Origin of the sequence: Virgibacillus sp. 7505 (genome assembly GCF_002272135.1) — a bacterium.
Taxonomy (GTDB): domain Bacteria; phylum Bacillota; class Bacilli; order Bacillales; family Amphibacillaceae; genus Terribacillus.
This window is the reverse complement of the sequence record NZ_NPBF01000037.1, coordinates 1-57,671: the sequence shown is the minus strand read 5'-3', so window position 1 is coordinate 57,671 and position 57,671 is coordinate 1. Positions and strand designations below refer to the sequence as shown.

General features: G+C 43.7%; 56 protein-coding genes and 1 other annotated feature (1 of these 57 running past the window's edge). Of the genes, 11 read left to right on the top strand and 45 right to left on the bottom strand.

The genetic code is table 11. From position 1 onward, the window contains the following. Positions 1 to 576: the 3' portion of an NAD(P)-dependent alcohol dehydrogenase gene (locus CHH91_RS16845; protein WP_095224601.1), read on the top strand. The gene continues 399 nt to the left of window position 1, outside the view; 576 of the gene's 975 nt are visible here — the last part of the coding sequence; its start codon lies off the left edge, out of view; the stop codon is at positions 574 to 576. Positions 577 to 607: 31 nt separating this feature from the next. On the opposite strand, the gene CHH91_RS16840 is transcribed toward CHH91_RS16845, so the two are convergent. The 9 genes from CHH91_RS16840 to refZ form a co-directional block, all read right to left on the bottom strand. Beyond that, positions 608 to 1,315, bottom strand: coding sequence for a response regulator (locus CHH91_RS16840; RefSeq protein ID WP_095224600.1), 708 nt, complete (start codon positions 1,313 to 1,315; stop codon positions 608 to 610). Beyond that, positions 1,308 to 2,906, bottom strand: coding sequence for a DcuS/MalK family sensor histidine kinase (dcuS, locus tag CHH91_RS16835; RefSeq protein WP_095224599.1), 1,599 nt, complete (start codon positions 2,904 to 2,906; stop codon positions 1,308 to 1,310). Before dcuS ends, CHH91_RS16840 begins: the two co-directional genes overlap by 8 nt. Before the next feature lie 110 nt (positions 2,907 to 3,016). Further along, positions 3,017 to 3,454 (bottom strand): GerW family sporulation protein, encoded by a 438-nt coding sequence (ytfJ, locus tag CHH91_RS16830; protein ID WP_095224598.1) that lies wholly within the window; start codon positions 3,452 to 3,454, stop codon positions 3,017 to 3,019. A gap of 10 nt (positions 3,455 to 3,464) precedes the next feature. After that, positions 3,465 to 3,998: a DUF2953 domain-containing protein gene (locus tag CHH91_RS16825; protein WP_095224597.1), complete on the bottom strand. Its 534-nt coding sequence runs from the start codon at positions 3,996 to 3,998 to the stop codon at positions 3,465 to 3,467. A 99-nt stretch (positions 3,999 to 4,097) separates the two neighbouring features. After that, positions 4,098 to 4,292, bottom strand: a complete 195-nt coding sequence (locus CHH91_RS16820) for an alpha/beta-type small acid-soluble spore protein (protein ID WP_095217236.1) — start codon at positions 4,290 to 4,292, stop codon at positions 4,098 to 4,100. Positions 4,293 to 4,367: 75 nt separating this feature from the next. Beyond that, positions 4,368 to 5,567 (bottom strand): tRNA uracil 4-sulfurtransferase ThiI, encoded by a 1,200-nt coding sequence (gene thiI / locus CHH91_RS16815; protein WP_095224596.1) that lies wholly within the window; start codon positions 5,565 to 5,567, stop codon positions 4,368 to 4,370. A gap of 4 nt (positions 5,568 to 5,571) precedes the next feature. After that, positions 5,572 to 6,711 (bottom strand): cysteine desulfurase family protein, encoded by a 1,140-nt coding sequence (locus tag CHH91_RS16810; protein WP_095224595.1) that lies wholly within the window; start codon positions 6,709 to 6,711, stop codon positions 5,572 to 5,574. Between the two features lie 83 nt (positions 6,712 to 6,794). After that, entirely contained in the window at positions 6,795 to 8,486 is a 1,692-nt protein-coding gene (ezrA, locus tag CHH91_RS16805; RefSeq protein WP_095224594.1) for a septation ring formation regulator EzrA, read from the bottom strand. Between the two features lie 155 nt (positions 8,487 to 8,641). After that, positions 8,642 to 9,280 carry a forespore capture DNA-binding protein RefZ gene (gene refZ, locus CHH91_RS16800; RefSeq protein ID WP_095224593.1) on the bottom strand — a complete coding sequence of 213 codons (639 nt, stop codon included), beginning with the start codon at positions 9,278 to 9,280 and terminating at the stop codon, positions 8,642 to 8,644. A gap of 120 nt (positions 9,281 to 9,400) precedes the next feature. Here refZ and CHH91_RS16795 point away from each other — a divergent pair, with 120 nt between their 5' ends. Next, a complete protein-coding gene (locus CHH91_RS16795) occupies positions 9,401 to 9,886 on the top strand; it encodes a GAF domain-containing protein (RefSeq protein ID WP_095224592.1) in 486 nt (161 codons plus the stop codon). Positions 9,887 to 9,922: 36 nt separating this feature from the next. On the opposite strand, the gene CHH91_RS16790 is transcribed toward CHH91_RS16795, so the two are convergent. Continuing rightward, the gene (locus CHH91_RS16790) at positions 9,923 to 11,749 is read right to left on the bottom strand and encodes a sensor domain-containing diguanylate cyclase (protein WP_176465834.1); all 1,827 of its coding nucleotides are present in this window, start codon (positions 11,747 to 11,749) and stop codon (positions 9,923 to 9,925) included. A 387-nt stretch (positions 11,750 to 12,136) separates the two neighbouring features. Between CHH91_RS16790 and rpsD the strand changes: the two genes are divergently transcribed. After that, a complete protein-coding gene (rpsD, locus tag CHH91_RS16785; protein WP_095224590.1) occupies positions 12,137 to 12,739 on the top strand; it encodes a 30S ribosomal protein S4 in 603 nt (200 codons plus the stop codon). Between the two features lie 99 nt (positions 12,740 to 12,838). On the opposite strand, the gene CHH91_RS16780 is transcribed toward rpsD, so the two are convergent. Then, a complete protein-coding gene (locus tag CHH91_RS16780) occupies positions 12,839 to 13,588 on the bottom strand; it encodes an SDR family NAD(P)-dependent oxidoreductase (RefSeq protein ID WP_095224589.1) in 750 nt (249 codons plus the stop codon). A gap of 128 nt (positions 13,589 to 13,716) precedes the next feature. After that, the gene (locus CHH91_RS16775) at positions 13,717 to 14,553 is read right to left on the bottom strand and encodes an STAS domain-containing protein (RefSeq protein WP_176465833.1); all 837 of its coding nucleotides are present in this window, start codon (positions 14,551 to 14,553) and stop codon (positions 13,717 to 13,719) included. Positions 14,554 to 14,738: 185 nt separating this feature from the next. Here CHH91_RS16775 and CHH91_RS16770 point away from each other — a divergent pair, with 185 nt between their 5' ends. Beyond that, positions 14,739 to 15,602, top strand: coding sequence for a manganese catalase family protein (locus tag CHH91_RS16770; protein ID WP_095224587.1), 864 nt, complete (start codon positions 14,739 to 14,741; stop codon positions 15,600 to 15,602). A gap of 39 nt (positions 15,603 to 15,641) precedes the next feature. Here CHH91_RS16770 and CHH91_RS16765 read toward each other — a convergent pair whose 3' ends face one another. The 11 genes from CHH91_RS16765 to tyrS form a co-directional block, all read right to left on the bottom strand. Next, the gene (locus CHH91_RS16765) at positions 15,642 to 16,508 is read right to left on the bottom strand and encodes a DUF2382 domain-containing protein (RefSeq protein ID WP_095224586.1); all 867 of its coding nucleotides are present in this window, start codon (positions 16,506 to 16,508) and stop codon (positions 15,642 to 15,644) included. Between the two features lie 130 nt (positions 16,509 to 16,638). Then, positions 16,639 to 17,691: a galactitol-1-phosphate 5-dehydrogenase gene (locus CHH91_RS16760; RefSeq protein WP_095224585.1), complete on the bottom strand. Its 1,053-nt coding sequence runs from the start codon at positions 17,689 to 17,691 to the stop codon at positions 16,639 to 16,641. Positions 17,692 to 17,706: 15 nt separating this feature from the next. Next, positions 17,707 to 17,853, bottom strand: a complete 147-nt coding sequence (locus CHH91_RS20655; protein WP_176465832.1) for a hypothetical protein — start codon at positions 17,851 to 17,853, stop codon at positions 17,707 to 17,709. Positions 17,854 to 17,867: 14 nt separating this feature from the next. Next, positions 17,868 to 18,539 (bottom strand): deoxyribose-phosphate aldolase, encoded by a 672-nt coding sequence (gene deoC / locus CHH91_RS16755; protein WP_095224613.1) that lies wholly within the window; start codon positions 18,537 to 18,539, stop codon positions 17,868 to 17,870. Further along, positions 18,539 to 19,582 carry a zinc-binding dehydrogenase gene (locus CHH91_RS16750; protein ID WP_095224584.1) on the bottom strand — a complete coding sequence of 348 codons (1,044 nt, stop codon included), beginning with the start codon at positions 19,580 to 19,582 and terminating at the stop codon, positions 18,539 to 18,541. The genes deoC and CHH91_RS16750 overlap by 1 nt, the downstream gene beginning before the upstream one ends. Positions 19,583 to 19,602: 20 nt before the next feature. Then, positions 19,603 to 20,862 (bottom strand): galactitol-specific PTS transporter subunit IIC, encoded by a 1,260-nt coding sequence (locus CHH91_RS16745; protein ID WP_038565897.1) that lies wholly within the window; start codon positions 20,860 to 20,862, stop codon positions 19,603 to 19,605. Between the two features lie 64 nt (positions 20,863 to 20,926). Beyond that, positions 20,927 to 21,211, bottom strand: coding sequence for a PTS sugar transporter subunit IIB (locus CHH91_RS16740; protein ID WP_038562271.1), 285 nt, complete (start codon positions 21,209 to 21,211; stop codon positions 20,927 to 20,929). Beyond that, the gene (locus tag CHH91_RS16735) at positions 21,211 to 21,699 is read right to left on the bottom strand and encodes a PTS sugar transporter subunit IIA (protein ID WP_095224583.1); all 489 of its coding nucleotides are present in this window, start codon (positions 21,697 to 21,699) and stop codon (positions 21,211 to 21,213) included. Before CHH91_RS16735 ends, CHH91_RS16740 begins: the two co-directional genes overlap by 1 nt. Next, positions 21,692 to 23,776: a BglG family transcription antiterminator gene (locus CHH91_RS16730; protein ID WP_095224582.1), complete on the bottom strand. Its 2,085-nt coding sequence runs from the start codon at positions 23,774 to 23,776 to the stop codon at positions 21,692 to 21,694. The genes CHH91_RS16735 and CHH91_RS16730 overlap by 8 nt, the downstream gene beginning before the upstream one ends. Before the next feature lie 177 nt (positions 23,777 to 23,953). Further along, the gene (locus CHH91_RS16725; RefSeq protein WP_095224581.1) at positions 23,954 to 24,463 is read right to left on the bottom strand and encodes a general stress protein; all 510 of its coding nucleotides are present in this window, start codon (positions 24,461 to 24,463) and stop codon (positions 23,954 to 23,956) included. A gap of 124 nt (positions 24,464 to 24,587) precedes the next feature. Next, complete coding sequence (tyrS, locus tag CHH91_RS16720) at positions 24,588 to 25,865, bottom strand: tyrosine--tRNA ligase (RefSeq protein ID WP_095224580.1); 1,278 nt, start codon at positions 25,863 to 25,865, stop codon at positions 24,588 to 24,590. 53 nt (positions 25,866 to 25,918) lie between these two features. Continuing rightward, positions 25,919 to 26,124, bottom strand: a binding site (T-box leader). A 119-nt stretch (positions 26,125 to 26,243) separates the two neighbouring features. Here tyrS and CHH91_RS16715 point away from each other — a divergent pair. After that, positions 26,244 to 28,952: a transglycosylase domain-containing protein gene (locus CHH91_RS16715; protein ID WP_095224579.1), complete on the top strand. Its 2,709-nt coding sequence runs from the start codon at positions 26,244 to 26,246 to the stop codon at positions 28,950 to 28,952. Between the two features lie 34 nt (positions 28,953 to 28,986). Here the strand turns inward: CHH91_RS16715 and ccpA are convergent, their stop codons facing one another. Both ccpA and CHH91_RS16705 read right to left on the bottom strand, forming a co-directional pair. Beyond that, on the bottom strand, positions 28,987 to 29,982 hold the full coding sequence (ccpA, locus tag CHH91_RS16710; RefSeq protein WP_095224578.1) for a catabolite control protein A: 996 nt from the start codon (positions 29,980 to 29,982) through the stop codon (positions 28,987 to 28,989). 171 nt (positions 29,983 to 30,153) lie between these two features. Next, positions 30,154 to 31,248: a bifunctional 3-deoxy-7-phosphoheptulonate synthase/chorismate mutase gene (locus CHH91_RS16705; protein ID WP_095224577.1), complete on the bottom strand. Its 1,095-nt coding sequence runs from the start codon at positions 31,246 to 31,248 to the stop codon at positions 30,154 to 30,156. Positions 31,249 to 31,416: 168 nt separating this feature from the next. On the opposite strand from CHH91_RS16705, the gene CHH91_RS16700 reads away from it, so the two are divergent. After that, on the top strand, positions 31,417 to 33,540 hold the full coding sequence (locus tag CHH91_RS16700; RefSeq protein WP_095224576.1) for a cell division protein FtsA: 2,124 nt from the start codon (positions 31,417 to 31,419) through the stop codon (positions 33,538 to 33,540). Between the two features lie 30 nt (positions 33,541 to 33,570). On the opposite strand, the gene CHH91_RS16695 is transcribed toward CHH91_RS16700, so the two are convergent. The 9 genes from CHH91_RS16695 to CHH91_RS16655 form a co-directional block, all read right to left on the bottom strand. After that, positions 33,571 to 33,843, bottom strand: coding sequence for a YrhK family protein (locus CHH91_RS16695; RefSeq protein ID WP_095224575.1), 273 nt, complete (start codon positions 33,841 to 33,843; stop codon positions 33,571 to 33,573). An 11-nt stretch (positions 33,844 to 33,854) separates the two neighbouring features. Beyond that, positions 33,855 to 34,190, bottom strand: coding sequence for a bacillithiol system redox-active protein YtxJ (gene ytxJ / locus CHH91_RS16690; protein WP_095224574.1), 336 nt, complete (start codon positions 34,188 to 34,190; stop codon positions 33,855 to 33,857). 61 nt (positions 34,191 to 34,251) lie between these two features. Continuing rightward, complete coding sequence (locus CHH91_RS16685; protein WP_095224573.1) at positions 34,252 to 34,686, bottom strand: YtxH domain-containing protein; 435 nt, start codon at positions 34,684 to 34,686, stop codon at positions 34,252 to 34,254. A gap of 30 nt (positions 34,687 to 34,716) precedes the next feature. Next, positions 34,717 to 35,199 carry a DUF948 domain-containing protein gene (locus CHH91_RS16680; protein ID WP_095224572.1) on the bottom strand — a complete coding sequence of 161 codons (483 nt, stop codon included), beginning with the start codon at positions 35,197 to 35,199 and terminating at the stop codon, positions 34,717 to 34,719. Between the two features lie 164 nt (positions 35,200 to 35,363). Continuing rightward, positions 35,364 to 36,668: a UDP-N-acetylmuramate--L-alanine ligase gene (gene murC / locus CHH91_RS16675; protein ID WP_095224571.1), complete on the bottom strand. Its 1,305-nt coding sequence runs from the start codon at positions 36,666 to 36,668 to the stop codon at positions 35,364 to 35,366. 243 nt (positions 36,669 to 36,911) lie between these two features. After that, positions 36,912 to 39,623 carry a DNA translocase FtsK gene (locus tag CHH91_RS16670; RefSeq protein ID WP_286160823.1) on the bottom strand — a complete coding sequence of 904 codons (2,712 nt, stop codon included), beginning with the start codon at positions 39,621 to 39,623 and terminating at the stop codon, positions 36,912 to 36,914. Positions 39,624 to 39,800: 177 nt separating this feature from the next. Then, a complete protein-coding gene (gene ytpR, locus CHH91_RS16665; RefSeq protein WP_095224570.1) occupies positions 39,801 to 40,400 on the bottom strand; it encodes a YtpR family tRNA-binding protein in 600 nt (199 codons plus the stop codon). Position 40,401: 1 nt separating this feature from the next. After that, positions 40,402 to 41,223 (bottom strand): DUF1444 domain-containing protein, encoded by an 822-nt coding sequence (locus CHH91_RS16660; protein ID WP_095224569.1) that lies wholly within the window; start codon positions 41,221 to 41,223, stop codon positions 40,402 to 40,404. Positions 41,224 to 41,241: 18 nt separating this feature from the next. Continuing rightward, positions 41,242 to 41,559: a thioredoxin family protein gene (locus tag CHH91_RS16655; RefSeq protein ID WP_095224568.1), complete on the bottom strand. Its 318-nt coding sequence runs from the start codon at positions 41,557 to 41,559 to the stop codon at positions 41,242 to 41,244. 243 nt (positions 41,560 to 41,802) lie between these two features. Here CHH91_RS16655 and CHH91_RS16650 point away from each other — a divergent pair, with 243 nt between their 5' ends. Next, positions 41,803 to 43,962, top strand: a complete 2,160-nt coding sequence (locus tag CHH91_RS16650) for a methyl-accepting chemotaxis protein (RefSeq protein WP_176465831.1) — start codon at positions 41,803 to 41,805, stop codon at positions 43,960 to 43,962. Between the two features lie 19 nt (positions 43,963 to 43,981). Here the strand turns inward: CHH91_RS16650 and CHH91_RS16645 are convergent, their stop codons facing one another. Next, a complete protein-coding gene (locus CHH91_RS16645) occupies positions 43,982 to 44,509 on the bottom strand; it encodes a DUF84 family protein (protein ID WP_095224566.1) in 528 nt (175 codons plus the stop codon). 25 nt (positions 44,510 to 44,534) lie between these two features. Next, complete coding sequence (locus CHH91_RS16640) at positions 44,535 to 45,602, bottom strand: M42 family metallopeptidase (RefSeq protein ID WP_095224565.1); 1,068 nt, start codon at positions 45,600 to 45,602, stop codon at positions 44,535 to 44,537. A gap of 143 nt (positions 45,603 to 45,745) precedes the next feature. Here CHH91_RS16640 and CHH91_RS16635 point away from each other — a divergent pair, with 143 nt between their 5' ends. After that, positions 45,746 to 46,063: a PepSY domain-containing protein gene (locus CHH91_RS16635; RefSeq protein ID WP_038562329.1), complete on the top strand. Its 318-nt coding sequence runs from the start codon at positions 45,746 to 45,748 to the stop codon at positions 46,061 to 46,063. Positions 46,064 to 46,814: 751 nt separating this feature from the next. Here the strand turns inward: CHH91_RS16635 and trmB are convergent. Next, complete coding sequence (gene trmB, locus CHH91_RS16630) at positions 46,815 to 47,453, bottom strand: tRNA (guanosine(46)-N7)-methyltransferase TrmB (RefSeq protein WP_095224564.1); 639 nt, start codon at positions 47,451 to 47,453, stop codon at positions 46,815 to 46,817. 86 nt (positions 47,454 to 47,539) lie between these two features. On the opposite strand from trmB, the gene CHH91_RS16625 reads away from it, so the two are divergent. Next, on the top strand, positions 47,540 to 47,824 hold the full coding sequence (locus tag CHH91_RS16625) for a YtzH-like family protein (RefSeq protein ID WP_095224563.1): 285 nt from the start codon (positions 47,540 to 47,542) through the stop codon (positions 47,822 to 47,824). On the opposite strand, the gene CHH91_RS16620 is transcribed toward CHH91_RS16625, so the two are convergent. The 5 genes from CHH91_RS16620 to pepV all read right to left on the bottom strand — a co-directional run bounded on the left by CHH91_RS16620 (position 47,821) and on the right by pepV (position 52,836). After that, positions 47,821 to 48,606 (bottom strand): phosphotransferase family protein, encoded by a 786-nt coding sequence (locus CHH91_RS16620; protein ID WP_095224562.1) that lies wholly within the window; start codon positions 48,604 to 48,606, stop codon positions 47,821 to 47,823. The two genes, CHH91_RS16625 and CHH91_RS16620, sit on opposite strands and share 4 nt — an antisense overlap. Before the next feature lie 164 nt (positions 48,607 to 48,770). Then, the gene (locus tag CHH91_RS16615) at positions 48,771 to 49,682 is read right to left on the bottom strand and encodes an NERD domain-containing protein (protein WP_095224561.1); all 912 of its coding nucleotides are present in this window, start codon (positions 49,680 to 49,682) and stop codon (positions 48,771 to 48,773) included. 6 nt (positions 49,683 to 49,688) lie between these two features. Next, the gene (gene thpR / locus CHH91_RS16610; RefSeq protein WP_095224560.1) at positions 49,689 to 50,240 is read right to left on the bottom strand and encodes an RNA 2',3'-cyclic phosphodiesterase; all 552 of its coding nucleotides are present in this window, start codon (positions 50,238 to 50,240) and stop codon (positions 49,689 to 49,691) included. After that, positions 50,237 to 51,421 (bottom strand): MFS transporter, encoded by a 1,185-nt coding sequence (locus CHH91_RS16605; protein ID WP_095224559.1) that lies wholly within the window; start codon positions 51,419 to 51,421, stop codon positions 50,237 to 50,239. Before CHH91_RS16605 ends, thpR begins: the two co-directional genes overlap by 4 nt. Next, the gene (pepV, locus tag CHH91_RS16600; protein ID WP_095224558.1) at positions 51,421 to 52,836 is read right to left on the bottom strand and encodes a dipeptidase PepV; all 1,416 of its coding nucleotides are present in this window, start codon (positions 52,834 to 52,836) and stop codon (positions 51,421 to 51,423) included. Before pepV ends, CHH91_RS16605 begins: the two co-directional genes overlap by 1 nt. A 168-nt stretch (positions 52,837 to 53,004) precedes the next feature. Between pepV and CHH91_RS16595 the strand changes: the two genes are divergently transcribed. Then, entirely contained in the window at positions 53,005 to 53,223 is a 219-nt protein-coding gene (locus tag CHH91_RS16595; protein WP_093879353.1) for a DeoR family transcriptional regulator, read from the top strand. 62 nt (positions 53,224 to 53,285) lie between these two features. On the opposite strand, the gene CHH91_RS16590 is transcribed toward CHH91_RS16595, so the two are convergent. Both CHH91_RS16590 and CHH91_RS16585 read right to left on the bottom strand, forming a co-directional pair. Continuing rightward, positions 53,286 to 54,008 carry a pseudouridine synthase gene (locus CHH91_RS16590; RefSeq protein ID WP_095224611.1) on the bottom strand — a complete coding sequence of 241 codons (723 nt, stop codon included), beginning with the start codon at positions 54,006 to 54,008 and terminating at the stop codon, positions 53,286 to 53,288. Positions 54,009 to 54,011: 3 nt separating this feature from the next. Then, positions 54,012 to 55,658: a putative polysaccharide biosynthesis protein gene (locus tag CHH91_RS16585; RefSeq protein ID WP_095224557.1), complete on the bottom strand. Its 1,647-nt coding sequence runs from the start codon at positions 55,656 to 55,658 to the stop codon at positions 54,012 to 54,014. A gap of 105 nt (positions 55,659 to 55,763) precedes the next feature. Here CHH91_RS16585 and CHH91_RS16580 point away from each other — a divergent pair, with 105 nt between their 5' ends. Continuing rightward, positions 55,764 to 57,032 carry a BaiN/RdsA family NAD(P)/FAD-dependent oxidoreductase gene (locus CHH91_RS16580; protein WP_095224556.1) on the top strand — a complete coding sequence of 423 codons (1,269 nt, stop codon included), beginning with the start codon at positions 55,764 to 55,766 and terminating at the stop codon, positions 57,030 to 57,032. 47 nt (positions 57,033 to 57,079) lie between these two features. Here the strand turns inward: CHH91_RS16580 and CHH91_RS16575 are convergent, their stop codons facing one another. Next, the gene (locus CHH91_RS16575) at positions 57,080 to 57,601 is read right to left on the bottom strand and encodes a GNAT family N-acetyltransferase (RefSeq protein ID WP_095224555.1); all 522 of its coding nucleotides are present in this window, start codon (positions 57,599 to 57,601) and stop codon (positions 57,080 to 57,082) included. Positions 57,602 to 57,671 lie beyond the last annotated feature (70 nt).

Below are 57,671 nucleotides of genomic sequence, written 5' to 3'. Positions count from 1 at the left end.
TCATTGACCGCTTTACAAGCTTTACGTGATGCAGTCCGATTACAGCCAGGGCATCGCATCATGATTTATGGCTCATCAGGAGGTGTCGGAACTTTTGCCGTCCAAATCGCCAAAGCTTTTGGAGCAACCGTCACTGCCGTTTGCAGTAAGAAGCATAAGGAGAATATGAAGCTATTAGGTGCTGATTATATATTGGATTATGAAATAACCGACTTAACCAAGTATTACGGCTCCTTTGACGCAATTGTGGCGATAAATGGCTATCAGCCGCTCGCTACCTATAAGAAATTACTTAACAAGAATGGCGTGTACATGATGGTTGGCGGATCTGTCGCCCAAATGTTCGAAGCGATGCTGCTTGGCCCTATCCTCACGTTGGCAAGCAGTAAAAAGCTGGGTAACTTCTTAAAAAAACATAATACTGGGGACTTGGCAGAGCTGACAAATCTAATAGAAGAAGATAAAGTCCGTCCCTTAGTGGATCGAGTATATCCATTCCAAGCATGTAAAGAAGCCTTCACTTATCTCGATCAGCACCACGCATACGGTAAGGTTATCATCACAATTCCAAATTAAAAAGAAGCCTATAAAAAGGCTTCTTTTTTTGTCAGATATATTGACTGATATGATGGGAGGTATTTGCGTTAACACGGTATTTAAAGACTGGTCGTCCAATGCTGCCATAATGCATTTCCACTTCGAGCAGCTGCACATCCTCCAGGAACTTCAAATATTTCCGTACGGATACTTGCGACATTTCCGTTTCCTTTGCGATATCCTCCGTTGTGAAGAAATTATAACGGAAAGTCAGGATACTGTTCCAAACGACCTTAAGGGTACTTCTTGTCAGACCTTTCGGCAGCTGCATCATTTGCTCCTGTTCAGGCAGCTGCAGAAGCTGGCTATCTAATTCCTGCTGTGTCATTTCTTCTTTATTGCTAAAGATAAGCTGACGTTTTCGATAGCCGCTTAAAGCATTCTGGAAGCGGTCGAATTCGAAAGGCTTAATTAAGTAATCGACAGCTCCATATTGCAGCGCTTCGCGAATCATCGGTTTCTCGCTTGCTGCAGAGATGATGATAGCATCCACTTTCTGGTCGCGTTTACGAAGCTCTTTAAGTAATTCTATTCCGTTCTTTCCTTTCATATATACATCCAAAAGAAGAAGGTCGACTTCATTCTGCTGAATGAAATCAAGGGCTTCTTTATAATTCTGTGCCGCTCCGACAGCTGCAAATCCGCTCATTTGTTTGACATAGCGTTTGTTCAATTCACTAACCATCGGATCGTCTTCCACGATCAGTACTTTAATCATTTGTTACATCCTCCTGTGTATCATACGGCAGCTGGACGCTGAAGGTGGTTCCTTCGCCTGGCTCGCTGGTCAGGACAAGATAGCCGCCCAGCTTCTGCACATAGTCTTCCACTTGATATAGGCCAAAGCCGCGGTCGTTTCCTTTTGTGGAATAGCCTTGTGTGAATATTTTCTCCTGCTGCTCTTCACTGATACCTTTTCCTGTGTCTGTCAGCTCTAAGAAAAGCTGTCCATCGCTGTACTTCATGGAAAGCTGGACGCGCTTCTCTGGCTGCTGATCGACAGCATCCACTGCATTGTTCATTAAATTACCTAGAATGGTAATGAGCATCTGATTCATCTTTTCAGATGTATTCGGTATTGTATCTCTGCAATCCACTTCCAGCTGGACACCATTTTCCGCCATATAGCTTTTCTTCCCGAGCAGAAATCCAGCCAGGATAGGATTCTTAAGATGATGAATCATGGCAATCGTAGCAGATCTCTCTTTACCGGCAACGTTTTTCACATAGCGCTCCAGCTGATCGTAATCTTCCAATTCCAATAAACCAAGAATCACATGCAGCTTGTTCATGAAATCATGTGTCTGCGCTCTTAAAGCGTCCGCGTACAGCATTGTATCCGTCAGTTTCTCGTTTAAATGGTTATATTCAGTACGGTCGAGAAATGTCGCAATCGCCCCTTCGGTTTTTCCTTTGATTTGAATTGGGATTTCATTCATCACCAGCGTCAATCCATTATGCTCGACCTGACGGCCAATCAACGGTTTATTCCATGCTATGACTTGATGAAGCTTCGTAACTGGGAGCACATCATCGACGTGACGATTCTTCAGCTCTCCTTTGATCCCCATCTCTTCCAGCAATCTTTTTCCTTCTTTGTTGACCATTTGAATTTTCCCATTCGTATCGACAGCCAACATCCCGTCTTTAATTGATTCCAGCATTGCAATCCGCTCACTCAACAGAGCAGCAATCTCGTCGGGTTCCATCCCATGCATGATCTGCTTTATTTTCCGTGCCAGCAGGACAGCTCCGATCAGCCCAATAACTAAACTAAGAATCGTAGCCAAATATAATGGTAAACGGTTGTTGCGAATGATCTCATTCAGTTCATTCATCGTTATTCCGACAGCAACAACGCCGACTTGCTGTCCTTGTTCATTGTAAATTGGGGCAAATGCCCGCAAACTTAACCCAAGCGTCCCTTTTGCTTTCGAGACAAATTCTTTCCCTTGTATAGCCGGAGTTTCATCTCCGCCGGCAAATCGTTTTCCGATCTCATCCGGATCCGGGTGACTCAGCCGAATGCTATCCATATTCATCACTACAACAAAATCTGCATCTGTAATTCCCATGGCCTGCGTGGTAAACTTCTGCAGCGTCTCAGAATCTTGCTCATCTGCTGCTTTTACGACGACTGGATCCACCGCTATCAGTTTAGCAGTTTGCAGCACACGTTCCCGTTCCTGGGATTTGATATTATTACTCGTCTCAATTCCAATCATGACAAATGTCGTCGTCACAGCCAGAATTACGACTATGAATACCAGTGCAGTCATCTGCGTCCGCAGATTTATCTTCTGTTTCAAGTATAACCTTCTCTCTTTTCGCTTTCCCGTTTCAAGCTCAGTATCTTTAAATTATAGCGGAATAATGCCGGATTATAAACTAAAAAAACCACCAACAGGCGGCCTTTTAGTCAATATATCGTCTCGTCATCGAATCGTTGCGATTTTTGCTGCTTTTTTTGCTTCGGATTCTGCTTGAGCATTTCTTGGATTTTCTCCACTGCTGCAGGTGCTGCTTCAATCAGCTTTTCATATAAATGTGTCTGTTCATCCAGATGAATCATCTTGACACCTTTATGACCTACGATGAGGAAGGCTATCGGGGTGATGGAAACACCGCCTCCGCTTCCCCCGCCAAAAGGCAATTCCTTTTGATCACTCTTACCTTCGGAAGCAGCGTCAAACTCGCTTCCTCCTGCTGCAAAACCAAAACCAACACGAGATACAGTCAAGATGATGCTTCCATCCGGTGTTTCCACCGGATCGCCGACAATCGTATTGACATCGATCATTTCTTTCAGGTTTTCCATTGCGGTTTTCATTAAGCCTTGAATCGGATGATCTGCCATATTGCTCCTCCTATCTTCCTCTGGCATTGGATATAATAGCCTGCATAGCTTTCCCGGTACGAATAGACACTATGCATTGAAAGCTCGTATCAAAGAAGGAAGCTTGAAAAATCGGCTGTACTTGGATGTCGAAAGGCTGTTTGGTTTGGAAATTCGATCGGATTATCTGATTGGCTATTCCTTTTAAAGCCCACACCAAACCAACAATTGTACCTGTAGCAGCTGCATCAGACATACCGATTGTCGTATGCCAGCGGAATTTCTGCAGCTCTGCACTTTTCGTAATCTGCTGCAAATAGGGAAAGGACTTCCAAATTCTTTGCAGATCAGTAATGAAATTGCTCAGCTGCTGCTTCATATCATCGGTGGACGTGTGTTCAATAGATGATTGCTGTTTAATTTGGCGCTTATGCACACGTATACCGAAAACCAGAATTTGAATATGCCAATGATTCTTATCATAACGAATATGTATCGTCACTTTAGCTGCCAGAGCCACTGTGATCAATAGCAGCAAACAAACCGTAAATATGGCTATCCACATATTCTCCAGCTCCTCTCACAGCATAGGATAAGCAATTCACTTTATCTTTACACAGAAAAGGAGCAGCGATCGCTGCCCCTTTATGCCATACTTATGAAATTATCTGCTTAATTGCTCTTGTGCTGTGCGTACAAGACGTTTAGTGATTTCTCCTCCAACAGATCCGTTGGCACGAGAAGTTTCGTTTCCGCCAAGCTGTACACCGAATTCTTGTGCGATTTCATATTTCATTTGATCTAGTGCTTGTTGCGCTTGAGGTACTACTAGCTGGTTGCTTGAGTTGTTGTTAGCCATTTTGTGTCACCTCCTTGTACAAGTAGCATGCGCTGACAAGGAGATTAACATACGGTTTTTTTATATGGGAAGTTCTTACAATAAATCAGCGAAAGGCGCTTTATCTTCTTCTGGCAATGCAGTGATAATCTCTGTTCCTTCGATAGCTCGTTCGAATTCAGCCGAGAAGTCGATTGTCCCTTCATACAGATGGACCTTTTCACGGCGAGGCTTTGTTTTTGGTGCCTCTGGCACAAATACTGTACAGCAGTCATCATATGGACGAGTTGAAATTTCATAGGTATCGATTTTTTTTGCAATATCAATGATGTCAGACTTGTCCATTGTAATCAATGGACGAAGTATCGGATAATTCGTCACTTCGTTGATTGCAAACATACTTTCCATCGTCTGACTCGCGACTTGACCAAGGCTTTCTCCGGAAGTAAGCGACATGATACCGTTTTTTTCCGCAATACGTTCACTGATACGCAGCATCATCCGACGCATGACTGTCATGCTATAGCCAAAGGGTATTTCTTGATGCACCTTCACCTGTAAATCTGTGAATGGAACAACATGAATCTTCACTTTAGCACCGAATTTCGATAATGTTTGCGCTAAGTCGATCACTTTCTGTTTTGCACGTTCATTTGTATAAGGCGGTGAATGGAAATGGATTGCTTCTATCTCGACACCGCGCTTCATAGCCAGATACCCTGCGACAGGACTGTCGATACCGCCTGATAGCATTAATAGAGTTTTGCCTGAACTGCCTGCTGGCAAGCCGCCCGGCCCCTTGATTTTTTGGCCAGTTACATAAGTTGCTCGCTCGCGAATCTCCACCATGATGTCCACACCAGGTTTCCTTACATCAACAGGATAGCCCTCACTGTTCTGAAGAACGTACGCACCGATACGCTGATTCATCTCCTGTGAATCAATCGGGAATCGTTTGTTTGTTCGTCGGCAAGAGATTTTGAATGTCGTTCCCGCTGGATTATCGAGCAGCAGCTGCAATGCAGCTTGTTTGATTGCCTGCTCTTCATTTTCCGTCCGGATAGCCAAACTGAAGCTATGGATGCCGAATATATGCCGGCATGCTGCTACGATCGGTTCATGATCTTCCCCATGAAGATGAATATACATCCGGTCGCGAGTACGTTCTACTTTCGCTTTCGGGTAAGATCTGATTTGGTCCTTCACGTTATATTCCAGTTGTTTGGTGAAATGCTTACGATTCTTTCCTTTTAGTGCCATTTCTCCATAACGTATCAATATATGATCATACTGCATAAGCTTACCTCATCACTTTCTTTAATTGTGTTAATGTCTTTTCAAGTATCTCCAAGAAATAGTCGACTTCTTGCTGTGTATTATCATAAGAAAAACTCACACGGATAGCAGATTCCGCCTGCGCATCCGGCACCCCGCAAGCGAGCAGCACCGCACTTGCGTCGCTGTTTTTGGAAGAGCACGCTGATTTTGTCGATACATAAATATCCTTTTCACCAAGAGCATGCACCAATACTTCCGGCTTCAATCCGGGAACAGAAAAATTCACGATATGCGGAGCACCAGCAGGAGGAGAATGAAGTACAACGCCCTCCATTCTTTCCAGTCCTGCCCAAAGTCGCTCCCTCAATTCAAAAAGCTTCGCAGGATAAGTCTGCAGCTCTTCCATCGCCAACCGCAGTGCTTTAACCATAGCCGTTATTCCAGGTACATTTTCGGTTCCGGAGCGAAGTGCCTGCTCCTGCCCTCCACCGGACATCTGAGCAGCTATACGTGTATCAGCAGCTTTATACAGTATACCGCTGCCTTTCACTCCATGAAATTTATGGGCTGATAGCGTACAAAGATGAATATGACTCTCTTTGAGATTGAGTGCTACTTTCCCGGCTCCTTGGACATGGTCGACGTGGAAAGTGATAGCAGGAAATTCGGTCAGCATCTGGCCAATTGTCTTAATTGGCTGGATGGTGCCAAGTTCATTATTCACATGCATCACACTTACAAGGATGGTCTGATCTGTTATGGCCGCTTTTATCTTTTCAGCTGTCACATAACCGTACTTATCCACATCAACGTACGTTACCTTAAAGCCCTGGTTCTCCAATTCCGCACAAGTCTCCAAGACAGAAGGATGTTCCACGGTCGTCGTAATAATATGATTCCCTATACGTTTTTTCTGAAATGCCGTTCCTTTAATTGCCAGGTTATTTCCTTCCGTTCCGCCTGATGTGAAAAAAACCTCATTTTCCCCGACATGTAAAAGCTGTGCAGCCTGTTTCCGGCATGCAGTCAACAGCTGTTCTGCACTGCCGCCCAATCGATGCAGAGAAGAAGGATTGGCGAAATACGCTTGTGCTGCCTCTGTGTAACTGACAAGCACGTCAGGGTGCGGCTTCGTTGTTGCACTGTTATCAAAGTAAATCATGTATCCGTCTCCCCTCTGTTCAAAAACTGTCTTTTACTAAAATAAAGCAATCCCTCGCATGTGGCAAGGGATTGCTTTATGTATCAGCTGGGAACCTTTATATGTTTTTCCAAGCGTTCCAGCGCTTTTGGCTCTATATCTTGTAATGCACGTGCAGCCCGTTCTAAGGCTTGTTCATATTGATATTCACGGAAAAGCTTCTCTGATTCTGCCATTTCGGCAGCAAGCATCGGATATTGGCTGCGGTAACGATTGGAATACTGAATCACTACTTCTGCCAAATAAGCTTGTTCAAGTAAATGCTCAATTTGTTCAATAGTTGTATCGGTGACTTCCCCTGCCTGCTGCAGATGTGTACGGACCTCAGCCATATCTAACGGATGTGCCTCGAGAACTTCCATTGTGCGGGAGGTTTTCTCCTGACTCTCTTCGACCATCTGCCAAACATCCTGCGGTACACCAGGAATATTGCTCTTTTGCAGTTTCCGATTCACATCGTACAGCTTCTGCCGCATGTCAGCAATTTTTTCTTTAGCTTCCAATTCATCTTTACGCAATGTCTTGATTTTTTCACGGATGGCCTCGTGTTCCTCTTCTATGGCACTCAGTTCACGGAAGCCCGCTTCCAGCTCTTCCTTCAGCTTCGCATGTGATACGAGCTCATCATCGACCTCTTGCTGCAGCGTCTCAAGCTGTTTGACGAGTCTGGAGATCTTTGTTTCGAGCTTCAGATGGAATTCGACATCATTGTCAGTAAAGAAATAAGATTCCCGAAGCAGATCAACTTCTTCTTTTGTCCTGATATAGGACTCTGTTTTCTTTTCGACAGCATTGACGTATTGCTCGAATTTAGAATCGACATAATTCTTGGCAACAGCCTCGTTCTCAAGCAGTTGATACATCTCTTTAATACGGTTTTCCAAAGCAGGTATAACCAAATTCGCCTCTTCTGCATCGCCCGCTTCCAGCTGTTTGATCAGAAGATCCAAACGTTCCTTCTCAGCCTTCAGCTCGTCTTCGAAACCTAGATGATGGATCCGGTAGCCATCTTGCTTCATCTCGCGGATACCGCCAAGCAAATCCGTGACTTGCGCCGGCAGGTCTTGCTTCACCTGCTTGTACACTTGAGGAAATGCCTCAATCTCAGCTTCCAGAGACTCCGTTTTCATTTTCACATCTGTAATGAGTTGGTTAGCTTCGAAGTAGTTGCCAGATTCGATGAGTGAATGATAAGTAGCCAGCTGTGTGATTTGCTCAGCAATCGCTGTCTCAAAACGCACATCTGCTTTTCCGAATTGGTGGCGATGCTGCGAAATCGTACGCTTCAGCGTCTGCAGTACAGGCTGTAAAGCCTCTGCCTGCTTGCGAGCTTCTTCTTCCGATGCAAGCAGCTCGTCCAGCTCACGGAACATAGCTTCAATCTTATCCTCCACTCGGGAAAGTGTCGCTTCCACTTGCTGCAGATGCTGTTTCGCTTTTTTGAAACGATAGCGGTCAGCACCTTCCTCCGCATCAAAAAGAGCCTCTTCTGTATCTGGAAGCTCTTTGGTTACGATATGATCCCAGCGTTCCTTCCACGATTCGAATTTTTCCTGTGTTTCTCCAGACAGGTTCAACGCTTTCACTTTCGCTAATTCTTCCGATACGTTGCGGTTCGATATATCCATTTTCCAGCTCTCAAGCCGGTCCACTTCATCATAAACTCGCTTTCTCATAATCAAGCCCAAGATGATCAGGGCGATGATTAAAATAATACCTCCGATGATGTACGGCAATGTCCAGCCTCCTAACCAATACTCGGGAAAAAGGAGTAATACCCTAATAATCGTTATCTATTTTTAATACTAATATGATACCATGTAAACCGCAAATATGGCTAAATTTTTTCAAATTTCTCTGGTATTTTCCATGTTTTTCCCCTGGTAATGCATCAATTGGCGGATACTGCACGGAGCGCAGCGGAAGAAACCGTTGTCAACGTATCGATCCAATGATGGATACTTGACGTGTACATGCTGCAAAAATAGCGGCGTGACTCCTCTGTCAGCAGCATTCCTTTCATTTCTTTGTTCATCGTAAATGGCGCAGACAGCATACCGGAAAGCTGCATGTAAAGATATACTCCTTCCCTTTCACGTATCCCACTGGCTTCCAAGTAATCACGGAAGGCTTGCTTCAGCGTATGATTCTCCTTCGCAAGATACGTCACCGCCATTTCCCTGACAAAGACAGAATCCAGCATGAGCTCCCTTTGGATGAAACCCGTGAATTGATTCCGCGAGAGCTTATAATGTATAATTGCTTCAATTAATTGTTTCAGATAGGTACTGGAAGAATCCTGCCCGCGTTTTTGGGCTATTTTCTCCAGCACAGCAAGATATTCTTCGTAATACAGCACGACGGATGCTTCCAGAAGTCCTTGCTTGCTCTTATAATAATAGTTGATCAAGGAGACATTGACCGAAGCTTTTCCCGCAATATCGCGGACGGATGTCCCATGGTAGCCTTTTGTGTAGAACAATTGACAAGCGGCGTCCATCACTTTTTGTTTCGTGTCATTTTTTTTCAATCTTCTCAGCTCCTTTATCTGTTGTATACGACAGCGAAAGAGGCATACCTGCAACTTTCGCTCGCCAAATCTCGCGCCTTCTGTCGAATTACAGAAATTAATAATATGGGGGAAATGAATATGTTCGAAACAAAGGCTTATAGCGGTTCCCGTGAAAAGGACTATGAATTGCTCGTCAAACAGCTTGATGCGTTGCTTACTGGCGAAGAAGACGAAATCGCTCATCTGGCAAACGCCTCTGCTCTTTTGAATCAGTTTTTGGATGATGTGAACTGGGTCGGTTTTTATCTTCATAAAGGAGAAGAATTGATTCTAGGTCCATTCCAAGGCCTTCCGGCGTGTGTACGCATTAAAATTGGTAGAGGTGTATGCGGAACAGCTGTAGCGGAAAATAAAACACAGCTAGTAGCCGATGTACATCAATTCCCTGGTCACATCGCATGTGACGCAGCAAGCCAGTCCGAAATCGTTGTTCCTATCGTTGTAAATGGCAAATCTTACGGAGTGCTTGATATCGATAGTCCGTCCAAAAATCGATTCGACGAAACAGATCAGAAATACTTAGAAAAATTCATCGAAGTTCTCGTCAAGCATTTGACTAAATAAAAAACAGCTTCCGCTAAAGGAAGCTGTTTTTTTCATTTAGATGCAATATCTGTTTTTTCCGAGCCTTTTTGCATCATAAAGCTTACGGTCCGCTCTGGAGAACAGGTTATGTACGGCTGGACGATCTTCATCTGTCCATGTAGATACCCCGCAGGAAACCGTAACTGCAGGACGTGTCGAGCCAGCAATACTTTGAACGATTCTTTCTGCCTTCTTTATTGTCTGATCAAAAGACGCATGCGGCAGGTAGATTGCCAGCTCTTCTCCGCCCCATCTTGCTGCCACATCTGACGGGCCGAGCAAATCCTTGATAAGATTGGCCACTTGGATCAGGAGATAATCACCCGTATTATGCCCATACGTATCATTCACTTTTTTGAAGTCATCCACATCAATCAGGATAAAGCCGCCTTGCGCATCTTCCTGTATATGCTCACGCATCCGTTCATCCAGATAACTTCTTGAAAATAGATTCGTAAGATAGTCTGTAATGACCAAATTCTCAAGTCTCTCACGAAGCATGGAATTGACTATCGACAACGAAGAATGCTGCACAAGTGATTCGATCAAACGGAATGATTCAAAAGTGAAAAAGCTAGGGCTGCGATGAAGTACAAGCACTACACCTTGCAGCTGTTCCGACCTTACCATCGGAATCGCCAGTAAAGACCGATAAGGAAGCGGCACATTCGGATATCGTTCCTGGAAGTTGCTGATAAACATCGCTTCTCCTTGTGCATTCCGGCAATGCTGTGCAATCCATTCCAGGAAAACCTGGGAATTTTTTTCAAAGAAAAAACCTGTACTGCCATTCAATATGTCACCTGCGTCTTGATCTCCCCTATATAGGATGAATCCAATTTCTTCCCCGCCGAATGTATCTCGAATTTGCTGATGCATCAAAGTGATTGTATCTGATAGACGCAAGTTGGCATTCATTTTCTTCGATGTTTCATTAATTAGCTGCAGATCACTTATCAGTTTCTTGGAGTGTTGATACAATCTGGCATTCTCAAGTGCATTCCCTGCCGAATCAGCTAGCTTCGTAATAAAACTATGATCCGCTTTTGTATATGCAATAGCTGCGGGAACCGTGATATGCAATACACCATATATACCCTGCTTGCCGTTCAAAGGCACATACCGATTGACCACTTCTCCCTTTGCACTCGCTTCCACTTGCACTTCACCTGTCATATATGCCCGCGTACTGGCTTCATGGACAGAATAATCATAAACCAAATTTTTGATTGGCAGATCTGTATCACCATGATAATCTTGGGCGAGTAAAAGTGCATAAACAAATTGCGGATAAGTGCGCTGCAAAGTCGTGATCAACACTCTCAGCACATCATGCATATCAATAGAAGCATGCAGATTTGTGGTTGCTTCATATAATTGTACAGTATGCTTTTCATCTTCTTTCGCTTGAAACGTACGGATAAGGTGCGTAACATAACTCCCGATTTCCCAGGCAAGTTCCCTGCAATCAGGAATCTTTTCTCCGCCTCCCCCGATATACAGAAATCCGATGACTTCCTCATTCGGTCGATGTAGGGGTAAGACTCTATCCAATACATGCGGGAATTCCCTTAACATATCAGGTGTGCAAACACCCTGGCGAATATAGCCAATAGATAGACGGAATCCGCTCTGCCTCGGCCCGGCATAGCTTATTCGGTCCAATTGCTGCTGCCATTCATCATATAAATATAGCGCCACACTGTCTGCCTGCAGGAGATTCTTCATATTTTCGGTCATAAGCGCAAGTATCTCTCTGTAACTATAGCTTTCTCCCGATACGAGGAGCTGGTAGAAATAAAGCTTTGCTTGTTCAAGATTGCTGTCAGTTAGCCGCTCCATTTGCATCTCCCCTACATTTTGGTAGTTTTATTCTATTATATAAGATAATAGACTCAATTCTCAATTGATATCCTAGTTCTTTTTACTTACAATCATATTCATAATATCTCCTTTGTCTAATTGCCTTGACTTTAACCAGACAGAAAGCTTATAATACTCTTTGTGTAAAATAAATGGCGGCCTATGTGAACTCCCATTTGTCTGATTTTGTTCCTTTCTTGGCAAGGTGTACTAAGAGACGAATCTTCGTTTCTCCTTGTTTCAGAAGGTGTATCGTGTAACTCTCTGCTGTCGGAGCGATGGTACATGAAAACATAATCAACAGGTGATTCGAGCACACTCTGTTTTTATTTTATGCAAATAAAATAATAAAGGTGGAATTTATCCATGGCACGTTATACAGGTCCATTATGGAAAAAATCCCGTCGTCTTGGTATCTCCCTAAGCGGAACAGGTAAAGAGCTTGACAAACGCCCTTACCCACCAGGACAACACGGTCCAAACCAACGCAGAAAGCAATCCGAATACGGTTTGCAGCAAGCTGAGAAACAAAAACTTCGTTACATGTACAACATGAACGAGCGCCAATTCCGTCGTGCATTCGAGGAAGCTGGTAAAATGAAAGGTATCCATGGTGAGAACTTCATGACACTTCTTGAGTCTCGTCTTGATAACCTTGTATTCCGTCTAGGCTTGGCTCGTACTCGCAGACAAGCTCGTCAGATCGTTGGCCACGGCCACATCACTGTAGACGGTAAACGCGTAGATATCCCATCTTACCGCGTAAAACCTGGTCAAGTTATCGGTGTTCGTGAGAAATCACTTAAACTTGATATCATCGCTAGTTCTGTTGAAGCGAATAACTTCGTACCAGATTACTTGACATTCGATGCAAACAGCTTGCAAGGAACTTACTCTCGTTACCCAGAGCGTTCTGAGCTTCCAGCTGAAATCAACGAAGCACTTATCGTAGAGTTCTACTCCCGTTAATTGCTTGAAAGACTCCGGATTGCCTTTAGGCATCTCCGGAGTTTTTTTATGTAAAAAAAGACGTCTCACTATAAGCAAGACGTCTCCTCTTTAACAAAATTATTTCGTATTCGTAAAACCGCCATCAATACGGATAACTTCCCCATTGATGTACTGTGCTTTAGAAGTAAGAAGGAATGTAACAAGTTCTGCTACTTCTTCCGGTGTTCCAAGACGTTTCTGCGGGATACCGCCAGTCGCATTTTCTTTCATTTTCGGATTAGCAGCATAAAACTCTGCCACCATCTTCGTTTCTGTAGGACCTGGCGCTATTGCGTTTACACGCAAACCATCCTTCGCATATTCCGCAACCAAGCTTTTGGTCATACCGACTATCGCATGTTTTGTCGCTGCATACGTCACAACAGAGTCCTGACCGATTACACCAGCACTGGATGATGTATTAACGATTGATCCTCCGCCATTTTTCACCATTACTTCTGCTACATAACGGACACCATAAAGTGCACCTAGCAAATTGATCGCAACGATGCGTTCAATTTCTGCAACATCAGAATCCAAGAAATATTTACCGCTTCCTGAAATCCCGGCATTATTGAAGAAGTAATCGATAGAACCGAAATGCTCGACAGTTTTATCTACATAATTCTTAACATCTGCTTCTTTGGAAACATCTGCTTGGATGAAAATTGCTTCTGCTCCAGCTTGTTTCACTAATTCAACAGTCTCGCCAGCACCTTTTTCACTTACATCAACCACGGCAATATTCACGCCTTCTTCCGCAAGTCGTACAGCCGTAGCTTGGCCTAAACCGCTGCCTGCCCCTGTAATGATTGCTACTTTACTCATATGTAACCCCTCCGATAGTAGATAGTTTGAACTATACAAATACTATTGTATTACTTTCTCCTGAAATTATGAAGAAAGTCGACTTTTGTCGAAAAAATAAGAGCACTTTAGAAGTGCTCTTATTTCAATCACTTTATTTTCTGCAGCATAATCTTCTCTACTGCATTCTTCAAGGAATGCGTCGTCTTCAGCTGGTTAAACGGAATGCCTAGCTGGGTGGAAGTTTGGGCGATTTCAGGACGCATACCGGAAATGATAGTCTCTACTCCGAGCAGCTTCAACGATTCGATAATAGAGAAAATCCGCTGGGCCACCATCGTGTCGATAACGACGACACCCGACATATCAATGAATAGATGATCGACTCCCAGCTTCGAGCAGCTATGCAGTACGTTATCCATCATATACTGAGCTCGATTCGTATCGATTTCTCCTACAAGCGGCAATAGCGCCACAGTAGGTGTCAATGAAATTACAGGTGTGCTAAGCTCCAGTATCATATCCTGCTGAGCCTGTAATTTGAACTCAGATTGCTTTGCATTTTCACTGATGAACCAGACGATCACCTGATTAAACGAATCGGTTATTTTCTGATAATAATCCAAAGCTGTCTGTGCATCTACTTTCTTCTCCTTGCAGAATTCCCGAAGAACCTCGAGATACAATGCCTGATTGCGATAGAATTCATTTATGATTGCTTCAATCGGTGTATCCAAGTGCCGATCATCCTTGGCAATAGAAACGATCCAATCCTCAAATGCATCACACGAAACATTGGAATCCTGATTCAAAACTTCACAAAATTGCTCGTGAAATCCTCTATTCTGTGCTTTCAGCTGCGCAATTGCATCCGGATCTGTTACCGAATATACGCCGCTCGATTTGTCAGCTGCAGCGTACCACTTCTCTACTATGTGATCTATATTTTCCAGATAGTGCCGATGTAACTCCTGTTGATATAGCATTTCTCTGCTCCTTATTTCTAAGTAATCTAAACACATTTTACTATAGCATCTTTTTTTGATGTAAATCTATACAGAACAGATGATATAAAGGAAAAATAATACCATTTTCCTAAGTTGAGATGAATAATGGGAAACATGACAGAGGACAATAAGATTAAATCGACAGGAAGTTGAGGTGCTCTTCAATGTATTATTACAAAGAGGAATTAATCAATATCATCAAACCGGATAAGCCAGATCCCGCTGCTGCGAAAGTATTGCAGGAAATCCTAGGCGGTCATTATGGAGAAATGCGCACTATGATGCAATTCTTCTTCCAAAGCTCGAACTTCCGAGGAAAACAGAAACAGTTCCGAGACCTTCTGCGCGGTATCTTCCTGGAAGAAATAGCTCACGTTGAGCTGGTGCAAAATACAATCAATGCCTTGCTGGACGAGTCTGGTGAAGGTGGAGCAGGAAACACCGCGCCCGATGGAGCTCCACTTGACGGTCCAATCGAACAGACGCCTAACGTAAACCCGCATCACTATATTATCGGTGCACAGTCTTCTATACCATTTGATGCGGCAGGTAATCCATGGAATGGCTCATGGGTTTACAACCATGGCAACTTGATTGCTGACCTGCTGAATAACGTCGTGCTGGAATCAACTGGCGTTTTGCAAAAGACACGTATATATGAAATGAGTTCCAATGCTACGTTCCGGGAAACTTTAGCTTTCCTTATCGTTCGGGATAATGCACACCAGAACGCTTTTGCAAAAGCATTGGAAACACTAGGTGTGGATTGGGGCAGAATCTTACCGGTGCCGAATTATGACATCAACAAATATCCTGAATGTAAAAAATTCGTAGATATGGGCTTCCATAATACACAATTCAATTTCCGTCTTGATCAAACCCGTATCGCAGAAATCATCCAGGGAACCGTACCTAGCAGAAATGGCGGGGAATTCTCAGTTTCCCAACCGCCAGCTGGCTTCCCTGTACCTGAATTGCCGGAACTTCCAAATGAGCATAGCACCGGAATAAGTGACTTGAATCGATAAGACAAAAAGCTCACCAGCATATACTGGTGAGCTTTTTGATTATTTCAGACCATTATTTTTATTTGTAGTATCTTTAATCTCTGCTTCTTCACGTCTTACGTTTTCACGTACATGGACATTTTCTTTGACGTCTTTCTTATTGACGACAATCTCTTCTTTTATGACGTCTTTCTTATCCACATCTACTTTTTCTTCGAACACCGGCACATGAATTTCATCTTTTTCTGTGTAAGCTCCAGCTGTTTTCCCTCGCTCACTTACTTTATTGACTGGGCGGCGTTCGATACTCACTTCCTGTTTTGTTACAGGAACCTCAAATTCTTCTTGATCCGTCACCGTACGTTTATCAATATTAACCTCACCGGATTTCACTGTATTCGTATCAACATCGACTACCTCTTCATGCAATTCCATTTGTTCTGTCTGGGATGCATTAGGTTGTCCTGTTTTACCGCTATTCAAATCCGCAAAAGCAGTATTGCCAGTTTGTGTTGTGTTATTTACAGGTGTTGTATTTTTTTCTTGTGCTCTTAATGTGTCACTATTTGTTGCTGAGGCATCTCCCTGCAATTTTTGCTGTGCTGAGGGATGAACAAACAACAGGATTTTCCCGCTCTTCAATTCATCTACATAACGGTCAGTTTCTTTTTGGTTCAAGTTAAGATCCTCTAATGCCTTCTCCTCTGGATCGTCTCCGGAAAACAAAGCAGATACCTTATCGCCAAAGGAACCTTTAGCCTCCTTATAGTTCACGCTCAATCTGTCAGCCAGAATAGAGGATTCAGGTTTCTTGTCTGTAATGACTGTTACTTTGTTTTCTTGAATACCTTTGGATTTCAATTCGTTCACTCTTACGATCACATCATTTTCATTTTGGAAGGTTTCGATTTTGTTTTGTGCTAACATGTTGTATGCCTCCTAAATAGTTTTGAAGTGTTTCATGTTTTTTGTATTCCCGGTAAAGCATTTTATAAACATGCCCCCTAATTTTCAGACCTCATTGCACAAAAAAGAAGATGTATTCTCATACATCTTCTTAGTTATATTGCGGATGAAATAGCACCTTCACGGCATCAATACTTCGATCGGTAAGCTGCTTAAAAATTGCAGGACCTTCACTTAAAGGTATGTGATGACTTATCATTTTCTCTCCATTTATTTGGCCAGTTTTCATGTAATGAATAGCATTTGTCCACTCTTGACCTGGAAAAGGAGCAGATAAAGCATTCCAAGAGCCGTGAATTGTAAGCTCATTTCTGACGATTTTCTCAAAATAAAATCTCTCAATTCGTATATCAGCGTATGGGATACCCAAATAGACAATCTCTCCGCCTTTTTTAGGAAGTGATAATACTTGTGCGGATGTCACTGGTGAGCCGGCTGATTCGATTGCCAGGTCAACTCCAGTTCCATCTGTGTATGCCAGTATCGCTTCATGAGGTTCAGCTCCCGAACCATCAATCACATAATCGGCACCAATTTCTAAAGCAATATCCAATTTTCTTTTATCGATATCGATGGCAATGACTGTCTTCGCTCCAAAGATTCTAGCCCATTGTATCGCAAGCAGCCCGATACTTCCCGCTCCCATTACAGCAACAGTTGCTCCAGGTTTGATTTGTGTCCGATAGAAACCATGAGCTACAACAGCAGCAGGCTCAATAAGTGCCGCCGTCTCATCATTCACTTCAGGAGGAAGTGGTATAACATGATTTGCTGGCAGCTTTACATACTCTGCAAAAGCACCAGGTACCTTGGATCCGATGACCATTAAATCCTCACATCGCGAAGGCTGACCGCTCTTGCAATAGCAGCAGTTTCCACATGCATGTGTCGGACAGGCAGCCACTCTATCTCCTCTTTTTACATTAGTGACAGCCGCTCCCGTTTCCTCCACCACCCCTGAGAATTCATGACCGAATGTCATACCAGCTCTATAGGGACCAAGCTTTTTATACCGCGACAGATCTGAACCGCAAATACCTGCAGCAGTGATTCTTATGATTACATCGTTTTCCTCTTCAATCGTTGGGCGCGGAGATTGTTCAAACCTTAAATCTTCAACTCCATACAGATTCAGCGTCTTCATTCATGTCCCATCCTTTTATGTCTGCTTCGTTCTCTTCTTCGTGAACAGTTTCAGGCATACGCCACCTATAATTAGGCCATTAAAAATCAATTGATGTGCAAAATAGAAGGCACTTACTTCCCTCAAGGATCCGAGCATAAAATCAAGCATCATATCTACCATCTTTACACCTCCAATTAGTAGTCGGCTTTTGATTTTCTGTTCTGAATAATTGCTACAGCCCCGCTTGCACCGATTCGCGTTGCACCTGCCTCAATCATTTTGATTGCATCTTCATAGGTTCTAATGCCTCCCGCAGCCTTTACACCTATCTTACCTTGTGAAATGTCGGATAAAAGTTCAATATCCTCTACTGTCGCACCTCCACCGTTGAATCCGGTCGCTGTTTTAACAAAATCCGCTCCTGCTGCCATGACAATTTCCGTCACCTCTCGTTTCTCAGCTAGGTTTAACAAAGAGGTCTCGAGGATGACCTTCGTTGTCAATCCTCCCGCAGCTCTTACCACAGCATCGATATCCTGATAAACAGCATTGAATTCTCTGGATTTCACCGCTCCCAGGTTCACAAGCATATCGATTTCCGAAGCTCCATCTTCAATCGCCGCTTTCGTTTCTTCTACTTTAACTCTTGTAGTGGCACCGCCTAGCGAAAAGCCAATAGGTGCTCCTACTTTAATTCCATGGGGTGACAGGATTGTATAAGCATAGGGGACATACCATGGATTTACGAAGACTGTCCGGAATCCATGAGTTATCGCTTCTAGACAAAATGTTTTTATAATCTCTTTACTGGCAACTGGAGACAGCAGTGTGTAATCGATCAACTCAATCAGCTTTTCTTTTTCCATCATTTTTCACCTTCTTTCGTTGGTGTCAGAAGGACTTTAATTGCTTCTCCCGATTTGATTAATTGATAAGCCTTCTCCCATTCTGTTATATCGAAAATGTGGGTGACAAGCGCAGCTGCATCCACGGCACCGCTCTCCATCAGATGCAGCGAAGGTTCCCAGTCAGCGGGCTTTTGGCTCCTGCTGCCAATTATCTTCAATTCCTTTTGAATAACCTGCTCCATATCAAACGGAATGGCTGACTCGGCAAACAAACCTACTTGAGCGTACTGTCCCTTTTTTCGAAGAAGTGACAACCCCTGACGCGCAGCTGGAATCGCACCTGAACATTCAAAAACGACATCCGCTCCATATCCATCTGTCAGTCCTGAAATAATCTCTTCCAGCGATTCTTCCTGTACGTTGATCACATAGTCAATTCCAAGTTCCTTTGCTTTTTCCAACCGAACTGTATCAGATGACAAGCCGGTGATAAGTACCGTAGCCCCTTTGCTTTTAGCAACTTGCGCAGTCAAAAGACCAATAGGCCCTGGTCCTATAACGACTACAATGTCATTTGGTCTAATCGTTGTTTTAGCTACTGCATGATGTGTGCAAGCTAGCGCTTCTGTCATTGCTGCTGACTGATCATCAACATTATCCGGAATATGGTGAATGCTTTCAGCCCTTGCAATCACATAAGTTGCAAAGCCGCCATCCTGCTGTGTTCCAAGTCCTTTTCGATACTTGCATAAGTTATAATCCTTCTGCTGACAATAGCTGCATTGCCCGCATATATAGAAAGTCGTCTCGGAAGTAACCCGATCTCCTGGCTTCAGATGGCTGACATTACTCCCAACATCGACTACAACGCCAGCAAACTCATGTCCTAATGTGACAGGAGCAGCTACTTGGTAGCTTCCTTCATACGTGTGGATATCAGATCCGCATATGCCAGCATAAGTTACTTTTATTTTCACTTGATCATCTTCTGGGTAAGGCTCCGGTTTATTTTCAATGATAAGGTTGCCAAAGCCTAACTCCTTTTTCACCAAAGCATGCATGTAGAGCTCCTCCTAATTCATTAATTGAATATTGCGAAAACCTTCCATATAATCCAGTTGACTAAGTTGCCTCCCTGATCAATGCTAGATACCATCGCCGAGCCTTCTGGCATTTCAATATTAGCAGCAGTCGTCATGTCTGTGAAAATAGGAGCTATATCTGTGGCCATATACAGAGATAAGGCAATCATGATTGTACCAGTTATTACAGAATGGATAATGTTTCCTTTGGCTGCTCCAACGATGAAAGCAACGATAAATGGTATAGTGGCCAAATCCGCAAAAGGCAAAACGGCATTTCCAGGCAGGATAACCGCCAGCAGAACGGTAATTGGCGTTAAGATCAGAGCGGTCGAGATGACTGCTGGATGCCCCAATAATACTGCTGCATCCAGCCCAATATTAATTTCACTGTTACCGAATCGCTTACTTAGCCAGTTCCTGGCAGACTCTGATACTGGCATCAGCCCTTCCATAAGAATTTTCACCATTCGGGGCATCAAAACCATGACAGCAGCCATTGCCATTCCGATTTCAATAATATCTCCAACTCCATAACCCGCTAACGCACCTATAGCAGCGCCTAATAATAATCCAATTACCATCGAGTCCCCGAAAATACCGAATCTCTTTTGAATCGTTTCAGGATCGGCATGTATCTTATTCAAGCCTGGTATCTTCTCTATCAGCTTAACAATGAGTATCCCCGGAGCATAAGAAATCGTACTGCCTGTCGCAACAGTCACGCCTGGCATCTCATAGAACTCCTCTACCATTGGCTGCGTCCAATCAGCCACTTTCAAACAGACAATCTGAAAAATGACAGCTGCGATAAGCCCTTGTACTACACTTCCAGAAACGGTATACACAACTGCAGCCATAAATGTATAGTGCCAATAATTCCAAATATCCACGTTCATGGTTTTTGTCGTCTTCGTTACGAGCATGATGACATTGACAACAAGGCCAAGCGGTATAATAAATGCGGCCACGACAGATGCCCAGGCTATGGAAGAAGTGGCTGGCCATCCAACATCGATTACATTAAGATCTACTCCCAAACGATCAACCATCTGCTGTGCAGCAGGTCCTAGGTTCAGCGTCAGCAAGTCGACGACGAGGAATATACCGACAAAAGCGACTCCGATTGTAAGCCCGGAACGGAATGCCTTCCCTGGCTTCTGACCGAATAAAAGTCCCAGAAGAAAGATTGCTACCGGCAGTATTACGGTAGCACCCAAATCAAGAAATCCTTGTAAAAAATTCACAAATGTATCCATCATTCAGCCCCCGCTTCTTGAAAATGAGGTCGATTCCAGTTAGATTGGAACCGACTCCCACGTTTCATTTTTTCAGTTCTTTTAAGATCTCTTCCTTCGTTTCTTCCAAACCGATTCCTGTCAAGAATGAGCGTGCATTGATCACTGGGAATGGATAAGCTGTTTTTACCATGGCAGTGGTTACTAGTAAATCTGCCGTATCCACATAAGTATTCACTTCAGCAATTTTAATTTGGATCAGGTTAACATCAATCTTATTCTCTTTCGCCATCTCTTCAATCGCACTATTCACGACAGTTGAAGTGGCAATACCAGCACCACAGGCAACCAATACTTGTTTTTTGGCCATTATCTGTCACCTCCTTTACTGGCAGACAAGCTAAGCTTCCTATCTATCAGCTTGACTACATCTTCTTTTGTTTTGGAATCAAACAACGCTTGCAGCGTCGTTTCATTTTGGAAAAAGTCCATCAAATCTCTTAATAATGTCAGCTGTGCATGCGACTGCTGTATCGCCAGCATGAAAATGATGCTCACAGGTGTCTCCATGGAAGCTTCCCCCATCACTCGGAAGGCAACAGGTTCCTTTAATAGTGCTATGCTAATTGCATCCTTTTTTACATGCTCAATGTCTGTATGCGGAATAGCGACTGATAGTGAGGATGAGGTCGGCAGTCCTGTCGGATATTCCTTCTCCCTCTCAATTACTCCAGTCACAAAGCTAGTTTTGACGAGTTCCTCTTTAACAAGGTTTTCTGCCATTTCTCGTAATATCTCTTCTCGCGTACCTGCTGCTTGCAGGAATACTAAATTCTCATCCAGATAAAAATCAGCCATAATGGAACTCCTTCTCCTTTACTATGTCATCGGAATATTGTTGAATGATCCGCTTCATCTCCGGTATGGTGGTACCATTTGTCAAAGCTTTCATATCAGCTTCGGATTTTGATAGCTTCATCAGCTGCATTAACGCATGAATATGCTCCTTCTTATCCTTTGCCGCGATGACTACGATAATATGGATACGATGATTCAAATACTGTACGCCATTTTTGATCTTCAAAAGGCTCATCCCAGTACGGACGACACCATCTTCTGGTGAAGCATGCGGGATAGCTATGCCAGGTCCGATCACGATATACGGATCTTCTTCACAGCCCTTAATCATGGCATCTATATATCTTTCTTCGATAATTCCTTTATCAAGCAAGATATTGGCACAAGATCGAACAGCATCTTCCCATGATCCTAATTGATATGCCATTTTCAAATGCCTATCCGTAAGAAAGTCACTTAGCTGCAGAGGCTGCGTTTCTTCGGGTGTTGTTGGAACCACATGCTGATCCACTTGGCTGAGATATGCGTGAAGTTCCTCTTTCAATGCTTGCTCGTTTTTCACTATTGAATGGTTTTTAATGATTTGCATAATATCACTTGATCTCACTTCTTTTGAAATAAAGCCGTGGATATAGGAAAGAACCTGTTTCCGGAGAAGTCTTTTCTCATGAGCATCCAGCATTGTTTTCGTAATGAACAGCTTTCGTGAAGTTTCCAGTAATACCGGAGAAAAAACAAGATCATATTCGAGATCGTATATAGTGAATTCGCGAACAGACATGCTATCCAGGAATATGAATTCAGGGAATAAGCCACTCAATTCATGGAACATCAGCTTGGATACAGAAACACCATGCGGACACACGACTATTGCTTTCACCTTTTCACCGATACTTTCTCCCTGCTGCCTAATCCATCCCCCGATAAGTAATGTAATATATAATTGCTCATTCTCTGGTATCTCACTATGGATAAAGAGCTCCAATGGTTCAAGAGATCGTTTAACCAGTTGATGCAAAGCTCGAAACTCTCCACTCAATACACCTGGAACAGGCGTAGTGTCTGTAAGATGATATTTGATTCGGTAATAGGCCGGCTTTATATGCTGCATCAATTTATGAAGCAACTGTTTCCTTTCTTGAACACGGATACAAGCTACTTTCTCAAAAAGACTGAGCATACTATCCACAGCTGGATATAGGTCTGGAAATGTATCCGCCGCTTCCATATGAGTTGTTATCACATTGGCAGACAACAGATGGAGTGTGATAAAAAGTCTCTCTGCTTCTGGCAACCCTTCCTGATCAAATAATAATTCCTCCGCAGCTTGATATTCTTTCGTACCTGCCAATTCCTTATTACTAATAGGAGAATCAGTTAAGCACTTACCTTTTCGAATCCGCTCTAGAATCAAGAATAATGTAATTGGCATCGTCTTCATTTTCTCATCTGTGAATTTGATAGATAGTTTTTGCTCTACCTGTTCAATTCTCCTGCGGAAGTCATACAAGCAATTTTCTTCCAATTCTAAAACATCCATCAAAATGGAAAGTCCACCGTCCGTCCCGATCAGTTCCATCAGAGTGGACATCAAAGCCTTCCGAATCTGCATTTCATTGCCCTCTATATGGTAGCCTTGCTTTCGTGAATATCGAATTTGTAATTGGAAGGGTTCAAGCTGCTTCTGCAGGCTTTTTAAATCTCGAAGAATTGTATTTCTGCTGATATCCAACGAAATAGAAAAATAATCCAGTGAAAGGTCTTCCTTACTTACCAGCATACAAAGAAGCAGATGCATACGTTGACGGACAGACAATATGGAAGAATGACTTTGCTCAACAGACTCCTTCACATGGTTTAGCGTTGTAAATACTTTTTCGTCGATAAGGAAATAGCCTTGTGAAGTTCTCTCGATCAATGGCAAGCCCATTTGTTTGAGCCAGCTATTGATCTTATTAATGGTGTAGCCTAACTGTCTTTTTGAAAGGTCGAATCTTTTTTCAATTAAGTTACTTGATACACTTGGATTACTGAGTAAAGCATCCAGGATAGCTGCGTTACGTTCATTAAGATTCATCAAATCCTCCTTTCTATAAATAGCTTAGCATGCGTTCCACATTTGTGTATGCGCTTTCATTATCATCAATGGGAGAATGAATGTACAGCATGAGACGGAACCCCATCTTTATTTGATTTGATTGCACATAAAAAGGCTTCATCAGCACCTAAGCACTGATGAAGCCTTTAAATAATACTATCTTCTCGTTCTATTCAGTTCATTTGCGTTCTGATCGTTTGTATTTGGTTCTGCATGCAAACCGTCATTAGGTTTGTCGGTTGCATATAGACCATCTGCCGTCAAGCCTTTTTCTCCTTCTGTTGCGTGGTCACTTCGATCCTTTGGAGTTGCTGTGCTGGCAGCAGTAGTAGGGTTTACAGGTTTATTTTCTGCATACAGCAATACTTTCCCTGCTTTTAGTTCATCAGCATAACGGTCTTTCTCCGTTTCTGAAAGACTCAGGTTCTTCAGGACTTTCTCTTCTGGATCTTCACTGGAAAAGAAGGACGCGAATTTTGTGCCAAAGGAACCATTTGCTTCCTTATAATGAACATCTCTCTTATTTCCTAGAATACTATTATCAGGTTTCTTATCTACAATGACCGTGATATCCTCTTCCGGTACGCCAGCAGAGATCAATTCATTTACTCGTACAATTGCATCGCTCTCATTGATGAATGTTTCGATTGTATTTGTATTAACCATTATTGTTGCCTCCTATTTAATTTACGTTCTGGTAAATGCGAAAGCACTAGATGGTTATTACATTCCCGCTCCTCTTCTAATGAAACATAAAAAGCACTGTCCGGCTGGGACAGTGCTTTTCATATTAAGCAAATTTCAATAATGTATACTTTTTCTTTCCGCGGCGGATGATGATGAATCGTTCGTCGATTCGATCCGCTTTTGTAAGAACACGGGATACGTCTTCTTCTTTTTCTCCGTTGATTCGGATTGCACCATTAGAGATGTCTTCTCTTGCCTGGCGTTTTGAAGAGGAGATTCCTGCTTCCACTAACATATCAACAAGCGGTTTGTCTTCGTCGGCTGCCGTATGAGACGGGACATCCTTGAAACCTTGTTCGATTTCAGCACCATTCAGGGAAGCAATATCTCCGCTGAATAGTGCCTGTGAAATCTTGATTGCCTGCTCCAATGCTTCTTTACCATGTACAAGCGTTGTCATCTCTTCCGCCAGCTTCGTTTGAGCAAGACGTTTTTCCGGCTCATTTTCCACGCTTTGTTCATACGTTGCTATTTCCTCAAGGGACATGAAAGTGAAATATTTCATGAACTTGATTACATCGCGATCATCTGTGTTGAACCAGAATTGGTAGAATTCATAAGGAGTTGTACGTTCTGGGCTTAGCCACACAGCTCCCCCAGCTGTTTTACCGAACTTTGTCCCGTCAGCTTTCGTAATAAGCGGAACAGTTAGGGCAAATGCCTTATCCTGCTCTTCTTCATTATTGCCAGCGTGGGTCCGGCGGATCAATTCCATTCCAGCTGTAATATTCCCCCATTGATCACTTCCGCCAATTTGCAGCGTCACATTTTCTTTTTCGTACAAGCGCAGGTAATCCAAGGATTGTAAGATCATATACGTGAATTCGGTAAAGGAAATACCATTTGCCAATCTGGATTCGACTGAATCTTTCGCCAGCATATAATTGACTCCAAAATGTTTCCCGATATCGCGAAGGAAATCAATGATGCTCATAGCGCCGAGCCAGTCTGCATTATTCACTGCTTTGGCAGCATTTTCACCTTCATCAAAGTTCAAAATGCTGGCAAGCTGTTTCTGGATACCTTGGCTGAAGCTTTCTACTGTTGCAGCATCATTTAAGTTGCGTTCATCAGAACGTCCGCTTGGATCCCCGATCATTCCTGTGCCTCCGCCGATTAGCGCTATCGGACGGTGACCTGCTTGCTGGAATCGTTTCAGCATAAGCATAGGAACAAGATGTCCGATATGCAAGCTGTCGGCTGTTGGGTCAAACCCACAGTACAAACTTACCTGCTGGCTGGATAGATGCTTCTCCAATCCTGCATCATCACTCGTCTGCTGAACCAGACCTCTGTCTTTCAAATCCTGTAAAATAGACATATTTGACCACTCCTCACTCACATTTGAGAATAAAAAAAACCCCATCCCTAAAAAAAAGGGACGAGGAATAACTCGCGGTACCACCCTTGTTGCAGTGTAAACTGCCACTCGGTTTGCTAACGGATATACATCCGTCCCCTGCTTGAACAGGAGAAGCTCCAGCTTGTAATTGGCAAAACAACTGTATACTGACTCGCACCGGCCGTCAGCTCTCTGCAACAGGGAATCGTTCCGCTACTATAACCTTCAACGCAATATTTTATAATGACTGTTCCTACATTATTACCATATGCTTGATTAAAATGCAACACGGATTTTGGACTCACTACGAAAATTGACTATTATGGTATAATAGACAAACCAATTCGGGGGTGAAATATGCAAATCAAAGCAATATGGACGAGAATTAGCAAAAGAATTGCGGAAGCTTGGAAAGCAGGCCGAATTCAGCGGAATTCTCGTATCACATATGACGTCATCTGGAACTTATTCCTCTTTTTCCTGCTTATAGCTGGCGTCGGAATTTTCTTTGCTGCTGGGGCCGGTGCAGGTTATTTTGCATCACTTGTGAAAAATGAGCCTGTTCGTTCCTATGACTCTATGAAAGAAGATATCTACAATTACGAGGAGACCTCTTCCATCTTCTTTGCTGATAATGTTTTCCTCGGCAATATCAAAACTGACCTTTATCGTGAAGATGTGAAGCTGGATGACATTTCTCCATATGTCATCAATGGAATAATCGCAACGGAGGATGATAATTTCGAAACGCATGATGGTGTTGTGCCGAAATCCATTCTCCGTGCACTGATGCAGGAAGCGACGAATTCAGAAACAAAAACCGGTGGCAGTACGCTGACACAGCAGCTTGTCAAAAATCAGATACTGACCAACGAAGTATCCTTTGAACGGAAAGCGAAGGAAATCATTCTGGCGATGCGCCTGGAAAAAGTGATGAATAAGGATGAGATTCTGGAAGCTTACATGAATATCGTTCCGTTCGGAAGGAATCTTTCCGGGCATAATATTGCCGGCGTACAGACAGCCGCTCAAGGTATCTTCGGTGTGGATGCAAAAGACCTCTCCTTGCCTCAAGCTGCTTTCTTAGCAGGATTGCCACAAAGTCCGACGGCTTATTCACCGTTTACGAACAGCGGAGAGATAAAGGAAGAAACTGCCCTTCAGCCGGGTTTGAACAGGATGAAGCAAGTGCTTAACCGGATGCTGGATGAAGGCTATATCAACAAGAACGAATATGACGAAGCAATTGGTTATGATATAACTAAAGATTTTGCAGAAGCGAAGCCTGCATCCGACGACGACTATGGCTATTTGACTACCGAGGTCGAGCAGCGTGCCGCAGATATTATTGCGATTCAGCTCGCTGAACAGGATGGCCATTCCGAAGAAGACTTGAACAAAGATAATGACCTGAAAAACGATTATCTTGAAAAAGCAGAACGAGATATTCGCCAAAAAGGTTACCAAATCCATACGACAATCAATAAAGATATGTATGTGGCGCAGCAGAAAATAGCGAAAGACTATGCGTATTATCAGCCTGATCACTGGGTGGAACGGACAAATAGTGACGGGAAAACAGAAACTGTTTCCGAGCCTATTGAAGCTGGATCCATCATGATTGAAAATAACACTGGTAAAATACTAAGTTTTGTCGGCGGACGTGATTATGAGAAAAACCAAGTCAATCATGCAACTGATACGAAGCGCTCAAACGGCAGTACGATGAAACCGCTGCTTGTATATGCTCCAGCAATGGAAGAAGGTACTTTGCAGCCGGGGAGTGTAATGGGTGACTTAAGTAAGAAATTCACTGTACCAGGCCAGACAAAAACATGGAATCCTGGAAACTACGGTGGTGTATATCATGGACTCGTGACTGCACGAAAAGCTTTGGAAGAATCTTATAATGTACCTGCCGCTAAAGCCTATAAATCGATAGTCAACCTCGATCCTGCCAGCAAGTACTTAGAGAAAATGGGAATCACAACTTTGACCGAAGGAGATCACTCTCAACTTGCTGCTTCCTTAGGCGGCTTGGACTATGGTACAACAGTCGAGGAAAACGTAAACGCCTATGCAACATTTGGTAACAACGGAGAATTCACAGATGCTTATATGATTGAATCTATCACGACAAAGGACGGCAAGGAAGTATACAAGCATGAGTCCAAGACGAATAAAGTATTCAGCCCGCAGACGAATTATTTAATGCTGGATATGATGCGCGGCGTGCTTGATAGCGGAACAGCAACCTATGCTAAATCACAGCTCTCCAATAAAAATGTCGATTGGGCAGGTAAAACTGGTACATCCCAGGATTATCATGATTCCTGGTTCGTTGCTACCAATCCGAATGTTACTGTCGGTGTATGGATGGGTTATGATAAACAAGATTCCATTCAAACATCAGGAATGGGATACAGCCAGCGAAATCAGCTGCTTTGGACACAGTTAGTGAACAGTGCAACCAAAATCGATTCCGAACTGATGGCTCCAAGCCAATCATTCAAGCAGCCAGATGGATTGACGAAGGCGTCTTATTGCGCAATTGGCGGCGGGAAACCAACTGATCTTTGTAAGCAAGCCGGAATGGTTAAAACCGATCTGTTCGATAAAGATCATGTACCAGCCAAAGCAGATGACAGCTTGATCAAACAAAACGGTAAAATCGTCCTCAACCCTGATTTTGTAAAAGAGAACGAATTACAGGGAGTAAGCATCGAACAGCTCTTCCCTAACAATGAGAAAGTCCAAAAACTCATTGGAACTGCTGCTAGCGGCAGCACTGCAGAAAAATCGGATGATGCAAATGACACTGTGAAGACCAGTTCCGGTGCACCGCTTCCGCCAACAAATGTCTCAAAAGCAGAGAACAAGCTAACGTGGACGCAGTCAAAGACTGATGACGTGAAAGGATATCGCATTCTGCAAAAGCAGGGAAATGATTTCAAGCAGATTGGATTCAGCGATCAATCCTCGTTTAATCTTCCTGACACTGATTCCACTTATCAAATCAAAGCTGTTGGCAAGGACGACAAAGAATCCGAAACAATTACCCTATAAAAAAACTAGCGTATCCGATTGGATACGCTAGTTTTTATTTTGTGGAATTTCGTTCGATGATGCGATGAGGAAGGATAACGTTCTTTTCTGATACTTCCTCTTTATTCATAAGTTTCGTCAATAGACGCATTGCTACAGCACCGATATCGTAAGTAGGCTGTACAACGGTGGAAAGTGTCGGACGGACCATCGTTGCAAGTCTTGTATTGTCATACCCTACCACTTCAATATCCTCTGGTACACGCAAGCCATTATCCTGGAAGCCATGGATGACACCAAGCGCCATTTCATCAGAAGATACGAATACAGCAGAAGGACGATCTGCCAAGTCTGCCAGCTGTTTCGCAGCTTCAAGACCGGAATTGTACGTATTGTTAGCCTTTACGATGTACTCCTGTTTCACTTCGCCATTATTTTCCGTTACAGCGCGAAGATAACCTTTGTATTTTTGGTTATTCGTTTCAGCTTCTGCCGTTCCTGCAACGAATGCCGGATGCTTATGATTGTGATCGACAAGCAATTTAGTTGCTTCATAAGCCGCTTGTTCATAGTCGATAGCGACAGTTGGTATTTCGCCTGTACCTTGCCCAGTTGCTGCAATGACGATTGGTACAGGGGATTTATCGAACTGCTGCAGCAGCTCATCGCTGATCTTACCGCCCATAAAGACGATACCGTCCACTTGTTTCTCCAGCATGCTGTTGAAGAGTGTCAATTCTTTGTCCGGGTTTTGATCGGAATTGCTCAGGATCATATTGTATTTATACATGGTTGCAATATCTTCGATACCACGCGCAAGCTCGGAGAAGAAAATACTGGAGATATCCGGTATAATTGCTCCGACTGTTGTAGTTCGTTTGCTTGCAAGCCCCCTAGCTACTGCATTCGGACGATAACCTAGCTGTTCAATAGTGCTAAGTACCTTTTTCCGAGTTGCAGGTTTTACGTTCGGGTTGCCGTTTACCACACGGGAGACAGTTGCCATCGATACGTTCGCTTCGCGGGCAACGTCGTATATGGTTACATTCATTGTGTCATTTCCTCCTATATACCTTACACGATTCCAATCACCTAAAGATGATAATAACAATTTGTATGTTTATTCACATATTCTTTACCCATTATACCAGAGTTTAGAACATTTCAGTAGAAAGAGATTCAAAAAACCCTTGATACTATAGGATTGCTATGATACCAGCTGTCAATTTCCGGAAGGGACACGACTGGCATAGCTGCTATGGGCAATAAGATCACGATAAAATGCATCAAAGCGCGGTAAATCCATTTGCTGGGCTGCATCAGAAAGGGCAACCGCCGGATCTGGATGAACCTCTGCCATGATACCGTCAGCTCCGATTGCTAGAGCTGCTTTTGCTGCCGGAAGCAGCAAATCACGCCGGCCAGTGGAATGCGTGACGTCAACCATTACCGGAAGATGCGTTTCTTGTTTCAGAATCGGTACAGCAGTAATGTCCAACGTGTTCCTTGTTGCAGTCTCATACGTGCGGATACCTCGTTCACAAAGGATAATGTCATTATTTCCGCGGGAGCTGATATATTCTGCTGCATGTATGAACTCAGAAATGGTAGAACTCATGCCGCGCTTTAAGAGAATCGGTTTCTTTATATCCCCAGCTGCTTTCAGGAGCTCGAAGTTCTGCATATTTCGGGCGCCAATCTGGATGACATCCAAATACTCGGCTGCTTTTTCGATATCCTCGGGTGCTACAATCTCACTGATGACAGCCAAATCATACGTATCCGCAATCTTTTTCAATATCCGAAGTCCTTCTTCACCCAATCCTTGAAAATCATAAGGTGACGTACGCGGCTTGAAAGCCCCGCCACGCAGAAGCTTCAGGCCCTTCTCCTGCAACGATTCGGCAACTTTGGCTGTTTGCTGATAGCTCTCGACAGAACATGGTCCGAAAACGAACTGCGGCTCTCCATCTCCGATTTTTGTGCCTTTGATGGTAATAACGGTGTTATCTGGTTTGCGGCGCCGTGATACAAGCAGTGCCTTATGCATCTCATCCTCCTGCAGTTCAAGGCTTGCTTTGAAAATTTCCTTGAACAAATGCTGAAGTGTAGCATCCTGGAATGGCCCTTTATTGTTATCGGATATGACATTCAGCATATCTCTTTCCCGCACCGGATCAAAGCGCTTCGTGCCTTGTTTTTTCTTCACTTCGCCAATTTCCTGGACAAGTTTGCCTCGTTCGTTTATCAAAGCAAGCAGCTCAAGGTTCACTTCATCCAATTTCTGTCGCAATACCGTTAATTCATCCATATTCATCGCTCTCTCCCACTCTCTATCTAGTATATCCAGCTCAGGTAATTAGCAATCATTATAGCTAAAAGTTTACGCGCTGTCATCCACAAATAGTGTAGAATAATACGTAGGAGTGTCATCAGGCTTCGCGTTCAGTGAAGCTAAGAGTTCAATGCAGAAAGGAATATCGTTTTGAAAGAAAGAATTTTCGCTTTGGATATTGGAACAAGATCCGTTGTCGGCATGCTTCTAGAAGAAGATGCTGGTGTTTATACATTGATAGATTACGAGCTGGTTGAACATGATGAGCGTTCCATGCTTGATGGCCAGATCCATGATGTAGTAGCTGTCGCACAAGTTATCTCGGAAGTGAAACATAAACTTGAGGATAAACATGGGCATCTGCATAAAGTATGTGTCGCAGCTGCAGGTCGTTCGCTGCAGACAAAACGCACCAAGATACAGCATTCGATAGCGGAACGAGGAGTTTTGGATAAAGAGCAAGTGCAGCATCTGGAACTGAGTGCTGTACAGCAGGCACAGTATGAAATCGCCCAATCAAAAGATAAGAGTACCGATTATTATTGTGTCGGTTACTCTGTTCTGCATTATCAGCTCGATGAGCAGGAAATTGGATCGCTCATCGATCAGCAAGGCAATGAAGCAAGTGTAGAGATTATTGCCACCTTCCTGCCGAAGGTCGTTGTGGAATCCTTGATATCAGCTTTGAAACGCAGTGATTTGGAGATGGATGCTCTTACATTGGAGCCAATTGCTGCAATCAGCGTCTTAATCCCACCATCTATGCGTCGTTTGAATGTGGCATTAGTTGATATCGGCGCTGGTACGAGCGACATTGCCATTACGAATGAAGGAACAATTACTGCTTATGGTATGGTTCCAAAAGCAGGTGATGAAATCACAGAAGCAATAAGTGATCATTATTTGCTTGATTTCCATGTAGCCGAAGCTGCAAAACGTGATTGGGCTGAAAAAGGTACTATCACAACAATGGATATACTCGGCTTCGAACAGCAGCTGGAAGCAGAACAAGTCAAACAGGACGTAGGGCATGCGGTGGATCAGCTTGCAGAAGCAATTGCAGGATCGATTATTCAGTTGAATGCAGTTGCACCAAAAGCCGTCATGCTCGTCGGTGGCGGAAGCCAGACACCGGGACTGGCTGCACACTTGGCAGGACAGCTTGAATTACCAGAGAATAGAGTCGCTATTCGAGGAACAGAAGCAATACAGCAGCTTGCGAAAACAGATAATGTACCATCAGGTCCTGCGTTCATTACTCCTATTGGCATTGCCTTAGCTGCAAAACAAAATCCTGTCCATTACGTAAGCATACAGGTTAACGGACGCGTCATACGTCTATTTGACATGAAAAAACTGACAATAGGTGATGCATTGCTGGCAGCCGGGATTCAAGTAGCGCGTCTTTATGGGAAACCGGGGGCTGCCTGTATGATCACTTTCCAAGGAAAGCCGCTAACCCTTCCTGGCACACTAGGACAAGCGCCAGATATAAGGCTCAACCAACAGCCTGCAAATCTCGATTCACCGATCCAGGATGGAGACAAGCTGGATGTAGAAGCTGGAGTAGATGGCTCGCCGCCGCAAGTGACTGTAAGTGATATTACGGGAGATTTAGACCCGATTACAGTCTTTTATAATGGAAAGGCTTATCAGGTGAAACAGCAGCTGATTGTAAATGGAGAGCCCGTCCATCCTGCGCATCAGCTCAAAGACAGGGATGAAGTAAACATACAGCGAACAACAACTGTAGAACGCTTCTTGCATGAACAGCAGCTTCCTTTGCCAGCTTTGCCGGATGACACGGAATATGACGTCTACATAAATGATAAGCTTGTATCCATTGACTCGTTCAGTCAGGTGTTTACTATTAATGAAATTCCAGCCCGATTACGTGATCAGGTGAAAGATGGAGACAGCATCCGCATTCGTGAACGCAGATTGCCTACTGCCTCTGAGCTGCTTTCTCATCTGCAAACGGAAAACCAAGCGACCTTGACAGTTGAATTCAACGGAAAAACACTTAATCTTACACCTCCAGCTGCACAGCTATATATTGGAGATAAGCCGGTGGAACGGGAAGAGCGGATTCCAAGTGGTACCCGACTTCAAATGCGTGTAGCTACAGATCAATTCATCATCCAGGACATTTTTCGCTTTGTTGATATAGATTTGGCAAAGATCAGCGGGAACTTCCAATTATTAAAAAATGGAGACAAAGCCTCCTTCCATGATGCTTTGTCTCCACACGATAAAATCGAGCTGACTACTTAAAAAAAGCTGTACGCAATAGCGTACAGCTTTTTAGTGATTTTTACTATACCGTTTATAGTGAATATCGTGGACAAGACGGATCGCCGGACGGATCAAGAGAAGCAAACTGCCTGCTGCAAAAAGCCAGCAGCCTGCCGTCTTGAGAGATTCATATAAAAAGAAAAAACTGCCTACAAGAAAAATTATACCGATAAGAAAATCATTCAGCATGTACAGAATCTGATATGGACGCTTGAAAAAGATACCATATTCACCCACTCGGAGAATTTCTTCATTTTTACCCGATTTGTGTTCATGTTTCATGTTTAACCCACCTACTGATTGAATCTTTTTTCCTGTTCCCGTAAAACGGTCTCTGTAATGTCATGGTGTGATGTATGCCAGATTACTTGATTATTTGCAAAAAGCAATGCCTGCGGAGATTCGTGTCTCACCTCATAGCGGTCTGCAATCGTATTGGATAGATCCCGTGCCTCTTGGACATATAACGTGTACATCGGTATCTGTGTATCTAGACTGTATCGGTCATATTCCTGCTTCGCCCTTGCACTGATCGGGCAAGTCAGACTATGCTTAAGCAAGTAAAATGATGCATCCCTGTTCAAGACATCTTGAAATTCCTCTTGGCTTTGAATGACTTTTGCTTCCATTTGTCAAAACTCCCTTCGAAAATAAACAGACTCCTAAGCGAGATGCTTAGGAGTCTTATAATTAAAGATCCTTATTACGTTCAATCGTGGATTTTTGCTGTTCCATTTCCAATTCCCTTGCAGCTTCCTCGATTGCACGTGCTACTTCTTCCGCTGCATCTTCTGCTTCCTTATCGTTTGAAGCTGTGTCATCTGCTTGGTCTTTGGATGTTAGATTCTTGACTTTGTCCTGTACAGTCTGAGAGGATTCTTTCACCTTATCAGCTACTACACGGGATTTCTCAGTGACAACATCTTTCCATTGTGCACCTTTTTCACTGTACTGTGTTTTCATTTCGCCGGCGCGCCCTTTCAGGGAGCTAGCTTGTTCCGTAATATCACTGCGCAGTTCTTTACCGGATTTAGGTGCAAGAACTAGAGCTGTCACAGCTCCTACTACGCTGCCGATGATCGAACCAATCAGAAAATCTCTTCCGTTCGTCTTTTTCGTTGACATACTGCATTGCCTCCTATCGCGTCGCTTGGTTTAATGGGATGTTTCTTTTACTGGTAGCGGCTGCTCTGTTGGCTGCACTGCAGGTACAGAAGCGCCCTCATTTGCTTCATTCTGCTTCTTTTTCTTCCATAAGTCAAGTATAACTGAGCCCCATTTTAGTACTTGGCCAGTTTGTTCTGTATGCTGTTCTGCTGATAGAGCCACTTTGTTGGACACATTGCGAATAGAATTGTTGAGGCTGTGTACTGTATCACCGATGCCTTCAATTCCGTCAACAAGAGTGTTAAGCTTCTGCGCTTTCTCTCCGATGTCTTCTGCAAGGTGATTTGTCTTGCTGAGCAGTTCTGCTGTTTCGCTCGTAATACCCTGCATTTGCTTTTCGACACCTTCCAATGTGCTTGCTACATCATTTAGTGTGCGTGAAGCAGCTTTCAATGTTTTTGCGAGGTAGATTACTAAGACTGCGAATGCGATTGCTGCAATCAATGCAGCGATGTACCCTAGAATTTCCATAATGATTAGTCAGCTCCTTCTTGGTATGTAGTATGAGTAGTTGAAGCACATCTCATGCTTTATACTCCTTTGTCTAATTACGTTATTCCCTTGGTGTACGTCGTTAAACATAAAAGTATAAATAAAAAAAAGGGAGTATTACTCCCTTTTTTAAGTGTAATGGATTATTGGACAGCTTGCAACGACTCTTCATAGCGAGCCTGGAATTTCTGTATGTCACCGGCTCCCATGAAAAGAAGGACACTGTCTTCATACTGCTTAAGTACGTTTACATCTTCAAGCTGCAGCACCTCACAGCCTGGTATAAGCTCCTGGAGATCCTGGATAGTCAAATTTCCTTTTGCTTCCCGTGCAGAGCCAAAAATATCACAAAGATAAACGACATCTGCATTTTTCAGACTATCTGCAAACTCTTGCAGGAAAGTCTTTGTCCTTGAGAAGGTATGAGGCTGGAATACCGCAACAATCTGCTTATCTGGGTATTTCTTTTGAGCAGATTCGATTGTTACTTCGATCTCCTTCGGATGATGAGCATAGTCATCCACCAATACTTGGCTGCCGGCTTTCTTCTCAGAGAAGCGTCGTTTCACACCTGTGAAACCATACATTTCCTTGATTTGATCAGGTGTCATACCTTCCTGATGACATACTGCTGTCACTGCCAGTGCATTAAGAACTTGGTGGTTCCCGTATCCTGGAATAGTAAACGTATGGTAGAAGCTGCCTTCTATATATACGTCGAATGTCGTGCCATTCGGCTCTTCATGTACATTCTTGGCCTGGTACGTATTAGAAGCATCAAATCCATAATAATGAACTGGTACATTTGCTTGAAGGTCACGCAAATATGGATCATCACCGCAAGCAATGATACCGTGCTTCACTTGATCAGCTAGTTGCTGAAAAGCCTGGAAAACGTCCTCGATATTCTGGAAATAATCAGGATGATCGAAATCGATATTCAGCATGACTGCATAATCCGGCTTGTAAGCCAGGAAGTGGCGGCGATATTCACATGCCTCAAAAACAAAGTAGTCACTCTTCGGCTGTCCGCTTCCAGTTCCATCTCCGATCAAATAAGAAATAGGGTGGGACTGTTTCAGTGTATACGCCAGAAGACCTGTAGTAGATGTTTTACCATGTGCTCCGGTAACTGCTATACTGCGAAATTTATCAGCATACGCACCTAGGAAATCATGATAGCGGTAGATCGGAAGACCAAGTCGTTTGGCTTCCACGATTTCCTCGTGTTCATCAGAGAACGCATTCCCTGCAATAATCGTCAGATTAGGTTTGATATTATCTTTAGTAAATGGCAAGATTGTAATGTTTTTATCTTTCAGAGCCTGATCCGTGAAGAAAACTTTCTCCACATCGGAGCCTTGGACTTTCTCACCTGCATCATGCAGGATCTGCGCCAATGCACTCATACCAGATCCTTTAATACCAACGAAATGGTAAGTTGTCATAATAGGAACCTCCACATAGTAATATATCGCTTTTGTATGGTGTTAGTATAAGTATGTAAAGCGTTGTGTGTCACATATACATGAAAAAAAGCATACTAGCAACAGTATAGCATTTTGTCGGTATTTTATAAATGCAGAATCTCTTCTATTACGCTTTTTACAGTATATACATAGCACCCTTTATTGGTGTCTCGGATAACAATACAGCCTGGACGGTCCATAGGACAACATCCAGGCTGTCATTCATTCCGCTTGAAGCTGAGCCAGCGAGACGAGTACGTCACGCGGCTTGCTCCCTTTCTGTTCGGAGATGACACCTCTCATCTCCATATGATCAATCAATCTGGCAGCACGATTGTAACCGATCTTGAAACGGCGCTGCAGCAAGCTTGCACTCGCACTATTGTGCTCGATAACAAACTCGACTGCATCCCGATACAACTCGTCTTCGTCCTCCTCAGACTCTCGTCGCTCAAGCAGATCCTCATGCTGGAAAAGATACTCAGGCGGTGCTGTCTGTTTCACATACTGCACAACTCGTTCGATCTCTTCATCAGAAACAAAAGCACCTTGGATACGCTGAGCTTGCCGTGCTCCATTTTCGATGAAGAGCATATCACCTTTACCAAGCAATTTCTCTGCACCATTATTGTCGATGATTGTCCGGGAATCGATTGCAGAAGAAACACTGAAAGCAATTCGTGTCGGGATATTGGCTTTGATCAAGCCTGTAATAACATCCACGGACGGACGCTGTGTCGCCAGCAGCAGGTGGATTCCGGCTGCCCGCGCTTTTTGGGCAATCCGGCAGATGGAATCTTCAACATCCTGGGGAGCTACCATCATCAGATCAGCCAGTTCGTCGATGACGATGACCAAATATGGCATCTTATCAGCATAACGTCCTTGCTTATCGAGTTTCTCATTGTAACGACCGATATCGCGGACTCCTTCGCCGACGAACTTCATGTAGCGTTCTTCCATTTCATTTACCGCCCATTTCAAGGCTGCAGTAGCTGCTTTAGTGTCGGTAATAACTGGTGAGACTAGATGAGGCAGGTCATTGTAAGGAGCAAGCTCCACCATCTTCGGATCAATCAGCAGGAATTTCACCTGCTTATGATTCGCCTTATACAATAGACTTAGCAGAATAGTATTGATACATACACTTTTTCCGGAACCTGTTGCTCCAGCTATTAGACCGTGCGGCATCTTCTGCAGGTTCGTCACAATCGGATTACCGGAAATATTCAAGCCTAAGCCGACTGAAAGCGGCGAGCTGTTTCCCTGAAAATCCTCGGTCTCCAGTATTTCCTGTAAGCCGACTTGCTTCGATACGGCATTCGGCACTTCAATTCCGATGGCATTCTTCCCTGGAATCGGCGCTTCCATCCGGATGTCCTTGGCTGCCATGTTCAGCTTGATATCATCTGTCAGGCTCTTGATTTTACTAACCTTGACTCCAAGATCAGGCTGAACCTCAAAACGTGTGACTGACGGGCCTTGCATTGCATTGACCACGTGAGCATTTACGTTGAAATGTTCCAAAGTAGTCTCTAAAAGCTGACTTTGCTGGTCGACCCAAGCATCATTTTCGATCGTCTGTTCGACAGGATCATTCAAAAGATGCATCGGAGGTTTGGCAAAGCTCGGTTCTGTCTGCTGCGGGATATCCTGTACAACAGGCTCCGTTTTCTCCGGCTTGCGAGTGGGCACCTGCTGATGATTTCGTTTATCTCTTGGTGTCATGAACACGTTGAAAGGTACTGATTTTCTCACTGTACTGCCAGTTTCGCGAATTTGGGAATTTGTTGTTTCCGTGCTCTCCTCCGCTTGCAGCACTTCTTTTTCATCTGTTTGTTTTAACGATTGTACTGTTTCAACATCAAAAGTATCAGGCTGCGCAATAGACTCGCTGATCATTTCAGAACCATGGCTAGACGTATTATTTTCTGCTGCAATAGATGCTACTTCGTCCGGAACAGCTTCTTCTGCTGTCGGATCATTCGCAGTGTGCATAGCTGTAATATCCTCTGCTAAGTCCGGCACACGAGTCTCTTCTATCCTATTAATCGATTGATCCGGATCAATCTTTTCTGTTAAGTCATCTTCTGCTTCATTCGATGCAGTTTCCTCTATAACGGCCGATCGGTCCAAACCAGTCTCTTCTATGCTAGCTGACTCATCAAGCTGAGTAGGTTCAGCTTCCAGTACTTCCGTTGTTTCAGGAACAGATATCTCCTCAATCATCTCTTCCTCTGCAACGCTCGTATCTGCATCTTCTATAAATGATTCTTTAGTTAATTCTGCTGCCGCAATGTCTGTTTTTTCTTTACGTTCTATTACAGGCTTTTCAAGCGTGATTTCTTCCACTGGAGCCTGTTCAACATGAATATCGAACTTTTTTTCTTCCTGTACTTCAGGATTGACCGTATTAGCAGATGCTGCGATTCTTTTCCAATCTGCTCGGTCTTGAATAGAAGCCAATGTTACAATATCAGCGACCTCTTCCTTCCGTTTGCGGAAACCGTATACAGGGGATGGAACCTCTGTCGGCTGGAAGGGTTTCTTTTCTTCCTTTGGTACCGGATTCTTTATTTCTGGCTGGCGCTGCCAGTTTACACTGGAAGGCCGTTCTTGCATTTTCGGTTTTTCAGGCTGACGAGGCTGCCGCTTTTCTGGTATCTTTGTATCTGGTTGGGCTCGATGACGTACTGGACGCACATTTGAGGCTGGCGGTTTTGCACTTCCAGACTCGTCCGGTATCATTGGAAACCGGAAAGCGCGTTCCTTAGGGTATGTATAAGCCATTTTTGCTTGTGGCTGCTGATTTGTCTGATACTGTTTCTGTACTTTCTGTTCAGAAGCGTTCCGTGATTTCAGCTCTGGTTCTTCTTCCACTACTACTTCGGTCATAAAAAAGTTGCTTAGAGCTTGCTTAAGACGCTCCCACATAGTAAATCTTCCTTTTTCAGTATAATATCTTCATTTTAGCAGGTTTTCACAAACCGTGAATAGCTTTACCCTAAAAACATTCCATCAAAACTTAAAAAATATGGCGGTTACTCGCCATTTCCATTCCATTTACCTAAAAAAACACCGGATACTTTGTATCCGGTGTTCATTTCCCTATTAAAACTCAAATACCTGGCCAACTTTATAGGAATCATCCAGCACATAAATTCCTTTTTCTTCCGGTGCATTCGGCAGACCTAGCTCTTTTTGAGAGCAGATCATACCAAAACTATCTTCACCGCGTAAATTTCCGGCTTTGATTTCCAAACCGCTTGGCATGATTGCGCCCACTTTCGCGACGACCACTTTTTGGCCTGCATCTACATTTGGTGCACCACAAACGATTTGTACTGTTTCATCACCAAGGTCGACTTGGCAGACACTTAATTTATCAGCGTTGCTATGCTTTTCTTTTTCCTTAACAAAGCCGACAACGAATTTAGGTGTGAGATCCACCTCAAATGAATCTTCCAAGTTGTTCTGACTGAAAATATCACGAATCTTGCCCGCGAAATCCTCATCCACCTGCACCTTGCCAGCTGTTGTGATTTTCAAGTATTCGGAAGCGCGGAAGATATTATAACCGACTAGCTCATCCTTATCTGTAATACGGACAACATCTCCGAATCTCTCTTCTTTAATGGAATGACGGTCTCCTTGCTTAATGGCGAGCAGCAATACGTCACCGATTCCTTGCTTGTTATAGAATGCTTGCATCTTACTTTTCCTCTCCCTTGGCAGACTCCGGTCTATTGCGAGCCATAATGAAAACTGGCTCAAATTTCTTTTCTTCATAAATGAATGGTAAAGATGTAATTGGTACACGGCCTTCTGCGAAATATTTCATGGTTACCTGTGCTAATATATCATAACCAGTCTTATTTTCAATATCCGCCAAAATCAGCACATCCTGGTGAGGAACAGCAACAAGGACATCTCCCTTTGCATTGGCACGGAATCCTTCCAGCAGAGACTCGTTCAGTATGCGGCTGGCATCGTAGCCATCCTGCGTCGCAATAAAGTAAAAGGAATTCCCCGCAACCCTGTCTTCTTTCAATTCTGTGGAAAGACTTCTAGCGTTAAATGCTGCAATTTCCCGAAGACGTTCGATGGTCCAGCCTTGCTCTTCCATCATTTGTTCGTCAATGAGGCGGTATGACTTACCAAGGTCAAGTGCATAATAGATTCTCGTTTCAGCCGTATGCTCCGAATATACCATCTTCAGTCCGGCTTTCGTTTCTGAAGGGAATGAAGTGGCTCGTATCACTGGAAAGACATGCTGTTCATTCCCTTCCAAATGCTGCTCTTCATGCATGACACGCAAAGCTTCTTTGACATGCTGTTCGAGTTCATCCAGCGCTTTTTCGCCTCGTGTCTCATATTTTGCAATAATATTCGGAAGCGCCAGCGTCACGCCTTCGTTCGTATCCTGCCATTCTACTCGGAATTTACTTTTATCCCGATCATACGAAGTGCGCCAGGAAGGATCCTGCAAACGCTCCTCCAGTTTTTTCTTCATTTTCAAAGCCGTCATTTTCATAAGCTATGCTCCTTGCAATTATTGCGGTAAGGATTCGATGAAAGACTCGATTTCCTCTTTTGACTTACGATCCTTCGATACGAATCGTCCGATTTCTTCGTCTTTGTTGAAGGCGATGAAACTCGGAATACCGAATACGTCATATTGCTGACAAACATCGATGAATTGGTCACGGTCTACATGAATGAATTCGAATTCGCTGTATTTTGATTCGATTTCCGGCAGTTCCGGCTCGATGATTCGGCAGTCTGGACACCAGTCAGCAGAAAACATCAAGATTGTTTTACCGTTTTGAAGTACTTCTTTTAGTTGTGCTTCTGATTCTAGATTTTTCAATTTTAAATGCCCCCATTAATCTTTTCTCCATTTTATCAAAGCACTGAACCAAAAGCGAATATACTGCGCAGCAGCTGTCATTTATCAAGCTGCTTTCCATTTATACATAGGAATGTTAGGGTCTGGCAGCAAATATGGGTCGAATCAATCAGTTAAATTATCAAACTTTTATTAATTTATTGTAAAAATGGGATGTTATACCTATAATGAAAAGGAGCACACAAAAGCATGAGGGGGAAATATATGCACACCATTCGACAGAGAATCCGCTTGATCATGTTCTCTTCACTGGCAAGTATTCTGGTACTTGGAGCATTCAGTTTTTATTATTTCTACCAACAGAATCAAATGTCAGAGGAAACGCAGCGATACCAAGAAGCCTATGTGTCCAGTCAGTATATCAAGGATGATATGCTCGATACACTGGAGAAGCAACAGACATACTTTGCCCAGCCTTCTGTATCCAACGCCGAAGCTGTACTAGGCGCTATAGCCGGCATTGAAAAACAAGCTTCTACATATGAAGAAAAATACCAGGATGAAAAAGATTTGCAAGCGTACTTCACGCAAATCAAGGAAGGTGCAGCATCTTATGAAAAGGAACTCGAAAAAGTCACGAGTATGAATGAAACAATCGGCTACACTTCCGATGAGGGACTGCGAAAGATCATAAGTGAGGCCTCGGAGAATTTCCGCAGCCTTGCCGAAAATGCAGGAAATGATGTTTCTGCTGCTTTGGAGAACGTCACACGAACCGAGCAAGGTATCATCCAGCCTTCAAATGGCGCTGCTCCAGATAAAGATGCATTCGATGGAGCAGTAGATGCATTCAAGACAGCGATTTCCGAATCCGATTTGGATAGTGACGCGGTTAGTGAGATAAACTCCAGTCTTTTGAAATACACATCAGCCATGTCCACCCTTTCGAACACACGCACCCAGGCAACTGAGCTGGCAGCGAATTTCGAAACAGCAGCTTTGGAAGTCACAACGACTGTGGACAGTGTGGGCGAAACAGCCATTGAACAAACTGACAATTTGAAACAGTCAAACGAAAGGACCTCTACCATTCTTGGCATCGTCCTACTTGCTGTCATCATTCTTAGTTTCCTGCTCGTACTTTGTATCGGCTGGCCGTTAATCCGCGCAATCGCAAAATCAATACGTCAGCTAAAAGAAGCTACCGAAATTATCGGAAATGGTAATCTGGCTTACCGTGTACCAATTACCACAAAGGACGAGATGGCAGATTTGGGTGAAACATTTAATCAGATGGCAGGAAAAATGGAGCAATCCATGATTAAAGTGAAAGAAGCATCCGAAGTATTGGATGACTCCTCTTCGTATCTGGCTGCAGCTTCCCAGCAGACAGCAGCTCAATATGAAGAAGTGAACCAAGCTATTGGTCAGGTGGCTGGCGGCGCGCAGGCGCAGGCTGCTCAACTCGAGGAAAGTAATATGATGCTGGACAAGGTACGCCAGGCTATTACAATGATGAAGGATGAAACAGCACTAGTCAGTCAGGCGATGAAACAAGCAGAGCGGGAAGGAAGCAATGGTATCAATCAGATGCAAAAACTGCATGAAACCTCTGATAGCTTCTTGACGCTCGCTCAAAAACTGACAGAAGAAATCCAAAGCGCTGTACAGCAGGCAAACCAAATTCGCTCCATCGTCCAAACAATTGAAGAGATTTCAGAAAGCACAAACCTGCTCGCGCTGAATGCTGCTATCGAATCTGCTCGTGCAGGTGAGCATGGACGGGGATTTGCTGTAGTAGCAGATGAAGTGAAGAAGCTGGCAGAACGCTCCAAACAAGAAGCACAGCAGATCCACAGGCTTGTTGGCACAATGAATCAGCAGATGACCAATTTGGCAGAAGAAGCTAAAGCCTTTGATGCTTATCAGCAAGTACAAGCATCAAGTGTTGAAGAAACAACGAATGCATTTGATCGAATTCATAAACAGCTTCAGCAAGGTAATTCGAAAATGAAGGACATTTCTGCTTCTGTTTCAGAAGTCGCTGCAAGTAATGATACTGTTGCGAGCATGCTTGGCCATATCAACCAGATTGCCGATGAAGCAGCCGCAACAGCTCAGGAAGTAGCTTCCTCAAGTGATACGCAGGCCGCATCGATTGATATCCTGACAAACGCAGCCGCCCAGCTGCAGCAGCTGGCAAAGGAATTGGCTGTCGAGGTAGCTCAATTCGAATTCGCCTATGCTTCGGATAATCCAGCTGAATCCAGCGGAGTAGAAGATTCAAATACATCCGAATCCACTGTAACAGATGCCACCGAAACAGAAGGCATTGCTGACGAGCTTTTCGAAGCAGATCAGCAGGATTCCCCTGTCATCGGTGATGATAAAGATGATTCGACCGAATATAAAAAGACATCATAAAAAAAGAAGGAAGCGGATATTAAAATTCCGCTTCCTTCTTTTTATTTATCTCATAAAAGCTATATTGCCCTTTCAAGAGCAAACAAATATGCTCAAACATAGCAGAGCGGGACATATGCCCATTGGTAAAGACGCCGACCGCTCCTTCTGTTGTCGAGATATCCTGCCTGCTTGTATATGTCCGCATAACTGGTCCCAGTTCTCCGCCTGCAAGCACTGGCTCGGCGATGAAGTCAGGCAAAAGCAGTTTTGCACCGCTCGCGCTCCATACCTTGTCCCCGACTGCTAAAGCGCCCCAGTTACATATATACAGACCGTCATCCATCTTTGTGACGCCGCCCTCCAAACCGATACCAGCAGCTGCTCCTTCCAGTTTGCTGCATGCTATCGCACGTTGGATTGCTCCTTGGCGTGTCTCTTCATCGCTCATCGGCTGTTCACTCACGCCGGATTCAACCGCTGCACTTTCAAGCTCCCACCGAGCTCCGAAAACTGCTGAAACGGCCTGAACTTTGGCAGGATTTTTAGATCCGACTATGATTTTCATCAGTTGCGCTTCCTTTCCGACGAGTTCAATCGTTCGAAGTAATAAGATCCACTGTCGACTGATCCGTCGCCCGTACAAGCTTGATCAGAAGCTCTTTTGCAGCTGCATAATCATCAACATGAATGATGCTTGCACTTGTGTGGACATAGCGGGAAACTATCCCGATTACAGCTGATGGAACACCTTCGTGTGCTAAATGGACACGTCCGGCATCCGTTCCGCCTTTGCCAACATAGTATTGGTAGTTGATATTATTGGATTCAGCAGTATCAAGAATGAATTCACGCATATTACGATTCATGATCATGGTGCCGTCAAAAATACGAAGCAATGCTCCCTGCCCCAAATGACCGAAGGCTTGCTTGTCTCCGCTGACATCATTAGCAGGGGACGCATCCATCGCATAGAAAATATCAGGCTTGATCATATTTGCAGCTACTTGGGCACCGCGAAGACCGACTTCTTCCTGAACCGTCGCACCAGCATACAACTGGTTCGGCAATGTTTCCCCAGCAACTTCTTCCATTAATTCCAGCGCCAATCCACAGCCATAACTATTATCCCAAGCCTTGGCCAAAATCTTCTTCTCATTTGCCATTGGTGTAAACGGCATGTACGGCAGAATTTGCTGTCCCAGCTTCACACCAAGCTCATATGCATCACGCTCATCATCTGCGCCGATATCAATCAGCATACTGTCGATGCTGGCAGGCTTACTCCGCTGCTCAGGCGTTAACAAATGAGGAGGTGTAGAGCTGATGACACCCGGAATCGGTCCTTCGTCGGTCATAACCTGCACGCGCTGTGCAAGCAAAACTTGACTCCACCAGCCGCCTAAGGTCTGAAAACGAAGCAGACCATTGGGTGTAATACCTGTCACCATGAAACCGACCTCATCCATATGTCCGGCAGCCATTACCTTAGGTCCACTGCCTTTCTTTACACCAAAAATACCGCCAAGCTTATCCTGGATGATCTCATCCGCATAAGGCTTCAGCCTTTCCTTCATAAAAGCACGCATCAGCTGTTCGTTACCTGGCGCTGCCTGCAGCTCTGTCAATTGTTTAAATAAATCCAATGTTTTTTGATTCATATATATGTACTCCCTTTTTGTCAGACTATTGTATATCTATTGTAAACTATTGCTCCTCAACATGCCATAAAGGTTGTTTCGTTTTATATTTCTAAGGTAATAAGATATAATAGAACATAACTTAAGTTGAAGAGGTGACCAAAATGGGCGTAAAGAAAACAGTAGCAATCGTAGGTGCTGGCCTTGCGGCTGGATACTTGATCCAGAAGCAGATTGCGAAACAACAGAAAGTGACTCCGGAAAAAGCATTGAAATTCGCTAAAGAAGCGTTCAAGAAAGAAGGTCCGATCAGTGGATCTTGGATCTATATGAAACCGGAAGAAAAAGTGAAGCACGGCCTCACGTATACTGTTTACCGTGGCGGTATCTCCCGTACGATCGACGGAAAACCTGCTCAATACGAATTCTTCGTAGATGCAGAAACTGGATCCGTTATCGACGCTGTCGAATCAGCATCCTAATAAAAAGCCGCACCCCAAAGGTAAGTAACTTAACGTTTGGGGTGTTTTTTTGTGAAATTTTTGAATGAATTTAGGCGTTTCTGACCTTACCCACACATTGATCGACCCCTTAACGCAAAGGAATGTTAATGTCCTGTTCAAATGCCTCTAACCCGCCAATACAAAAAAACAGAAATAATATAACATGCTTCTTTCAAGGCTTCTCTACGATTTAAGAGTTGACTGTATCTTAATCGATAATCCGTTTTCATTGATGTCCCGCTGACATACGATAAACGCAATTTTAAAGCCCACAATCTCCACTCCCTTCTTTTGATGACCTTTGTATAATTAATTTCTTCCCTAATGCGGATTGTTACTTTCCAAGTCAGTTACAACCCCTTGACTACAAAATAAATAGCCGAACCTGAATTCATTCCACCCATCACATAAGTAAACAGTCTAACTTTTGAATCGATCGATGGAGAATATTAGCATAAGGTACGCAGCGGCATCTTTGCCTGGGAGCAAAAAATATGATCAAAGAGCATTACACTACATAAAAATATCCCGGAAGTCTGAACAAACTTCCGGGATATTTCTATTGGTATATGGTTATGATTTCAAACAATCCACCTAATCCTTATTGCAGCTTCATTATGTTATACACAATTAAAAAACTGGCTTGAGTTCGGTAATAGACCGTCCTCAAGCCATACCGCAATATATGGTAACTTGTTTTCTACACCCTATTTAACTAAAGCCGAGTTTTTTATTTGAATGTAGCGACACTGCGATAGATGCGGTAGCCGCGTGAAGAGAATTTCTCCTCATATTCTGTTTTTACATTTAACGGATCGTTCTCTGCATGCAAATCAAGCTTCACTTCCTGCAGAATCATGCCATATCGGGAGAAACTAGACAAACTATACTCAAATAGCTTCTGATTATCCGTCTTAAAGACCACTTCTCCGTCATCTTTTAAAACTGATTCATATTGCTCCAAAAAGCTTTTATATGTTAAGCGACGCTTTTCATGCTTATTCTTCGGCCAAGGATCAGAGAAATTCAGATAAATGCTATCCACTTCATTCACTTCAAATAACTCACGGAAATCAGCTGCATTTTCATTCAATAGCCTTACATTCGGAAGATCTGCTTCAGCTGCTTTTTCCACAGCTGTCACAATAATACTTTTCGCTAGTTCAATTCCGATGAAATTGTATTCCGGATGCTGGGCTGCCATGCCAGTGATGAACTGCCCTTTGCCAGATCCAATCTCAACATGCAGCGGCTTATCGTTACCGAATAACTCTCTCCATTTGCCTTTATAATTTTTCGGTTCTTGTACCACGATATGATCGTTTTCTTTTAAATAATCGTCTGCCCAGGGTTTATGGCGCACACGCATATGTCTCACTCCTATTTCTGTCCAGCCCGCCTGCATAGTTTGATGCCAAAACGCACACGCTATGCTCAGGAAGGAGGGGAAAATCGATGTCACTTTCCGTTGAAAACCAACTTAGCCTTCTTCGGGATATACTTAGCGAACATTGCGAATCCTGCTGCGGCAGCAAATCCGAATACGAGCAAATATCCCGCCTGGCACGTTCTATTTTATCTAATAAATCAACCGATCAGCAAGAGCTTCTTGCTTTGCTTCCCGGTATCCATTCGTACAGTTCTGCCGGTGAAAAAGCTGAAGATATCAATGCGCACATCACATCGAACAGAGAACAGCTCGAGGATTGGGTAGAGACCATCAACAGCTTTCAAGGCTAGCAGGACAGCTGGTGCACTTCCGTAAGCAGCTGTCCTAATTCAATACTTTTGCGTTCCATGTTGTCATCGCGAAGCGACATGATGATACGGGCAGCTTCATACCAATAAATACGTTTTAAAAGTGCATCATTCAGCGGCTTGCCGTATGCTTTCATCCATTCTTCCCAGTCAGGATATGGAACGTACTTCCGAAGCAGCATTCCAATGTCAGCAGCCGGGTCCGCAATGAGAGCACTGTCCCAGTCTACAAGATACAGCTCATTATGCTGGCTTATCATCCAATTATTATGATCGATATCAAAATGACAGACTGCCAATAGCTGATCTGGCATCTCAGGTAAGAATTGCTCCATACTTGCAAGCACCTGTTTTAAAGCAGGCAGCCGATTTTGGAAGCCAGCTGCTTTCTCCCGCAGCTCTTCCATTTTCGTCTCTGGCTGAAGCGGCTTCTTACCCATACGCATCAGCAAGTTCAGCATCTCGGAGGAATGATGGATTTTGCTAAGTAGCTTTGCCACTCGAGGATCGCTCATTTCCGAGAAGGTCAGACCGCGTCCCATCAGCCATTCCTGAGCCGTAATGACATCCCCGTTTTCCATCCTTTTTGTCCATACCAGCTTCGGCACAATCCCTTCTGCTGAAAGTACAGCCAAAAAAGGAGAAGAATTGCGCTTTAGAAACAGCTGCCTCTCTCCGCTTTTTGCGTAATATGCTTCTCCTGTTACACCGCCGGCAGGAGCAATCTTCCACTCATTTCCCAGTATGTGTTCTAACCAATTCACCGTTCATTCCTACTTTCCTAGTGCAATCGCTTTGCATTACTAGCTGTAAACAAGCCCAGCGTGACACAAGGCAAGTACATTCCCGAACAAATTCGACAGACATACTTAAGATTACAACATTTTCTATGGTTTTATCAATACGATAGGACTATAAAACCGTTTATTTAACTAAAAAATTCTTCCTTTTCTTCCTCTTCCCACTCCGGACGGGCAACAGCCTTCGTATATGCGTGGTCCAGCAGCACTTCACTGGCACGAAGCTGCACATGTTTAAGAGCTAACTGCTCCTCCCGCTTGGCCATCAGCCAAGCTGTATGCTTTTGACTGCCGATAAACTGTGTGTTTCTTGGCTCGCTTGCAAATCGAATTTGATTTTCCCTGCTCAAGACTACCTTTCGAACAGGAAGATCGATATCATATTTTCTGAGGATACCTTGTACCAGCTTTTCTGTTCTATTCAACGATAGCATTGGATTGAGGAAAGTAGAAAACTGCCCCTTGGATTCCCGCTTCCATGTTCGTTCCTCACTAGCCCAAAACAATACATCCGGCTTGTCCTCCAGTACGGAAATGATCTCTATGCCCAAAGGATGGATTAAAATCGTTTCTGCCTCCATTGTGGTCTGCTTTACTTCGAAAACAGGCTTATACATTACAAAGAAAGTGTCAGGAAATCGCTTCAGAAAGTATCTGAGCACCGGATCTTTTTTAAATTTTTGATCAAAGAAAGAAAATTCCCCAAGCGTGCTTGTAGCCCATTTCAGCTGAAAATCAAACAGCTCTTCCAAGAAATCCTGCTTCAGGATCTTTTCTGTGGGAGCCACATATGCGGGAGCAGGGTTCGGCTGTTCCATTTCTTCCTCTTTTTTACGGAATACATGATACCACGATTTCTTTTGTTCTTCTTCCTTTGCTTCGTCTGTAATAAAGGAAGCAGGAGCAGCTTGCTGCTGCTCCCATTCCCTGTGCATTTTCTCCCAATTCTCTTTTTTCAATTTGATGAATTGTCCAGGATATCGGTAAGGATGCTGTTCATAACGGGATATATATTCATGCAGCTTGATCAGTTGCGCCACATAGGTTCACTCCTTTTCCAAATCTTTGACCAGTACTGGAACGTATTTCGGTCGTTTACCCGGTTCGATACGGTAAAGTGTTACCTTATCCACAAAGAATGGTACGGTCAAATGTTTATCCAGAAGCGGAAGCGGACCCTCCACCTTGCCTGATCCCCATTTCTTCCCGAGTGTTATATGCGGCCGATACGGTCGGTTCTCACGCTGGAATCCAGCTGTCATTGTACTTGCAGTCACTTGCTGATACAGTGCTTGGAGCGGATCAAATGGTTTTACCCCAGCCCATACAACACGAGGCTGCTTTGGACTGCCGAATGTGTCCACACCGGCTACTTCCAAGGAAAAAGCTTTACCAAAATCCTGCTTCTGCCAAGCTGACTTTATCTTATCCAGCTGTTCATCTGTTGCAGGCCCCAGGAATTGAAGTGTAATATGCAATTCCTCCGGTCTTGGCCATAGCTTCATTGGAACATACGCTTTCAACTCTTCTTGCCATTCAGCCAATGCTGCCTGAATAGATTCATCAGAACCTATACCAATGAAATAATGTGCACTCATGCTACTCCTCTTTTCCCTTTAGCAGTACCAATCATTCTCTTCACTATAAACAAAATACCCACACCAATGAAAGTCGTTGCAGCAAACAATGCATACATGTGGTAAACAGTTGCTATCTCCAGTATCATCCCGCCCATCAGGTTGAACAGCGCATTACCCAGTCCTGTACCGACTGCGGAATAAAGCGCAATGGCAGTAGCTTGTACAGATGATGGCGCAGTACTTCTGATGTAAAGCAAGGCAGCTGGCACATAGAGTCCGATCGACAATCCCTGGACAATGGTTGTAATGAAGATAACAGTAAGAGATGGGTCGAACATATACAAAATCCATCTTGCACCTGATACAGCTGCACTTAATATGACAACATGCAGGATGCTCATCTTTCCAATGATCCGATGAGCCAGTTTCATGAACGGCGCTTCACTGCCTGCTCCCAGGAAGAAAGCGATGCCGACAGCGCTTAGTGTTCCTCCAGCCGCTAAAATGAATGTCCCAAAATAGAAATTATTTGCGAGTATTGGGCCGAATATAAGGAAATTAGATGCAAGGAACAACATGAATGGTTTATTTTTCCTTAATGTACGTAATCCTTCTTTCATTGACACTCTGGCTATGTCATAACCTTGCCGCGGAAATTTACACAATGCTGGCAGTGCAAGAAGCAGAAACAAACCGTATGCTATGAAAATGACATCCACTGTACCTGCGAAATCTGCTATGTATCCTAACAGGAAGGAAGCAACCGCGAATCCTATAGCTCCCCATAGACGGATGTTCCCATAAACAAGCTTGTGCTGCTCAACAAAGCTCAACGCCATACTGTCGGACAAAGGAATGACAGCTGCTTGGAATACGGCAATAGCCAGCATTCCGATCAGCAGCAATGCATAATGATCATAAAATAAATAAATGAATGCAAGCGCCGCTGCAGCAGCTAATGCTGCCGCCAAGAGACGCAATGGTTTCTGGGTATAATCGCTAAGCAGCCCCCAGACAGGCTCCATTACCGTATTAACCAATGGAATTGCCGCTACTATCAGACCAACAAGCACAGGATCCAATTGTTTTTCTTCCTGGAGAAAAACAGCAAGAAGCGGAAACAATGATCCATTGGAAAGAAAAGCTGTTAAATAAAAGTACTGAAAAGATCTGTAGGTCTGTTTAGTCGTTGCTTGCATTACCCGCGCTCATCCTTTGTCAGCAAATATAGTGCTTCTGCATAAATGGCGATGGAACGAATCATATCTTCAACCAAGATGTGCTCATCCTGCTGATGGGCGCTGTCTGATCCACCTGGGAACAGTGGACCGAATGCCACACCTTTTTTCATCGCTCGTGCATAGGTGCCGCCGCCGATTGCCAAGATATCGGTTTGATCACCTGTTTGACGACGATATACACCGAGCAATGTCTCAACTAGCGGATCATCCTTCTCCACATATAATGAAGCCAAGTGAGAAGTTTCCTGGAATCCGGCACCTGCTTCTGCAAGCTGTTCAAACAATTTAGAAGTGACCGTATCATATTCAGATGTAACTGGATAACGAATGTTGACGCCAATTTTCCACGCCTCCGCATCTTTCATGCTGAATTCCCCAAGATTGAGTGTCAACGGACCTGATACATCATCTGCCAGTCCCAAATCAATGCCATTGCCATTATAATCTTCGAATTTTTCGATAAGCCAGCTTAGCTTGTCTGTCATATTGCCGTGTAATGGAAGGGTCACTAAGAATTTGGCCAAGGCCACTACTGCATTGATACCTTTTTCAGGTGTAGAGCCATGAGCTGCTTTACCGGTTAGGCTTAGCAGAATAGCATTTTCTTTGGCTTCAGCTTTACCACTGTACCCTTCTTCAGCAAGGAAGGCCTTGAAAGCTTCTTCAACCTTTACCAAGCTTTCTCCGGAAAGAAGCGCCTCCGCAAGTCCTGGAACCATATTCAGAGCTTTTCCTCCCTCAAAACGGACAAGTCGAAGCATGTCACTTTGTGCTGCTGCAGGAGGAATCGAGATATAACCATCGATGATACCTTTTTCTGCGTAGATAAGCGGAAAGTCGGCATCTGGTGTAAAGCCGGTATCCGGCATTTCTTCATGCTGGAAGTAATACGTCATGCATTGCCAATCGCGCTCTTCATCGGTTCCCAGAATCAGACGGATACGCTTCTTCGGCTCGTAACCTGAATCTTTCAGCAATTTAATCGCAAAATAAGCTGCTACAACGGGCCCCTTATCATCCAATGTTCCTCTGCCGAATAGATGATCTTCAGCCAGCGTCGGGTTGAATGCTCCATATGTCCATTCCCCATCAGCAGGAACCACATCCAAATGACCAAGTACGCCTACTAAGCCTTTTCCTTGCCCATACTCGATATGACCTGCATAGCCATCGACATATTTAGTAAGGAATCCATTGTTCTTTCCTACTTGCAATATATACTGGAGTGCTTCGTCGATCTTTTCGCCAAAAGGCTGCTTGTCCGTTTTTGTCGATTCATCATACACACTCGGAATAGATACAAGTCCTTTCAGCACTTCTACATAGTCATCCTTATAAGCAGATGCCTTCTCATACCAATTGATTTTTTCCATTTCCTTCTCCTCCTATTTTCTTATCAATAATTTTATTTACTTGTTAAGAATAGAATTAACAGAAAATTAAACCTATCTCCTAGCCATCTTTGCTTAATTATTGTAAAATACGGGTAGAAAGAGATTTAGAGCACCACCGATTCTTATGTAAAACTAAGGAGTGGTTTTTTGAATCAATCAACATCCCGAATGCTAAACCGTGTAAAAGCTGTCTATCTTTACATTAAGGAAAGGGACACAGTTTCTACTACTGAATTGGCTGAAGAATTTGGTATTACGGACCGTACGGTACAGCGCGATTTAAACGTGCTGGAGTATAACGGTTTAGTACAAAGTCCTCATCGGGGGGTTTGGTCAACAACCTCAAAAAAAGTCAAAATCTCTTGATTCAAATCGTACAACCTATGTAATACCTACCTATCTTTAAGGCAAGCTGATCTGTAAGCAGATCAGCTTTTTTTTGTATCCTGTATCAGATTGCTTAGCTCTTCATCAGAAAGTTCCCTGTATTCACCTAGCTCCAGATCTTCATCCAGTGCAAGGCTGCCCATGCGCAGACGCTTCAAATAGACAACCTCCATCCCCACAGACTCAAACATGCGCTTGATCTGATGAAACTTTCCTTCTGTTATGGTAACTTCAATTTCTGAAATCGGACCAGCCTCCAGTATTTGCAGAATAGCTGGCTTCGTCACATACCCGTCATCAAGTGTCACACCTTGATGGAATTGCTTGATCGTTTCCTCGGTGACCTCTCCTTCGATTCGTGCATAGTAAAGTTTCGGTACATGTTTCTTGGGTGATAAAAGCTGGTGGGCAAGCGTTCCATCATTCGTCAATAGCAGCAGGCCTTCTGTATCCTTATCCAATCTGCCGACCGGAAACGGTTCGAATATCCGATCCTCCTGCTGCAGGATATCAACAACTGTTTCATCTCTTTTATCTTCTGTAGCCGAAACCAGACCCGGCGGCTTATGCATCATCAGATAGATGAATTCTCTGTATTCGACGGTTTCCCCATTCACTTTTACAATATCTTTCTTTACATCCACATGGATAGATGGTGATTTGACTTGGGAGCCATTCACCGTAATTGCTCCTTGTTTAAGGAGTGTCTTCACTTCTTTTCTGCTGCCATATCCCATATTGGCAAGCAGCTTATCCATTCTCATCATTTAACCCTTCTTCCTTCTCATTAGACGATCCAAGAACCCAATCCGATTACCGAGTACACGTTCGAGCAACGTAGACTTATACGAAAGAATCATATAAACCGCTCCTCCAGCCAATGCACAAACAAGAATGATAACAGCTGACGCAATTTGTCCATCCCGGAACGAAATCGCGAATCCTAGCAAATACTTAGTGAGCAATACGACAACCGACATGATGACTGTAAAAATCACAATCAGGATTGTACGTTTGGTAAGCTGACGAATTGGAAATTTTAGTACATGCTTCATTTTAAGGAAATTCAATACCGTCGCAATACCGACTGCCAAAGCCGTTCCAATGATGGCACCTTTTGCTCCGAGCGCATGCACAAGCGGAATATTGAAGAATATCTTCACTAATAATCCTGCTGTCAAACTGATGACGGAAAATCGCTGTTCATTTATACCCTGCAAAATGGATGACGTTGTCGTGAATAAAGCAAATAACAGCGCTACTGGTGCGTACCAGACCATGAGTGTTCCTGCGTCTATATCTGGATTTAGGACTGCTTCTGTACCATAGAATGCTGTATAGGCTTCACTGCCCAGTAATGCAATTCCGATGCTCGCAGGCAAAATCAAGAAAAGAACAATTTGTAATGACTGATTGATTTGCTGTAAATATAATTTGCGATCATCGGCGAAAAATGCACGTGTAATGGCTGGTACTGCTGCCAAAGACAACCCGATCGACAATGTCATCGGAATAGTGATGATCTTTTGACCATAAAAGTTGATTACCCCGAAAATATCAACGGCCACATCACCCTGTCCGATAGCTTCCAATGCACGCGGCACCGTAAACTGATCGATGAACTGATACAGCGATGTTGCAATCCCTGTTACGACGAATGGTCCTGCATAGCTGAGCAATTCTTTGATGATTGTCCTATCCGACATAGGTGCTGGACGAACTGTTTGCTGTCTCATCATCAGTTCAAGATGCGGTTTGCGGGCACGCCAATAGACATAGAGCACTGCGCAGGAAGCCAGTGCTCCAACAAATGCCGCGAATGTAGCATATCCAACTGCTACTGCGATGTTTTCATTGAAGACATGCAGGGCAAGATAGACACTAAGCAATAGGAATACAATACGAGCAATTTGCTCCACAACAGTGGAAATGGCAGAAGGACCCATGGATTGATTCCCTTGGAAGAAACCTCTGACGATACTCATTGCAGGTATGATGAGATTGGCGAAGCTGACTAGCTTAATAACATAAGCAACCGTTTCTGTCGTAAAACCAGACTTTCCATCACCTACACTCCACTGCGCAATCCAATCTGCACCGAAGTACATGATGAGGAATGCCACGACACCTGTCACACCCATAATGGTGAAACCCGTCTTGAAGACTCGCTGGCTTGTCCTATAATCGCCGAGGCCATTATACTTAGAAACGAATTTCGATACACCCAACGGAATACCTATTGTAGAGATACTAATCAATATATTATAAGGGGTATATGCAAAATTGAATAAAGCTCCCCCAGACGCACCTACCAGTGCATTGAACGGGATAACATAGATGATCCCGAGTAACTTCGACAGGAATGTAGCTGCTGTCAGCAGCAATGTCCCGCGAATCATTGTCGACAAAGCCATTATTTCACCTAACTCCTCTTTAAAATCCAATGAATCTATTTTATCATAAAGTAGACCTGATGGAAGAATTCCTTTGGATCCCATCAGCAGAAAGGAAGAACAAGTATGAATTACGATGTAGTAGTGATCGGCGGAGGTCCATCCGGACTAATGGCGGCCATTTCGGCAGCCGAGCATGGAGCTGCCACACTTTTGATTGATAAAGGGAAGAAACTTGGCAACAAACTTGCGATCTCTGGAGGCGGAAGATGCAACGTTACGAATAGACTGCCACAAGATGAAGTAATTAAGCACATTCCTGGTAACGGAAAATTCTTGTATAGTGCATTTTCTATCTTTGACAATTACGATATCATTGATTTCTTCGAGAATCTTGGAGTGAAGCTGAAGGAAGAAGACCATGGGCGCATGTTTCCGGTAAGTAATTCAGCTAAGTCTGTTGTACAAGCCTTGCTCAATCGATTAGATACACTTCACGTCCGTGTCCGGACAGAAACACCTGTAAAAGAGATTCATTATGGTGACCATGGGCATGAGATAATCTTAAAAGACGGCGAAAAAATCAGCACAGGGGCTGTTATTGTTGCTGTCGGTGGAAAAGCAGTACCACATACAGGGAGTACAGGAGACGGTTATGCATGGGCTAAGAAAGCTGGACATACTATTACAACTCTGTATCCAACTGAAGTGCCTCTGCTTTCCTCAGCAGCCTTCATTAAGCAAAAACAGCTGCAAGGTCTTGCTCTGCGTGATGTTGCGGTCAGTGTACTGAACGAGAAGGGAAAAGCAATTATCACACATCAGATGGACATGCTTTTTACGCACTTTGGTATTTCGGGTCCAGCTGTTTTGCGCTGCTCGCAGTATGTTGTAAAAGAGCTGATGAAAGGCAGGAACGAAGTCCATATTCATATTGACGCAATTCCTGATAAGAAAGCACATATGCTGACGGAAGATATTACTAAATTATTGGAGGATCAGCCTAAAAAGGCTTTCCGCAATCTAGTGAAAGGTATCGTACCCGAGCGGTATCTAGATTTTCTATTAGAACAAGCTGCAATAGTGCCGGATACGAAAGCAGCAAATATTTCCCGGGAAAATGTGCAACAGTTCGTCAGCTTGATCAAAGGCTTTACTTTCCCTGTAAATGGTTCACAGCCTATAGAAAAGGCCTTCGTTACTGGAGGAGGCGTTTCTGTAAAGGAAGTTGTACCGACAACGATGCAATCTAAGTTTATGCATGGATTATATTTCTGCGGAGAAATCCTCGATATTCATGGATATACCGGAGGTTATAACATAACCTCTGCCATGGTGACTGGCAGAGTAGCTGGTATGCATGCAGCTTGGGAAGCTGCTTCTGTTAAAAATTAAAATAAAACCCTCCATCTTTCGGTGGAGGGTTTTTGCTATTGATATATTTACTTGTTCGATAACCTGGCCATGAGTATAGTATCATGATATTTGCCATCACTTAATTTTTTATCATCTTTCAAGCAGCCTTCGGTCTTAAAACCGTATTTTTCATACAAACGAATGGCTCTATCATTTGATGCGAGAACTGATAAATTGATTTTATGTATTCCTTGATATTCCGACCACGAAATAACCCTCTCAAGCATTTGTCTGCCTAGACCGCAACCCCAATATTCTTTCAATATAGCAATTCCGAAGGTAACTTGATGTGATAGCCGTTTCAAACTATTTCCTTCACATCTGCAATAACCGATTACTTTTTCTTTGTCACAAGCAACAAGACATAAATTGGTCATTTCCTTTCGATCCTTCAAGATCAATTCTTCAAAATCTTCGGGATATAGATAGCCCTCTCCTTCTTCCCTATCCATATATTCTGTTTCACCATCTGTTCTCACTCTCAGCCATGCTAAAGCTTCGGCATCTTTTAACTCTGCTTCCCGGATGGTAATATCTCTTTGAATCATCTCTCAGCCCTCCATCCCCTTTTCTACAACAAAAAATCCCTAATCAATAAGAATCAGGGATTTCATATTG

Excerpts from the sequence above, each read along its gene's own strand:
- CHH91_RS16810 (WP_095224595.1), bottom strand. The coding sequence starts at position 6,711 with ATGATTTACTTTGATAACAGTGCAACAACGAAGCCGCACCCTGACGTG.
- CHH91_RS16750 (WP_095224584.1), bottom strand. The coding sequence starts at position 19,582 with ATGCATGCTTTGGTGAAAAAGGAGTTAGGCTTTGGCAACCTTATCATT.
- thiI (WP_095224596.1), bottom strand. The coding sequence starts at position 5,567 with ATGCAGTATGATCATATATTGATACGTTATGGAGAAATGGCACTAAAA.
- CHH91_RS16780 (WP_095224589.1), bottom strand. The coding sequence starts at position 13,588 with ATGAGTAAAGTAGCAATCATTACAGGGGCAGGCAGCGGTTTAGGCCAA.
- CHH91_RS16795 (WP_095224592.1), top strand. The coding sequence starts at position 9,401 with ATGTTCGAAACAAAGGCTTATAGCGGTTCCCGTGAAAAGGACTATGAA.
- ytpR (WP_095224570.1), bottom strand. The coding sequence starts at position 40,400 with ATGCAAGCATTCTATAACAAGCAAGGAATCGGTGACGTATTGCTGCTC.
- CHH91_RS16825 (WP_095224597.1), bottom strand. The coding sequence starts at position 3,998 with ATGTGGATAGCCATATTTACGGTTTGTTTGCTGCTATTGATCACAGTG.
- CHH91_RS16730 (WP_095224582.1), bottom strand. The coding sequence starts at position 23,776 with ATGAATCTTAATGAACGTAACGCAGCTATCCTGGATGCTTTACTCAGT.
- CHH91_RS16585 (WP_095224557.1), bottom strand. The coding sequence starts at position 55,658 with ATGGCTTTGTCGACAATGATTCGCGGGACATTGCTGCTGACAGCAGCT.
- CHH91_RS16765 (WP_095224586.1), bottom strand. The coding sequence starts at position 16,508 with ATGTTAGCACAAAACAAAATCGAAACCTTCCAAAATGAAAATGATGTG.
- murC (WP_095224571.1), bottom strand. The coding sequence starts at position 36,668 with ATGACAACTTACCATTTCGTTGGTATTAAAGGATCTGGTATGAGTGCA.
- CHH91_RS16685 (WP_095224573.1), bottom strand. The coding sequence starts at position 34,686 with ATGTCAACGAAAAAGACGAACGGAAGAGATTTTCTGATTGGTTCGATC.
- trmB (WP_095224564.1), bottom strand. The coding sequence starts at position 47,453 with ATGCGTGTGCGCCATAAACCCTGGGCAGACGATTATTTAAAAGAAAAC.
- CHH91_RS16820 (WP_095217236.1), bottom strand. The coding sequence starts at position 4,292 with ATGGCTAACAACAACTCAAGCAACCAGCTAGTAGTACCTCAAGCGCAA.
- CHH91_RS16680 (WP_095224572.1), bottom strand. The coding sequence starts at position 35,199 with ATGGAAATTCTAGGGTACATCGCTGCATTGATTGCAGCAATCGCATTC.
- deoC (WP_095224613.1), bottom strand. The coding sequence starts at position 18,539 with ATGGAAAAAGAAAAGCTGATTGAGTTGATCGATTACACACTGCTGTCT.
- CHH91_RS16590 (WP_095224611.1), bottom strand. The coding sequence starts at position 54,008 with ATGAGAATGGATAAGCTGCTTGCCAATATGGGATATGGCAGCAGAAAA.
- rpsD (WP_095224590.1), top strand. The coding sequence starts at position 12,137 with ATGGCACGTTATACAGGTCCATTATGGAAAAAATCCCGTCGTCTTGGT.
- CHH91_RS16770 (WP_095224587.1), top strand. The coding sequence starts at position 14,739 with ATGTATTATTACAAAGAGGAATTAATCAATATCATCAAACCGGATAAG.
- CHH91_RS16790 (WP_176465834.1), bottom strand. The coding sequence starts at position 11,749 with ATGGAGCGGCTAACTGACAGCAATCTTGAACAAGCAAAGCTTTATTTC.
- CHH91_RS20655 (WP_176465832.1), bottom strand. The coding sequence starts at position 17,853 with ATGGTAGATATGATGCTTGATTTTATGCTCGGATCCTTGAGGGAAGTA.
- CHH91_RS16580 (WP_095224556.1), top strand. The coding sequence starts at position 55,764 with ATGAATTACGATGTAGTAGTGATCGGCGGAGGTCCATCCGGACTAATG.
- thpR (WP_095224560.1), bottom strand. The coding sequence starts at position 50,240 with ATGAGTGCACATTATTTCATTGGTATAGGTTCTGATGAATCTATTCAG.
- ytxJ (WP_095224574.1), bottom strand. The coding sequence starts at position 34,190 with ATGGAAGCAAAAGTCATTCAAAGCCAAGAGGAATTTCAAGATGTCTTG.
- CHH91_RS16650 (WP_176465831.1), top strand. The coding sequence starts at position 41,803 with ATGCACACCATTCGACAGAGAATCCGCTTGATCATGTTCTCTTCACTG.
- CHH91_RS16715 (WP_095224579.1), top strand. The coding sequence starts at position 26,244 with ATGCAAATCAAAGCAATATGGACGAGAATTAGCAAAAGAATTGCGGAA.
- CHH91_RS16745 (WP_038565897.1), bottom strand. The coding sequence starts at position 20,862 with ATGGATACATTTGTGAATTTTTTACAAGGATTTCTTGATTTGGGTGCT.
- CHH91_RS16735 (WP_095224583.1), bottom strand. The coding sequence starts at position 21,699 with ATGGCTGATTTTTATCTGGATGAGAATTTAGTATTCCTGCAAGCAGCA.
- CHH91_RS16775 (WP_176465833.1), bottom strand. The coding sequence starts at position 14,553 with ATGCTATATCAACAGGAGTTACATCGGCACTATCTGGAAAATATAGAT.
- CHH91_RS16840 (WP_095224600.1), bottom strand. The coding sequence starts at position 1,315 with ATGATTAAAGTACTGATCGTGGAAGACGATCCGATGGTTAGTGAATTG.
- CHH91_RS16670 (WP_286160823.1), bottom strand. The coding sequence starts at position 39,623 with ATGTGGGAGCGTCTTAAGCAAGCTCTAAGCAACTTTTTTATGACCGAA.
- CHH91_RS16760 (WP_095224585.1), bottom strand. The coding sequence starts at position 17,691 with ATGAAGACGCTGAATCTGTATGGAGTTGAAGATTTAAGGTTTGAACAA.
- pepV (WP_095224558.1), bottom strand. The coding sequence starts at position 52,836 with ATGGAAAAAATCAATTGGTATGAGAAGGCATCTGCTTATAAGGATGAC.
- ccpA (WP_095224578.1), bottom strand. The coding sequence starts at position 29,982 with ATGAATGTAACCATATACGACGTTGCCCGCGAAGCGAACGTATCGATG.
- CHH91_RS16660 (WP_095224569.1), bottom strand. The coding sequence starts at position 41,223 with ATGAAAATGACGGCTTTGAAAATGAAGAAAAAACTGGAGGAGCGTTTG.
- CHH91_RS16725 (WP_095224581.1), bottom strand. The coding sequence starts at position 24,463 with ATGGTTAATACAAATACAATCGAAACATTCATCAATGAGAGCGATGCA.
- CHH91_RS16705 (WP_095224577.1), bottom strand. The coding sequence starts at position 31,248 with ATGAATATGGATGAATTAACGGTATTGCGACAGAAATTGGATGAAGTG.
- CHH91_RS16575 (WP_095224555.1), bottom strand. The coding sequence starts at position 57,601 with ATGATTCAAAGAGATATTACCATCCGGGAAGCAGAGTTAAAAGATGCC.
- CHH91_RS16640 (WP_095224565.1), bottom strand. The coding sequence starts at position 45,602 with ATGAATCAAAAAACATTGGATTTATTTAAACAATTGACAGAGCTGCAG.
- CHH91_RS16635 (WP_038562329.1), top strand. The coding sequence starts at position 45,746 with ATGGGCGTAAAGAAAACAGTAGCAATCGTAGGTGCTGGCCTTGCGGCT.
- CHH91_RS16695 (WP_095224575.1), bottom strand. The coding sequence starts at position 33,843 with ATGAAACATGAACACAAATCGGGTAAAAATGAAGAAATTCTCCGAGTG.
- CHH91_RS16605 (WP_095224559.1), bottom strand. The coding sequence starts at position 51,421 with ATGCAAGCAACGACTAAACAGACCTACAGATCTTTTCAGTACTTTTAT.
- ytfJ (WP_095224598.1), bottom strand. The coding sequence starts at position 3,454 with ATGGCAGATCATCCGATTCAAGGCTTAATGAAAACCGCAATGGAAAAC.
- tyrS (WP_095224580.1), bottom strand. The coding sequence starts at position 25,865 with ATGTCTATTTTACAGGATTTGAAAGACAGAGGTCTGGTTCAGCAGACG.
- CHH91_RS16740 (WP_038562271.1), bottom strand. The coding sequence starts at position 21,211 with ATGGCCAAAAAACAAGTATTGGTTGCCTGTGGTGCTGGTATTGCCACT.
- CHH91_RS16645 (WP_095224566.1), bottom strand. The coding sequence starts at position 44,509 with ATGAAAATCATAGTCGGATCTAAAAATCCTGCCAAAGTTCAGGCCGTT.
- CHH91_RS16625 (WP_095224563.1), top strand. The coding sequence starts at position 47,540 with ATGTCACTTTCCGTTGAAAACCAACTTAGCCTTCTTCGGGATATACTT.